Below are 55,823 nucleotides of genomic sequence, written 5' to 3' on the forward strand. Positions count from 1 at the left end.
AAGCCCGGCGGCCAAAGCAGCAAACACCTCCGGCAACCCGTCGACAAGCTGACGAGCCAACCCCTCCTGCGCGGCGGCAGCCCGACCCGTCCAGGACAGGGCGAACGCCACCTCGTCAACGCCATAGCGAGGATCCGGCGCGGCATTGACGACCTCCAGCACCAGACCCAATAGCCGGGCCTGCGCCACGGCCACGGCACGGTTGGCAGCCACCAGCCTGTCGACCAAGCCCTCGACCGCCCCCGCGCCCATGCCTCCAACCTACACACGAGGTACGACAAAAATCGGGGCCGCCGGCATTGGCGCGGCGGCCCCCGAAGGATCAGTTGGTGATGAGGTCGAAGCGTTCCCAGGAGCCGATCGCTTGACGGTTGGCTATGAGCGGGGCGTTGCCGGCGTTTTCGGCGGCGACATAGCGGTTGTTCACCATGGCGCGCAGGGTGATGCTGCCGTCGGTGTTGGTGACCAGCTGGAAGGTTTCCGACGCTCCGATCGCGGTGGCGTTGGCGACCAGCGGGGCGGCGCCCGCGTTGACCGCCGAGACATAGCGGCCGTTGGCACGGGCTCGCAAGGCAAAGGTGTTGGAGCTTACGGCGATCCGTTCGAACTGTTCCCACGGGCCGATGGCGGTGCGGTTGGCGATCAGCGGTGCCGCCCCGGCGTTTTCAGCGGAGACATAGCGGTTGTTGACGCGGGCACGCAGGCTTATGTAGGCGGTCGGGAGGGGGCTGAACCGATCGACCCAATAGCGGGTCCGGTCCAGGTAAGCCGTTTCCGACGCCGCGCCGGTGGTGCCGTAGGCGCCGACATAGGTCTGGTAACCGAACCCGGCGGGCGGGTTGGCGCTGGCGGGTTCGATGGTGGAACCTTCGTGCCATTCGTTGAACGAGGTGATGGAAACCCAGGTGGCCTGCGAGTTGATCGCGTTGGTCCATTCCCGGTCATAGGTGGCGCCGTTTTCCCGGCCAAGGGTAGGCGTGGTGTTGCCGGGCACGGCACGATCGTCGATGTAGCCGGGGCCGATCGACGGCGCCCAGACCAGGTTGTTGGCCCGGCAGAAGGAGCTGGCGTTGGCCCAGCCGGGGGCGGTGTTCCCGGCGATCGCGTCGTAGGTGTACATGCCGCCGAAGTGCGCCACCTTCGAGGTGTCGGTGGTCTGCGCGAGCACGATGCTGTTGGGTTTGACCGCCTCGATCGGCGCCCAATCGGTGATCCGGAGGCTTTCGAAAATGTAGAAGGCGGAACGGTTCCCGCGCGCCGGGTCGCGATAGAACGCCGGTTGGCTGCCGTAGCGGCTGTGAATGTAGTTGATGTCATTGACCGTCGAGGCGGCGGTGCGCCCGCTGTAAGGCTCCAGATGCCAGGCGACTTTGATGCCGTAGGCGTTGGCGGCGTTGAGGGTGCCCATGACGCGGGCGTCCTCATAGGAGCCTTGGCCCCACCAGCTGTAGACGATGACGCCCACCCCGGCCTGGGCGATCCAGGCCATGTGCTGGGCGACGACACCGTTGAAGTCGCCGGAGTCGTAGGCGCCGCGCACCGGGTAGAGGTTGGCGCCCACGTCCTGGGGCGGGTTGTGGTTGCCCTGCGGCCAGTGCCGATAGCTTCCGTTGAAGCTGGGGTTGCCGTACCAGGAGTAGTAGAAGAGGTGGACGTTGTTTGCCAGGGGTGCGGCTTGCACCGGTGCCGGTGCTGCCAACACAGAGGTCAGCAGCACCAGCGCGGCGGCCCAAACCTGGGCCAATTTCTTCACGGCTTCTCCTTACTGGGTGACTACGTCGAACTTCTCCCAGGAACCGATCGCGGCGCGGTTGGCGATGAGAGCGGCGGCTCCACCGTTTTCGGCCGTCACGTACATGTTGTTGGCCTGGGCGCGGAAGCTGACACTGCCATCGGAGTTGTTGATGCGCGCGAAGGTTTCCCACGGCCCGACCGCTGTCCGGTTGGCGATGAGCGGGTTTGCGCCCGCGTTGTCCGCACAGACCAGCATGGTGTTGACCCGGGCGCGCAGCGCGATGTTGCCGCCGCCGAGGTCGAGATAGTCGAACTGCTGCGCTGTCCCCACCGTGGTGGAGTTGGCGATCAGCGGGGAGGCTCCGGCGGTCACATAGAGGTTGTTGACGCGGGCGCGCAGGGCTACCACCGGGGTGGTGACCGTGCCGGTGGTGAAGGTGAACGCGTCGACGTCGAACAGGTTGCCCGCGCCGCCCTTGAACACCAGATAGAGCGCGATGGTCGAGGCGGGCCCGCCGGAAATGTTCCCGGTCACGTTGGTGAACGTCTCCCAGCTGCCGGTGACCGGGACAGTTACCGTGCCCAGCAAAGCGCCGGTGGCCGAACCGGAGCGCACCTCGATGGTGCCGCCGGCCCCGGCCGAGGAGACCCGGGCGGTGAACTGGGTGGCGTTGTTCACCCGGTAGGGCGTGAACGCAATCCAGTCATTGTTCTCGATGAAACCGGCCGTGCTTCCGCCTTCGGCGGCCGCGTGCGCGGCAACCTGTACGCCGGACTGTGAACTCCAGTGCTCACCCTGGCGATGCTTGGGCTGCAAGGTGCGCACGCTGCGCGTGGTGAGCCCGCCGTTGTCGGTGTAGGAGGCGTCGATGACGCCGAAGATGTTCGCGGCAGCGTCGTGCTCACCGTCGACCGGGATGGTGATGGTGCCGGAACAACCGGTGCGCGAAGAGATGTTGTGGGCATGGCTGTCATGGCCGAGGGAGTAGGTCACATTCACCCGGGCGCAGTTGATGGTGCCGTCCTGGGCGTCGCTGACCGTGACGTTGAACGGGACCGTATCGCCGAAGCTGAACAGCTGCCCATCTGCGGGCAGGGTCAAGTTCACGACCGGAGCGGTGTTGCCGACCGTCACCACAACGCTTGCCGTGCCGGTCAAGCCCTGCGGATCGGTGACCCTGAGCGTGGGCGTGTAGTTGCCGTTGGCCGTATAGGTCTTGGTCGGGTTGGCCGCCGTCGACGTGGTGCCGTCGCCGAACGTCCACAGGTAGCTCAGCGCGCCACCCTCCGGATCTGAGCTGCCGGCCGAGGAGAAGGCCACCGTCAGCGGCGCGACTCCGGAGGTCGGGTTGGCCGAGGCCACCGCGATCGGGTTGCGGTTGCCGCTGGCGATGTATTCGACCCGGTAAAGGCCCGCGTTGTTGGATCCGGTGCCGTAGTCCAAAACATAGAGTGCGCCGTCAGGGCCGAAGGCCATATCCATTATCTGGGTACCGGTCCACGGGAACGCGGATATCTCGCCTGGGGTGCCGTTGGTGTTGACGGCGATCGCCTTGATCCAGCGGCGGCCGTATTCGCCCGCGAAGTAGCGCCCGTCAAGGGATTGCGGGAACTTGACCGACGAGCTCGACGAGGCGTTGAACCGGTAGACCGGCCCACCCATCGGCGACTCGGACCCACCGCCGAACTCCGGCGGGGTTCCGGCGTCGCCGCCGTAGCGGATCCAGCTCGCCCGCGCCGCGGGCAGCGTGCCCTGACCCGTGTTGCGGAACGAATTGTTGGTGGGACCACCGGCGCAGTTGTACTTGGGGCCGGTGGCGTTGGTGTTGAAGTTCCACTCGTTGTAGGTCTCCGAGGTGGTGTTCGTTCCCGTGCAGTAGGGCCAGCCGTAGTTGCCGGGCGAGGTGATGCGGTCGAACTCGACCTGCCCGTTGGGCCCACGGTTGGCGTCGGTGGTGCCCGCGTCCGGTCCGTAGTCGCCGAGGTAGACGATTCCGGTGGGCTTGTCGACGCTCATCCGGAACGGGTTGCGGAACCCCATCGCATAGATCTCGGGACGGGTGTTGGCGGTGCCCGGGGCGAAAAGGTTCCCGGCCGGGATGCTGTAGGAGCCATCGGCGTTCACCTTGATACGCAACACTTTGCCGCGCAGGTCGTTGGTGTTGGCCGCGGAGCGCTGGGCGTCGTACTGGGGGTTGCGGTTGGTCCGCTCGTCGATCGGCGAGTAGCCGCTGGACTCGAACGGGTTGGTGTCGTCACCCGTGGTCAGGTAAAGGTTCCCGGCCGCGTCGAAGTCGATGTCCCCGCCGACGTGGCAGCACATGCCGCGGTCGTTGGGCACCTGCATGACCACGCGCTCGCTGGCCAGGTTGATGGTCTCGTCGGCGTTGAGGGTGAACCGGGACAGGTTCAGGTGGCCCTTGAACGCGTCGAATTGCGCCTGGGTACCGGTGGCCGGCGCGTCCCCGGTCGGCACGCTGCTGATGACCGGCGAATAGTAGAGGTAGATGAACCGGTTGATGGCGAAGTTGGGGTCGACCCCGACTCCCTGCATGCCTTCCTCGTCATGGGTGTAGACGGGGACGTTGGCGGCCACCTTGGTGTTGCCGTTGACGTCGGTGACCCGAACCGTGCCGTTGCGGGCCGTGTGTAACACCGACCGGCTGGGCAGCACGGCCAGGGACATCGGCTCGCCCATCTCGGCCGTGCCGAGGGCGAGGGTGACCTGCTGGTAGTCGGCCGCGGGAATCGGGGCGGCCGCGGCGGGCAGCTGTTGGGTGACCGCCGGAGCGATCACCGCAAGCGATCCCGCCAGCACCAGCTGGAGCAGATGTTTGGGTTTCATGGGCTTCCTTTGGGGGGTGGAGGGTTAACTTCCGTAGACTTCGAGCTCCCAGAGCGAGTGCCCATATTGGGTGAGAGCCCTTTGTGTGCCGTAGATGCGCACGTATCGGGCGGTGCCGGTGACGGCCACGTCGTCGATGCCGCCGTCGGAGGTGGTGGTGGAGAAGGCATTGCTCCACGCCGCGTTGTCCGGCGAGAACTGGATCTGGTAGGCGCGGGAGTAGGCCGCCTCCCAGTTGATGCGGACCCGTGAGACGGTTCGGGCCGAGCCGAGGTCGACCGTGATCCACTGCGGGTCGGCATACGCACTGCCCCAACGGGTGCCGGTGTTGCCGTCGACCGCGTTCGCGGCGACGTGGGCGCTGCCGGGCTCCACGCTGGAGGCGGTGGTGGGCCGCCCCTGGGACAGCAGCGTGGGCTGGGTGCCGGTGGGGGTGCCGTAGACGTTGAGGTCCCACAGCGAGTAGCCCCATTGGGTGGCCCGCTGGGTGCCGTAAACGCGTACGTACCTTCCGGTTCCGGTGACGGTCAGGTCATCGACGCCGCCGTCGCCGGTCGTGGTGGAGAAGAGGTTCGTCCACGCGGCGTTGTCCGGCGAAACCTGAACCTGATAGGCGCGGCCGTAGGCGGTTTCCCAGTTGAGCCGGACCCGGTTGAGGGCATGCGGCTGCCCCAGATCGACCGTGATCCACTGCGGATCGGCATACGCGCTACCCCAGCGGGTGCCTGAGTTGCCGTCCACGGCGCGGGCCGCGGCGTTGGCGCCCTCGACGCTGGAGACCGTGACCGGTTTGCCTTGCGCCACATCGGTTGCCGGTGGAGTGGTGCCATCGGTCTTGATGCGGATGTTGCGGTAGTTGATGTCGGCTCCGGTGCCGTCGTTCTGCACACCGATGTAACCGTTGGAGATGTTGCGGGTACTCATATAGTCATTGATTTTGATGCCGTTGAGCCAGATCTCGACGCGCTGGCCGTGCACGCCGATCTCGTAGGTGTTCCACTGGCCCGGCGGGTTGAGCGCCGACGCCCGCGCGGTCGCGTTGGGCGCCTGGAAGCTGTAGACACTGCCCGTGGTCCGGGTCGGGTCGGCGTCGGTGGCGTCTATCTGGATTTCATGCGCCGCGTTGACCGGGCCCCACGGGTCACCCAACGGATCGGGGAATCCGATGAAGACACCGCCGTTGTCGTCGCCGGGCATCATCCAATCGAGCTTCAGCGAATAGTTCGAGAAAGTCCTTACCGGGTACCACAAAAGACCCATCCCACCAAAGGAGGTCAACGTCCCGTCGGCTAGGGTGAAGCCGCCCGGGCCCGCCTGCCGCCACTGGTTGAGGCTGGCCTGGGTGCCGTCGAACAGGGCGGTGTAGCCGGTTTCGGGACGGCAGTCGGCGGGCTTGGCGCCGGCCGCGAACTGGATGCCGCCCAGCAGCATCCGGGTGAAGTTGACTTCGGTGTAGGTGGCCTCGGTGTGCCCGAGCCCGGTGTACCACGACCGCCCGCCGCCATAGTTCTGGCACCACGTGATCGGGTGGTCGCCGCCCATCGACCCGCCGGTGTAGCTGGCTTCGTTGAGGTTGGCGAGCACTTTGGCGTTGGCGCGCACGTTGGTCCGGTAGTTGTACCACTCGTCGCTGCGCGACCAGGTGGCCGGCAGGTGGGAGGTGGAGATGTTGGAGCGGTCCTCGACCCGCACGGTCGCCGTCTGGATCGCCGGGTGGGAGGCGAAGTAGGCGCCGACCAGGCCGCCGTACCACGCCCAGTCATACTCGGTGTCGGCCGCGGCGTGGATTCCCACGTAGCCGCCGCCGGAGGCGATGTAGGACTGGAACGCCGTCTGCTGCGCATCGTTGAGCACGTCACCGGTGGTGGAAAGCCAGATGACCGCCTGGAATTGGGCAAGGTTGGCGGTGGTGAACTGGTTGGCGTCCTCGGTCGCCACCACGGTGAACCCGTTAGCCGAACCCAGGGCCTGGATGGCGGCGATGCCGTTGGGGATGGACGAGTGCCGGAAACCGGCGGTCTTCGAGAATACGAGGACCCTGGTCAGTGGGGCGGCGGCCGCCTGGCCCACCGGGGCCACCACTGCGGCGGCTGCGAGCGCGAGACCCGCTGCCATCGCCAATATTCGTCGTCGCATTGCACACTCCTGTCGGAGGGGCCGCGGCCGTCCATGGCGGACGGCCGCGGCGTGGGGGGTGATGGGGTGGGTGGGTGGGTTAAGGCAAAGCCCAGTTCTGTGCCCCGGTGCCGTTGCAGTCGTAGATCTGCAACTGCCGCCCGTTGGTGGTGTTGGAAGCTGGAATGTCGAGGCACTTGTTGGCCTGGGGGTTGCGCAGGCTGCCGTTGGCCCCGGCCACCCACTGCTGGGCGCCAGTCCCATTGCAGGTGTAAAGGTGGATGAGGGTGCCGTTGGCGGTGCCACTTGCCTGCACGTCCATGCACTTGCCGCCGATGCCGCGGATGGTGCCGTCGGTTCCGATCGTCCAGGTCTGGTTGGCCGCGCCGTTGCAGTCCCAGATCTGGATCTTCGTGCCGTCGGCGGTGCTGGAACCGTTGACGTCTATGCACTTGCCCAGGCCACGAATCGGGCCGGTGCGGGTGGTGGCGGGGGTGCCCACCCCGGCTCCGGTGAAGGTGTAGCTGTCCAGGTCGAAAAGCGCCCCGGTGCCTCCGGTGAACACGATGTAGAGGTCGTGGGTGTTGTCGTCGGGCTTGGTGACCGGTGCGGTCACCTCCACGTAGTTGTCCCAGCCGCCGGTGTTGGCGACGTTGATGCGGGCCACCTCGGGCCCGGTCGGGCTGTTGAAGCGGAACGAGACCACGCCACCGGGTCCGGCCGAGGAGACGCGCGCCTTCACGCCGGTGATGCCCTTCAGGCTCACCCCGTGGTGGCGGACGTACTCGTTGTTCTGGATGTCGCCCAGGCGTTTGCCGCCCTCAGCGGCGGCCTGGTTGATGACCTGCGGGCCGTTGAGCGTCACGTAGTGTTCCGCCTGCCACTGCTTCGGGAACAGGGTGATGTCCTTCTCCCCGATCAGCGGCACCGGGCCGTTGTCGGTGTAGCTGCCACGCAACACGAAGAACAGCACCGAATCCGGGCCCGCGTGCACCGGTCCGGTGTTGATGGTGAAGCCGCAACCGGTGCCCTGGCCCTCCTCATGCGCGTGCTCCTGATGGCCGAGCGCGGCTCGCACCACGATGTTCGCGCACGGAATGGTGCCCTGTTGCGCGTCGGTGGCGGTCGCCGAGACGGTGAGGTTGTTGGTCCAGTCGAACAGGCCGCCCGCGGGCAGGCCGTTGAGGTTGACCACCGGGCGGTTGTTGCCGACCACCACGGTCACGAGCGTGGTTCCGCTGCGGCCGGTGCCGTCGTTGACGGTGAGCCGGGCTCGCTTGTCCCCGTTGGTGGTGTAGCTGAACGTCGGGTTGGCCGCGGTCGAGTCGGTGGTGCCGTTGTTGTCGAAGTCCCAGGCGAAGGTGAGCGGATCGCCGTCGGGATCGGAGCTTCCCGCGCTGGAGAAGCTCACGTTCAGCGGGGACAGCCCGTTGTTCGGGGTGGCGGAACCGACCGCGATCGGGGAACGCCCGCCCGCCACATAGTTAATCTTGTAGAGGCCCGCCGCCGCGTCACCGGAGAAGTAGCCGTTGCCGTATTCGAGCATGTAAAGCGAGCCGTCCGGGCCGAACTCCATGTCGATCGGGTGCACCAGCGGCATGCCCGCCACGGTCGGCTCGATGATGGTGGGATTACCGGTCGCCGGGTTGCCGTTGTCGAACTGGATCTCCTTGATCCAGCTACGGCAGTACTCGGTGATGAGCAGCTTGTTGTCGTAGTACTGCGGCCACTTGTTGGGCGAGTTGAGGTTCGGGTTGTAGTGGTAGACCTCGGCGTGGTTCGGTGCGCCGCACCCGCCGGGGTTGTCCAGCGCCGGCCACTGAACGCTTCCGCCGTGCTGCTCCCACACCAGCGCGCCTCTGGTCGGCGGCAGCTGCTGCAGGCCGGTGTTGCGCGGGGAGTTGTTGACCGGGCCGGTCGAGCCGCCGCACGGGAACCAGCCGCGCGGGGCGTTGGCGTTGAAGTCCCAGTCGTTGTAGGCCACGTTGGGGCCGCCGCAGTAGGGCCAGCCGTAGTTGCCCGGCGTGGCGGCGCGGTTGTACTCGTCGTAGGCGGCCGGGCCGCGGTTGGCCTGAGTGGTCCCCGCGTCCGGGCCGACCTCGCCCCAGTAGAGCACGTTGTTGGTCTTGTCGACCCAGATCCGGTACGGGTTGCGGTTGCCCATCGTGTAGATCTCGCCCCGGGTGTTGGCCGTCCCCGCCGGGAAGAGATTGCCGGCCGGAATCGTATACGTGCCATTGTTTTCCGGGTGAATCCGATTGATCTTGCCACGCAGGTCGTTGGTGTTGCCCGCCGTGCGCTGGGCGTCGTACTGGGCGTCGCGGCTCGTTCGCTCGTCGATCGGGGCGTAGCCGCCCGAGTCTCCGCCGGAGTTGGTGTTGTCCCCCACCGCGAAGTAGAGATTGTTGTTGCTGTCCCAGGTCATCGAGCCGGCCGAGTGGCAGCACAGCCGCCGTTCGGTGGGCCACTGGATGAGCATGGTCTCCGAGCCGAGGGTCAGCGTGCTCGGATTGAAGGTGAACCGGGAGATCCGGTTGACCAGTGGGGTGGCCACCGGCGAGTAGAACAGGTAGACCCAGTTGTTGCTGGCGAACTGCGGGTGCAGCGTGATGCCGATCAGGCCGTCCTCGAAGCGGGCGTCCAGCGACAGCGTCAGCGCGACGGTGGTCGAGGCGGTCGCCGGGTTGTAGAGGCGCACCTGCCCGCCGCCGGAGCTGGTGCCCCGGTTGATGTAGAGCACCTTCCCATCCGGCAGCACGGAAAGCTCGATCGGCTCGCCCATCGACAGCCCACCGTCGAGCTTCACCTTCTCGAACGAGGTGGTGGGGGGCGGGGCCGCGGCCGCCGGCTCAGGCCGCGTGGAGACATTGACCACCGTCGCGACCGCGACGGCCAGAACCATCACCGAAAAGCTTGCGGTGAGGCGTTTTCGTGGCATGTGAACCCTCCGGAGTGACCGTTGGAACCGCCGGACACCCATCGGAGGTTCGGCGGTAGGGGACGCGGGGTTGTCCCGCGTTCCCTTGGTGTGGCTGAGGAGCCGGGCCGCCGATGCCCGACTCCCTTTACAGAACTGCGATTAGAGGTTGACCAGATCGAACTTCTCCCACGGCCCGATGGCCGCGCGGTTGGCGATAAGTGCTGCCGCGCCCGCGTTCTCGGCCGTGACATACATGTTGTTCGCTTGCGCCCGAAGGCTGATGCTGCCGTCGGAGTTGTTGACGCGCGCGAAGGTTTCCCAGCCGCCTACCGCTGCGCGGTTGGCGATGAGCGCCGCGGCGCCCGCGTTCTCTGCGCAGACGTACATGTTGTTGACCCGTGCGCGCAGGGCTACGTTGCCGTTGCCGAGATCGACGAGGTCAAACTGCTGTGCCGCCCCGACCGTGGCCGAGTTGGCGATCAGCGGCGAAGCCCCGGCCGTCACGTACTGGCTGTTGGCCTGGGCGCGCAGGGCGACGCCACCGGTCGGTGTTCCGCCGGTCGTGATCCGCAGCGCGTCGACGATCGCCACCGAGGTGGACTTGTTGACGATGCGGATCGTGTGCTGGCCGTTGCTCAGGCCGGTTCTGCTGTAGACGACGACCTGGGCCTGGCGCGCCCCGTTGAGGAACAGGTTCACGTTCTGCTGGAAGACGCCGTCGATGTACACGTCGACGTTCCCCATATCGCTGAACCGTTCCGACAGATACTCCACGCCTGTCCCGGTGAAGGTGTAGGACGCCTCAGCGTTGACGGTCGTGGTGTGGTGGGTGTCGTCGTTGTAGTCGCCGTAGCCGCGGCCGGTGGTGAGGAACCAGTTCGCGCTGTAGGTCAGCGAGGTGTTGTTGACCAGGCCGGGAGTTGAGCCGCCGGCCCCGAGCCCGAGGGTGGAAGCCGTGTTGCGCAACGTCTTCAGGCCCTGGTTGGCGGTGCCGGTCAGGGTCGTGGCGGTGTAGGACGAGAGCGGCTTGGCCGTGCGCTCCACCACGTAGACCGTGTTGGCCGCGGTGGCGAAGGTGATCTCCGCGGCCGAGCTGGTCTGCAGGATCGCGTTGTCCGACGTGCGCCTGACCTGAACCTGTTGCGTGCCCCAGGGGTTGACGACGCGGGCCTGATTCCCATACTGGCTGCGCAGGCCGACGTATTTGATCTCGCCAGCTTCGCGTTCGGAGCTGACGAGGAAGCCGTCCTTGGCGAGCAAGGTGAACTTTCCTACAAACGATGAGTCGGTGGGTACGGCCGGAAAGACCCGGATCTTGTCGTTGTAACTCTGCATCAGGGCCTCGTTCATCGCCACGAGGTGGATGCCGAGGTATTCGAACACGCCGTTGGTGTTGTTGGTCATTCCGTTGGGATAGTTCTGGTAGCGCTGCAGCATCAGCTTCATGCCGTCGAAGGCCTGGTTGCCCAGCCCAAGCCGTGCCGCTTGGGCGTGGTCGTTGGCCCACACATTGCTGTAGGGGTTGGGCCGCACATTCCACGTCTGGGTGGCGGTCGACACGTCCGGCGCACCGATTCCGGTGCGGTCGTAGGGCCAGATCAGCTCGGCCGACACGTTCTCCCCGTTGCGCTGCTGCGCGGTGGGCGGGTCGTGCGGCAGCCAGGCGTTGTTGCTGACCTGATACGGCCACAGGTTGTCCACCAGGTTCTGCCATCCGGCGCGCAGGCCGGAATCGAGGCCCAGCTGGGTGCTCACCTGGATCGTCAGCGGCGCCAGCAACCTGACCGCGGCCAGATCGGTGATGGCGTTCCTTACGTCCCAATAGGTTTCGTGGGCGTTGGAGGTGACCATCTGATACTTGCCGTTGCTGAGCTGGAAGCGGTTCTGGTAGAAGCGCAAGGCTTCCCGCATGTACGGGTAGGCGACGTCACGCAGATAGGTGGTGTCGTTGGTATACCTGTACTGCAGGTACATGTTGTAGGCGGCTTCGGTTCCGGTGGAGTAGATGTCGTTGACGAAGTCGCTGCCCACCGTGCCGCGGGCATTGCCGTCCCAGCCCATCGTCTCGGGCACCCACAGCGCGTCGGAGCCGTACCGGGTTTGCGTATAGGACCGCAGCGCGTTGAAGTTGCGGCTGTAGAGCCGATTGAACACCGCCATCATGTCGGCATGGTTCGACGACAGGAAGGAGTTGTAGACGTCGCGCTGGTTCCAGTACCAGTAACCGTTGCTCCACTTGGTGGTGTCGCCGGTGGCCCGGAACACGCCGTTGATGAAGTGCACCGGGTAGTTACCGTAACCGCCTGCGGCGATCATGTACGTCGACAGGTAGTAGACGTTCTCCAGATAGTCGGCGTCACCTTGCAACCCCGAGTACTGGACGAACGAACGCGCCCAGAAGTTGTGCCACCAGTTCTTGTAATTGGTGAACGTGGTCGCATAGCCCGTCGTCTTGACCGCGCTGAGCTGGTTGCGGGCCTGGGTCACCGAGTTCTGGCCGGGCGAGTTGATCCGGCTGGCCGCGGTGAACCAGATGGTGTAGCTGGAGGTGGGGGTGATGTTCAGTCGCACCCGGGTGCCGTTGACGACCTGGGTGGTGAAGGAGGCGCCCTCCACCGTGGCGGCGTAGGTGTAGCCGAAGTTGTTCGGGTCGGCCTGGCCGCGGCTGAATCCGGCCGCGGTGGCGTCGGCGAAGGTGGAGACCTGCCGCCAGGTGGTGATGTTCGGGACGTCGGCGCTGTTGCCCACCGCGTTCGGGTCCCAGATGGACAGGTCGACCGAGATGCTGGAGACCCCACCGCGTGTGTCGTCGACGTGGATGCCCATCACCTCCGAGTTGGGCGAGCCCATCACGGTGACGGTGCGGTTCGAGTCGTATTTGGTGGTCAGCGTGCCGTCATACAGCGACAGCCGCTGCTGCATGGTGGTGTAACCCGACTCGATCGCCGGGGTGGTGGTGAAGTCGAGGTTGCCGGCGGCGAAAGCGGACTGCTGGGACAGGTCCACTCCGGAGACCTGCATCCGGTGCCCGCCACCCGCGCTCCAGACCATGGCCCCGGTCTTGCCGTTGCCGACGGTCAGGCCGTGCAGGTTGTTGGTGTTGGGGCGGTTGTAGACAATGTCGTGTTTGGACAGATACCCGGCATAGTTCACGTTCAGGGCCCCGGAGCCCGAGTTGAACGCGGCGTCCGTCGTGGACGCTTGAGCTTGCGTGACCGGATTGATCACGATGAGAGCTGCCGCAATCAGGGCAGCAAGGGGTAGACGGAGTTTCATGAACATGACCTCCAGGGCGTAGAGGATTCACATGCATGAAATATCCTATAGGAAATTTCCTCCGCGAGATACATCTTGTTCACCCCGACCGAGCCACCGCAAGATCGGCCAGCGCGCCGAGGGCTTCCCGGGCCTCATCCCGGATATCCATGGCAGCCAAGGCATCCAGGGCTCGCCGGTGTCCATCGTGGATCCTTTCCTCGGTCGCCGCGAGCGCGCCGCTGCCCACCATGAGCTGCCGGACTCGCCCTGCCCCGGCGTCGTCAAGATCTGGTCGGCCGATCAGCGATCTCAGCTGCGCCCGATCCGCCGCCGTGCTCCGGGCCAGGGCGAGGGCCAGCAACACGGTCGGTTTGGCCTGGCGCAGGTCGTCGAGCACCGACTTGCCGGTGCGCTCGGGTTCGCCAAAGACCCCGAGCACGTCGTCACGCAGCTGAAACGCCTCGCCAAGCGGCTCGCCGAAAGCGGCGTAGGCCTGGATCTGCGAGCGGTCGGCCCCGGCCAGCGCCGCGCCGATCTGCAGCGGCCGCACCACCGAGTAGCGGGCGGTCTTGAGCTGGATCACCCGGATCGCCGCCGCCTCGTCGAAGTCGCCGGTCGCCTGAGCAACGATGTCGAGGTACTCCCCCGCCACCGCCTCGGCCCGCATCATCGCGAAGATGCGCTGGGCCTCGCCGAGCCGTGGCGGTGGCGCGCCGCACTCGGTGAGCACCTGCTCCGACCAGAGCGCGCAGAGATCTCCGGCCAGGAGCGCGCCATTGCGGCCAAAGGCCCGCCCGTCGCCGACCCAGCGCTGCCCGGCATGCAGCCCGGCAAACTCCTCGTGCAACGAGGGCCGGCCCCGGCGGCGGGTGCTCTCGTCGATGATGTCGTCGTGGATGAGAGCGAAGGCGTGGAACAGCTCCAGCGCCGCGCCCGCCGCCACCACGTGCTCATCGCCGTCGGCGCCATCGGTGACGCCACGCCACGCCCAATAGCAGAACGCCGGGCGCAGCCGCTTGCCGCCGTTGAGCACGAAGTGGCGCAACGCATCCAGCATCGGGCTCAGCTCGGGCTCGGGCCAGGCGGCGACTCGGGCATCGACGAAACCGGTCAGTACCGCGTCGATGCGCTCGGTAAGCGAAGCCGACGGCGGTGCCACGGTCATATCCGCTCCGCTAGGCGCAGCAGGAAATCCTTCACCTCGGTGGCGGCTATCCGATCGGTGGCCAGCGCGGGATCCGAGCACAGCAGCATGGGCGAGTCGGCTTCGGTGCTCGGCAGCATGCCGTGCGAGCCGCGGATGGCGGCGGCCCCTGCATCGAGTCCCACCACATTCATCCGGTACCGCATACCAAGCTTCTTACGCAGCAACGCTTTGCCGGCCCGAGCCTTGGCCGCGCCCGGCCCGGCCGGGTCGAAGAGCAGCTCCGCCGGGTCATAGCCGGGCTTGCGGTGGATCTCCACATGGGTGGCGAAGTCCGGCGCGCGGGCGTCGTCGAGCCAGTAGTAGTAGGTGAACCACGCCTGCGGCGCGGCCACCAGCACCAGCTCGCCGCTGCGCTCGTGATCCAGGCCGTGCCGGGCCTTGCCCGCGGCGTCGAGCACCTCGGCCACCCCGGGCAGCTCCGCGCACAGCTTCGCCACCACGGCCACCTCTTCCGGGTCGCGAATGTACACGTGGGCCACCTGATGGTCGGCGACCGCGAAAGCCTTGGACGTCCAGGGATCTAGGTACTCCATCCCGTCCTGGGTGTGCACATTGAGCAGCCCGGCGCGGCGCAGCATCCGGTTGATGTCCACCGGTTGCGTGGCCGGGGTGATGCCGTACTCCGAGAGCGCGACCACTGTTGCCCCGGTATCGAGAAGAGGTGCCAGCACCGCGTCGAGCTCGGCTGCCGCCTTCGCCGCCTGCGGCCCATGCGGGCCAAAGCGTTGCAGGTCGTAGTCGAGGTGCGGCAGATAGACCAGGGTCAGATCGGGGTGGCGGGTGTCGATCACGTGTTTGGCGGCGGCGGCTATCCATGCCGACGAGGGGATTCCCGCACCTGGGCCCCAATAGCTGAAGAGCGGGAACTGCGGCAGCTCGTCGTGAAGCTCCGGCGGATAGGTGTAACAGTCGGGATCCTTGCGCCCGTCGGCGCGGTAGATCGGGCGCGGGGTGATGGTCCAGTCGACGTCGGCGCCCATCGCGTACCACCAGCAGATGTTGGCCACCGTGTAGGAGGGCCACGTCTTGCGCGCGGCCCGCCACAGCTTCTCTCCGCCGACGAGCGCATTGTGCTGCCGCCACAGGAACACCTCGCCCAGATCGCGGAAGTACCAGCCGTTGCCGACGATGCCGTGCTGAGCCGGGGTGAGACCGGTGACGAAGCTGGCCTGCACGCTGCACGTCACCGCGGGCAGCACCGGATCCAGCCTGGCGCTGAAACCCTTGGCGCCCAAGGCTTTGAGCCGTGGCATGTGTTCCAGCAGGGGTGGGGTCAGGCCGACCACGTCCAGGACGACCAGGGGGTTGGGACGATCCATCACGACACTCCGAGGGCTGCAAGCTGGTCGCGGGCATAGGCCAGCTCGGCGGCGATGCCCGCGGCGAGACTGGCGTCATCGACGGGCCGGGCCGCCGGGGGAAGCACATTCCAGGTGTAGGTCTCCACCTCGAAGTGGTCGCAGACGCCGACCAGGGCGGCCAGGCCGTCCTCGAGCACGGCCGTGCTCGTCTGCAAGGGCGGCAACGGTTTCTGATGAAGCGGCGCGTGGAAGTGGATGCGCCACGGCCCGGGCGCAGTCGACTCCAGCGCCTCGGGCAGATCGTCGAAGGCGGCGCCGCCGCGCGAACGCGTCTGGTGCAGGAAACGCGGCTCGGCGTACTGGGCCAGGGTGTCGTGCGACACCTTGGGGTCGGTCACCTCAAGCGCCGCCGACACCTGCGTCTTGACCACCGGGATCCCGGCCGCGGTCAGCTTCGCCACCGCATCGCGCGGGCTCTCCCAGGCGCAGGCGAGGTGGGCCAGATCGACGCAGACCCCGATGCGGTCGGTGTCCGCCCCGGCCAAGGCCGCGATGGCCTGGTCGGTGTTCTCCACCACGCAGCCCGGCTCCGGCTCCATCGCCACCCGGATGTCGCGGTCGCACTCCCCCAGCCCGGTGGCCAGCTCCTTGAGCATGCTGTGGGCGGCGCTGAGCCGGGACGGATGCCACGGCTCCCGCCACGCGAAAGGCAGCGTCGAAATCGAGCCCCGGATGATCCCGGCCGGCAGCAGATCGGTCAGCACCCGGGCCAGATCGAGCGTGTAGTCCAATCGCCGCCGGTCTGTCCAATCGGGATGGTAGACGTCGTGTTTGACGACCGGGGCGTGGAAGGCCTGATAGGGGAAACCGTTGAGGGTCACCGTTTCCAGGCCGCGCACGGTCATCTCCCGGTAGAGCCGGGAACGCAGCACCGGATCCGCGGCGAGGGCGGCCGCGACCGGTGCTGCGAGCCATAGCCCGAGCCCGAGCACGTCGACCCCGAGAAGGTCGCGCACAGGCACGGCAAACCTGTCGAGCTGGCTCAGCATCCCGGCGAAATCCTCCGCCGCGTGCACGTTGGTGCAGTAGGCCAGATGGACCGTGGATCCGTTGGGATGGGTCAGCCGCATCACGAACCGCCGCGCAGAATCGAATTGCCCTCAAAAATCGGCTCAGGCGCGGCATCCTCCAGATCGAGGCGGCCCGACTGGCCGTAGAACTCCACCGGGTTGCGCCACAACACCCTGTCCACCTCGTCGTCGCTGAACCCGGCCGCGACCATGGCTTCGGCTGTGCGCACGGTCAGCAGCGGGTCTGACTTGCCCCAGTCTGCGGCTGAATTCACCAGCATCCGGTCCAGGCCATATCGCCCGAGGATGGCCACCATCCGGTCGGGCGACATCTTGGTGTCGGGATAGATGGAAAAGCCCATCCAGCAACCCGAACCCGCCACCGCGTCCACGGTGATCTCATTCAGGTGGTCCAGCACGACCCGCCCCGGCTCGATCCCTGACTCCTTTATTACGTCAAGGCTTCTCTGGGTACCGAGCAGCTTGTCGCGATGTGGGGTATGCACCAGGGCCGGAAGCTCATGGGCGCGGGCCAGTTCCAGCTGGGCGGCGAAGGCGTCGTCCTCGTCCGGCGTCATCGAGTCGTAGCCGATCTCGCCCACGGCCACCACCCGATCCTTGGCCAGATAGCGGGGAAGCAACGGCAGCACGTCGCGGCAACGCGGGTCGTTGGCCTCCTTCGGATTCAGCGCGATCGTGCAATGGTGGCGGATGCCGTACTGGCTGGCGCGGAAGGGTTCCCAGCCCACCAGCGAGTCGAAGTAGTCGGTGAACGAGCCCACGCTGGTGCGCGGCTGGCCCAGCCAGAACGCCGGCTCGACCAGGGCACGCACCCCGGCCGCGGCCATCCGCTCGTAGTCGTCGGTGGTGCGGGAGGTCATGTGGATATGGGGATCGAAGATGCGCATCAGCGGAGCCTTTCCAACAGGGAGATGGCATCGGCGGGCATGATGCGCCCGGCCGCCTCTCGCTCCTTTCGCAAACCGTCAAGCATCCGGCCGAGTTCGGCGTCGGCTCGTTCGTTCAGGCCGTGTACCTGTGCCAGTTGCAGGCCCATGAAAACCGCCTTGAGCACCGCCTGACGCCACTCGGCGTCGGTCAGCTGGGCCGCGGCGGGCCCCAGCGCCGCGGCGACCAGGCGGGAGTCGTTGCTGCGCAGCGCATCCCGAAGCAGGTCGGGCACGGGACAGGCGCGCAGGATGGCGCGCTTTTCCTCGTTGTCCCCGTAGCGGTACAGGTCGCTCACCTGCTGCGGCGACAGCTGAAACGATTGCAGCAGGCGGATTCTGGCCATCTCCGCGTTGGCCCGGCCCACCTTGCGCCCGGCCGCGGCCAGCTCGGTGGCGAGATTGCCCTCCCCCGCCGCGCGGGCCTCACCCAGCCACTGACTGACGCGCAGGAAGTTCAGCGAGCGGGCGGCCACGTCGGGGGCGGCGTGCGAATGGCGCGGCAGTTCCACCGCGACCAGCCCGGTATAGCCGGTCTGCGCCAGCGAATGCAGCACCGGCGGAAAGTCGATCTCGCCCGCACCGAACTCGAGATGCTCGTGCACGCCGCGGCGCATATCGTCGATCTGAACGTTCACCAGGTGCGGCCCGGCCCGCCGCACACATTCGGCGACTTCTTCCAGCTCGTTGGCGCGACAGTGTCCAATGTCGAGGGTGAGCCGCAGGGTCTCGCCCACCTCGCCGCGGAGCCGGTCCCACTGCTCGAAGTTCTCCACGAGCATCCCCGGCTCCGGCTCGAACCCGAGCGGCACTCCGGCATTGTCCGCGTGGGCGGCCACCTGCGCGCAGCCGCGCACCAGGCGTTGCCACGCCTCGTCGGGCGACACGTGCGGGGGGCGCACCCCGGCCCAGAAGGACATCGCCTCGGCGTTGAGGTCGGCGGCGATGTCTATGGCGCGCTTGAGGAAGTCGAGCCGCGCGTCGCTGTCGTCGTCGAGCAGGGTGGGCGCGTGCTTGTGCCGCGGGTTGAGCAGGTAACGCGCGCCGGTCTCGATGACCACACCCAGCCGCAGCTCGGCCAGCCGCTTGGCCACCCTGGCCACCCTGGCCGGCAGGTCGGCGGCGAACGGGTCCAGGTGATGGTGGTCCAGGGTCAGCGCCACCCCTTCATAGCCGAGCTCGGCGATAATGGTCAGCGCATCTTCGAGCCGATGGTTGGCGAAACCGTTGGTGCCGTAGCCGAATCTCAGACCAGTGCCGATCATGTCGCCGCCACCACCTTGGCCAGCCGAGCGCCCAGCGGCGCCGCGGCCGCGACCAGCGCGCCGGTGACCGGCCGGCCGGCATAGGCGGTAAGCGCACCCTGCAAAGCCGGCAGCGAAGTGATCCCCGCCCCCACCGCCGCCCGAACGTTGCCCGCACGCGGGTCCCGCAACACGTTGCGCTGCGCCTTGCCAAACCGCGCCGCATACCACCCCGCCAGCGCCGCATTCACCCACGACGCCAGCCCGCCGCCCTTCCCCCGACTCGGCCGCATCTCCACCGCCCCCTCGCCGCGCCGCGCGCGACCGGCCGCCAGGCCACCCGGCATCTCCAACGCCCCCTCGCTGCGCCGCGCGCGACCGGCCGCCAGGCCACCCGGCATCTCCAACGCCCCCTCGCTGCGCCGCGCGCGGCCCGGCAATGGCCGGCGCTGGCTGGCGGAAGCGGATTGGCTCCGGGACTCGGCGGCCGCCGCGGAGGCGATGAGAGCGGTGGCGGTGAGGGTGGCAAGGGGCAGCGTTCTGTCCGCGCCGTGGACTTCTCGGCGGGAGAGGGCGGTGACCGCGTAGGTGTGCGCGGCGACGATGGCCGCGGGGCGCACGGCTTTGCGGATGCTTCCGGTGCTGGCGCCCATGAGCACATCCAGGCCCCGGCACAGGGCCATCCCGGCCGGGCCCGCCCCGGTGTTCTTCCACTTCACGTCGTAGGTCCAGATCGCGGCGGCCAAGCCGGTGGCGAGCACCGCCGTCTTGCGCCCGCCCGAAAACCCAGCCAGGGCAAGGCCAGCCGCGGTCAGCCCACCGGCGACGGCGAGCGCGGCGCGCGGGCTGACCCGTCCCGACGGGATCGGGCGCTCCGGCCTTTCGGTCGCGTCCAGCTCCCGGTCGGCCCAGTCGTTGGCGGCCATGCCCGCCCAGTAGAGGCAGACCGAGGCGGCGGCTATCCCGGCGGTCTTGGCGCCCAAAGCTTGCGCGGCGCTCGCCCCGGCGATGGCGTCGCCGGGCACCGACAGCGCGGCCGGTGCCCGGACCAGATCGGCGAAGTCACTCGGTGTCATTCCAGCCTCCCACCCACTCGCACAGGACGCGCCACTGATCGGCCAGCGAGTGGGAGACCTCGCCGATCGGGTCTTTGAAGAAGAAGGCCAGTTGCGGCAACCGGCCGGACAGCCCGCGGCTGTGCGCGGCGGCGGTCAGCCGCACCAGGTCGAGCACGAGCGGCGCGGCCAGCGCCGAGTCGCAGCCGTGCCAGGTGAACTCCATGCGCATCCGGCTGCCGAGGAACCCGCTGAACGTGATGAGGTCCCACGCGGTCTTCAGGTCACCGATGTCGGGTACGTAGTCGATGCGGGTGTGGCCCTCCGGCTCGTAGCCCAGCGTCTCGCGCAGCACGCGTTGCTTACTGGCCACCTTGGCGGCGTTGGCTTCCGGCTGCGCCAGGTTCGCCCCGTCCCCGCCGCCGAGCAGATTCGTCCCCGACCACGACCGCACGTGCAGGTTGCGCATCGCGAACATGGGCGCCAGCACCGACTTCAGCAATGTCTCGCCGGTCTTGCCGTCGTGCCCCGCGTAAGGCACTCCGGCGGCGAGGGCCAGCTGATCCAGCGCGGGGAGCCGCGCCCCGACCGAGGGCGTGAAGTCCACATAGGAGCATCCTGCGGAGAATGCCGCGTAAGCGTAGAGCGCGCTCGGCGGCAGGACGTCCTCCGACTTCAGCGCTTCGGTCAGCAGACCCAGATCCTGGTGTGCCGGATGCGCAGCGGGCATCGGCTCGGTCGAGGTCACGTTGACCACGACCACTTGGTCGAGCTCGTGGCGTTCGCGGAAGCTCACCAGGTCGGCGATCAGCTGTCGCGCGGTCTCCTCCTGGCTGTGGCCACGGCTCGGCGTGCGAAGCTCGGCCTCCACCGCGGACAGCTCGTCCCCGACCGCGTCCACAATGGACGCTGGCAACACCCCGGCCGCCACCAGAGACTGCGCCTTCTTCACCAGGCATAGTTCGGAAATGTCGTGGCCGCCGAAGACCAGGTCGGCCAGGTTGGGCAACGCCGGGCTGCGCAGAGGCGCGAGCTCGGTGACACACCCCACGGGCTCCGCGAGACAGGCCCGCACAGCCAAAGCTCCCACGAGGCTGGTCACCGCGACCGAGCCACGTGCACCGGCCAACCACATACCAGTCCGCACAGGGCCTCCTGTTTCGCGTACGTGGCGGTCATATTAAATCTACAGAAGCAAAAGTTTCTAGATAGAAGTCTATACTTTCTTCTGATCTAGCAAAAGTTTCGATCGTGGACGCAAATCTGAGGTCCCGGACCTCGCCCGGCCGGTACTCCACCCGGGCCGCGCCGCATGGGATACTCCCCCCGTGATCAGGGCGGCAGGGGCGGCGGAAGCGGAAACGCCGGTTCGTGAGGGGATATGGCGACCGCACAACGCGCTTCGGCTGCTCATCGGGCTGCTGATCGCGATCGGCGCGCCGCTGGGCGCCACCACCCTGGTTCGCCACGGGATCATCGGGGAGTTCCCTTCCCTGCTATACGTGGTCTGTATAGTGGCCGCCGCGCTCGTGGGCAGGCTGATCGCCGGCGTAGCCGCGGTGCTGGGCTCGGCATTCCTGATGACCGTCTACGTGGTCGGGCCGGGCACTTCGATTGTCAAGACGCTGCAGGGAAACGTCGTCGACTTTGCGGCCTTCGTCGGCCTGGGCATCATCGTGGCGGCGCTGATCGCCCGTACCGACCGCGCGCTGGCACTGGAGCAAAGAGCGCGCAAAGCCGCCAATGTCGCGCAGGAGCGCCTTTCGCTCATCTCCGAAATCAGCGCTATTCTGGCCAATTCCTTCGAGCTGACCGCCAATGTGGACGCCGCCTGCGCGGCGATCGTGCGCCGCGGCGCCTGGGAACAGGCCTTGGTTTTCACCCACGATGGGGAGAACATCCGCTTTCTTGGCGGCGCCCAGCCCGATCGCCGGCAAAACGGCAAACGCCGCTCGGAGGAGACCGCCGATCTGGTGTCGGCCGCGCTGGAAACGCGGCGCATTCACACCCTCGACCGCACGACGATAGGCCGCCGAGTCGGGCGATTCGGCGCCGTGCGCTACAAGTCGGGCCTGGTCGTGCCCCTGCTCAACAACTCCGACAGCGTCGGCGGGCTGGTGCTGCTGGACAGCTCCCGAGCCCGCAGTTACAGCCCCATCGACCTCGTTTTCGCCCAAGAGCTCGGCGAGCGCGTCGCCCGCGCCCTGGACAACGCCCGCCGCTACGAGCACCAGGTGCACATCGCCCACACCCTTCAGCAGAGCCTGCTGCCCAAGTCACTGCCGTCGATACCCGGGCTATCGATCAATGCCCGCTATCAGGCCGGCACCGGAACCGAGGTGGGTGGCGACTTCTATGACGTGTTTGGTTTGGACGCCAACACGTGGATGGTGGTGATCGGCGACGTATGCGGCAAAGGCCCGGAGGCGGCCGCGGTCATGACCATCACCCGGGCTACCCTGCGCGCCTTGGCTTTGCACGAGCGCAGTCCGCAGCGGCTGCTGGCGCTGCTCAATGAGGCCCTGCTGGCCCAGGTGCCCGATCAGCGCTTCGTCACCGTCTGCTGCGCCACCGTCCACATGTCGGCCAAGTCCATGCGGCTGACCGTGGCGCTGGCCGGACACCCGCCGCCGATGGTGCGCCGCCGCGACGGCCAGATCGAGCCGGTCAAGGTCGCCTACGGCCCGCTGCTCGGAGTGTTCCCGGAGGTGACCCACGCCGAGGCCACGGTCGAGGTGGGCGAGAAGGAAGCCGTCGTCTTCTACACCGACGGCATCGAGACCCGCGAGCTGACCGCCGAGGATTCCGCCTTGGCACTGCTGCAGGAGCACGGGGCCAACCCGGTCGACCAGATCGCGGAACACTTCACGGCGAAAGCCCGGGCCGCGCAGAACGGTCACCGCGACGACCTGGTGGTGCTCACCTTCGAAGTGGCTGGCAGGTCCTAGCCGTGCGCTGGCGGCCAAGGAGTTCACCCGGCAATCCGCCGACACCGCGGAATTGCCAAGGGGGAGCTCCAAGGCCGCATGGCCGCGCGGCGCTGATCAGCCTGATCTCCGCCGAGGCCATCTCCAATGTGGGCAGCCGGATGACGTTGTTCGCCATCCCCTGGCTGGTGCTGGTCACCACGGGCAGCCCGGTTCAGGTCGGCCTGGTCACCGCGGCCGAGACGCTGACCTACGTGATCAGCGGGGTGCTGGCCGCACCGTTGCAGGACAGGCTGGGCGACCGGGTCACCTCCATCGGCTCCGATCTGGGTAGCGTCGCCGCATTGGCCGCGATCGCCCTGTTCGGCCAGACCGATTTCACCCTCTTGATGGTGCTTGCGGCGGTGCTGGGAACGCTGCGCGCGCAGGCCGACCGGTCCAAGGTGACCATGCTGGCGCCGATGATGGACGTGGCCGGCGCCGACTACGCCCGGGTGGCGGCCATTCGCGAGAGCGTGTTGCGCAGCTCGACCCTGCTCGGCTCGGCCCTGGCCGGGGTGGTCATCGTCTTCTTCGGCGCCATCGGCGGCATCTGGATCGACGCGGCGTCCTTCGCCGTCGCTGCCGTGCTGGTCAAAATCGTTGCCGCGCCACCGGTTGCCGTGGCCGAGGAGAAGCCGCCCTACTTCGCCGCGCTCAGCGAGGGCTTCGCCATGTTCCGCCATGACCGCCTGCTGCGGGCGGTGACCGGGATGCTGTTCTTCACCAACCTGTTCAACCAGGCCAGTACGGTGGTCTTCATCCCGCTCTGGGTGTTGTCCAATATGGACGATCCGGCCGCGCTGGGCGCCGTCGCCACCGCCTACGCCGTGGGCATCATCGCCGGCAGCTTCGTGGTCGCATGGCTGACGCCGATCCTGAAGCGCTACCCGATGCTCGTGACCGGCTACCTCATCGGCGGCGCGCCACGTTTCCTGGTGCTGGCGCTCAGCGACAACCTGACCGTCGTGGTGGTCGTCTGGCTGGTCTCCGGGATCGCCATGTCCTCACTCAACCCGACCGTCGCCGCCATGGTCTACCACCGGACGCCGAAGAAGATGCTGGCGCGCGTCGGCGGCATCATCACCGCGGTGGCCTTCGGCGGCGTGCCGCTGGGCGGCATCATCGGCGGCCTGCTCGTCGAGTCGCTCGGCCTGGTCGACGCCATCCTGATCGCGACCGCTGCCTATTTCATGGCCAGCCTGAGCCCGGTCTTCGGCTATCACCTGTGGCGTGAGATCGACGACAGCGCGCCCAAACAAAAGCAGCCCTGGATCGGGCAGGTACTGGCCGGCCTGCGGATCACCTTCCGCTACGTGGGCGGCGAGTGGACCCTGTCGGTCTGGCGGCGCGGGCGATGGCTCGGCAAGCATTCCGTCGAGGCGAAGATGGCCGTGAACGCTTTGGCCCGGCTGGAAACCGAGCAGGTGCACGCCGCGCTGAACGAGGTGCTGCACCACGATCGATCGCTGGCCGAGGCGCAAGTGCGCAAAGCGCGACAGCGCATCGAAGCATTTGGGCAGTATGCTGCTGACGGTGGAGTCAGCTATCCTTACTCGCCCCTCGAACCTCGCTGAGCTGCCGCTGACCGCGTTGCAGACGCGCTGGTGGTTCCTTTGCACCGCCTACCCGGGCGGTTCCTCTCCCTTGGTCGGCCTGGTTCACCGCATCCGCGGGCCGCTTGATGTCGACGCGTGGCGGCGCGCCATAGACACCATCGTCAACCGCCACGAGATCCTGCGCACGCTGTTCCTCGACCGGGGCGACGGGCCGGTGCAGATCGTCGGCCCGGCCGAGGGCCTGCCGCTGGAAATCCTCGACCTGCGTGACGTGCCGGCGGCGCAACGCGAGCAGGCGGCCCGGGATCTGTTGCACGACAGGCGAAGTCTCTCCCTCGACCTGCAACAGGGGCCGCTGGTGCACTCGTGCCTGATTCAGCTCGGCGACGAGGATTTCGTCTGGTCCATGACGATCCATCACATCCTCTCCGACGGGTTCTCCCTGGCGGTCATCGACCGTGAGCTCGCGGCGCTCTACCCGGCCTGCCGCGACGGTTCGCCGGCCGAGGTCGCCGAGCTGACGGTGCAATACGGCGACTTTGCCCTGTGGCAGTCCACTTCGGACACTTCGAAGGAAGAGGAGGACAGGGCCTATTGGCGCGAGCAGCTGGCTTCGGTACCCCCATTGGAGCTTAAAAACTCGTTGCCGCGCCCGGCCCAGAAGGGCGCGCCCGCCGCGGAGATCGGCTATGTGATCGGCGACGATCTGGTTAGAGCCATCGACGCGCTGGCCCGGGCCACCCGGTGCAGCCGGTTCGTCGTGCTGCTCGCGGCGTTGAACGTGCTGCTTTCCCGCTTCAGCGATCAGCGCGACTTCTGCGTCGGCATCCCCATCGCCGGCATCGGGCGCACCCGCCCAGAGCTGGCAAAGCTGGTGGGGCTGTTCAACAACGCGCTCGCCCTGCGGGCCCGGCTCGGCGACGAGCAGACCTTCAAAGACGTTCTGCTGGGTACCAGAGACGTGGTCTTCGACGCCCTGGACCACCAGGATCTGCCCTGGGGAGAGGTGGTCGCGACGGTGCAGGCGCCCCACGAGCCGGGCCGCGCGCAGGTCTTTCAGGCCATGTTCCTGCACGACGACGTCGAGGTGGCCAGCCGCCTCGAGCTGGCCGGGCTGGTGGTCGAGGAGTTCCCGCTGCCGATCCCGCGCATCCTGCACGACATCATGGTCTACGCCCGGCCCGCCCGCGGCGGCCTGGGCATCCGGTTCGTTTACGACACGGCCTTGTTCACCCCGGAGACGATGGCCGCGCTGGGGCGAGATTTCGAAGCCCTGCTGCGTGAAGTTGCCGAAGAGCCAGCTTGTCCAGCTTTCCCAGCGCGGTGAGCGGAAGCTCGGCCACGATCTGCACGGTCCGCGGGGCCCAGAGCTCGTTGAGCCGGGCCACCGCCCACCGGCGCAGCTCGTCGCCGGTCACCGCGGCGTCGCCGATCAGCTGAACGTAGGCGTGCACGGCCTCGCCCAGCTCGGGGTCGGGCACGCCGATCACAGCTGATGCCGCTACCTGCGGATGCGCGTTGAGGGCATCCTCGACAGTGCGCGAGTAGACGTTGGTGGAGGTCAGCCCGGTGACAATCATGTCCTTGGCGCGGTCGACAAGATAGAGATAGCCGTCGACATCGAAATATCCGAGATCGCCGGTGCGCAGCCAGCCGTCCACGAGGGTCTGCGCGGTCAGCTCGGGCTGGCCCCAGTACCCTGACATCATCAGCCGGGCGCTGGCCCACACCTGCCCCACCACCCCGGGCGCAACCTCCTGCCCGGCCTCATCGCGAATCTCGACCCGGGCCGGCGCAAGCGGCTTGCCGCAGGAGGCGAGCCGCTGCGGATGCGCCGGATCGTGCTGGGCGCTGGAATAGGCGGCGATGAGCGTGATCTCACTCATTCCGTAGGCGGGCAACAGCACCGGCCCGAACCTGTCGATCGCCTGCTGCAGGCGCGATGGCGCGATCGCACTGCCCGCACAGGCGAGCATGGCCAGGCTGGAGGTGTCGGTGGCGGCCAGAGCCGGATGGTCGAGCAGCCGGTAGAGCATGGGCGGCGGCAGGGTGGCCACGGTGATGCGCTCGCTCTGCACGGTCTGCAAGAACCCGGCGGCGTCGAAACGGTCGTGCTGCACCAGGGTTCCCCCGCTGAACAGGGTGATCAGCGCCGCGGCCTGGGAAGAGGAGTGCCAGAACCCGGCGACCGCAAGCTGGCGCAGCGGCGGCCCGCCCGCGGCGCGGGTGCGCTGCGCGCTGGCGAGGACGTTGCCGAAGAAGTCGTGCCGGTGGTGCACCAGCTTCGGCCGCCCGGTCGTCCCGCCGGTCTGAAACAGCGACTGCGGCTCACCTTCCCCTCCGAGCACGACCTCTCCGGCCGGATGCCAGGTCACGTCGGGCTCGGTGAGGTGGTGGGAAACCTGTGCCATGGCAAGGAAATCGGCGCGCTGGCTGGGCGGGGCGTTGCTGGCGATCCACGCCGAGCGGCAGCCCAGCAGATGCAGCGCCAGCTGGGCGACGACCGCTTCGGGGGTGTTGCCCGCCGCGACGCCGACCGCGTCTCCGGGGCGGATTCCGTTGCGCAGCAAGCTCGCCGCGGTGGCGTTGACTGCCGTGCGCAGGTCGGCATAGGACAGCCGGCGCGAGCCGTGCACTATCGCCTCGCCGTCGCCGTAGCCTTCGAACAGCGCCAGGCCTTCGTGCACATAGCTCACTTGGCCGCCGCCTGCAGCTGCGCGACCTTGGCCGCCATCTCCCGCACGGTCGGGGTGTCGAAGACCGAGCGCATCGGCAGCCGCACTCCGTACACCTCACGGACCCGGGCCACCAGCTGAACCGCGAGCAGCGAGGTGCCGCCGAGGTCGAAGAAGTCGTCGTCGGCACGCACCCCGTCGACGCCGAGCAGCTGCACCCAGATGGCGCTCAGGCCGCCCGCATCGTCCTGCGCGGTGGGCGCTTTCGGGGCTGCGGGCTCGGGTTGCGCCGTCAGGTCCGGGTCGACCCAGTGGCGAGTGCGCTCGTAGGGATAGCCGGGCAGTGGCACCCGCCGTCCGTTGCTCTCCAGTCGCACCTCGAGGCCGTGTGTCCACAGCTGACCGGCGGCCAGCAGCGGGCTCGGCTGAAGGGCGATCGGTTTGGGGGCGCCCTTGGCCAGGTACAGGTGGGCGAACCGGCTGAGCTGACCGGCTCCGCAGTCCACCACGACCCCGGGCTCGCTCAGCGCTTCGCTCAGACACTGTCCGAACAGGACGGTGGCCTGGAGATAGGCCGCCCAATGATGGGGGTCGGCCGGCACCGCTGTGCCGGTGACGGTCGACAGGTAAGGCCTTTGCGGTGCGCCGGGCCGGGCCTGCGCCACCGCTAGCCCGAACTCCTCGGCGATCCCCTTGTCCGGCAAAGGATGGCGACCCGGCATCGGGCGGGCCGTGATGCCCTCGATGGCGAGCTGGGCCGCGAATTCGCCGATCGCCTCATCGTCGCCGCAGACCACGCTGGCCGCGGGTCCGTTGACAGCGGCCAGATGCAGCCCGCTGGGCAGGTGGAAGCGGTCGGGTGCGGCCGAGATCCCCAGCAGCACCCCGGTCGGCGCCGTCGCCAGCAGCCGCTCCCGCAGCTGCGCCAGCCGGGCGCCGGTGGCCTCATCGAACACCCCGGCGGCGGTGGCCGCGACCAGCTCGCCCACCCCGACGCCGATCAGCGCCGCCGATGGCGCGCCGAGGGACTGCCACGCCCGCAACGCGTCGGCGAAGGCAACCTCGCCGGGGAACAGGACCACCAGCCGCGGCGGCGTTGCGGACGCCACCCCGGCATGGCGCTTTCGGGCCTCGCGCAAGGCGACCGCCGCGCTTGCGGGGTGGTCGGCGACCACCGCCACGCGATGCGGATACGCCACGCGACCCACCCGCAAGGTGTGCGCCACATCGCCCAGATCTGCCACAGCCGTGTGCTCGAGGTGGGTCGCCAGGCGCTCCACCGCCGCCTCCAGCGCCTTCGCCGAGCGGGCCGAGACCTGAATCAGCTGCTCGGCGGGCGCAGCTTCGGCGCTCGCCCGCACCGGCGTGTGTTCCTCAAGCACCACGTGGGCGTTGGTGCCGCCCACGCCGAAGGCGCTCACCGCGGCCAGCCGGGCGGTGTCGCTTTCCCAGGACGCGAGCGCGGCGTTGACGTAGAACGGGCTCGACGCGAAATCGAGCTCCGGATGGGCCACGGCAAAGCCCGCGGTCGGCGGGATCATCCGATGCTCCAAAGCGAGCACAGCCTTGATGAACGACACCACCCCGGCGCCCTGGCTCAGGTGGCCGATGTTCGCCTTCACCGAGCCGAGCGCGCACCACTGGCGTTGCGCGGTGCCATGGCCGAACACGGTTCGCAGCGCTTCCACCTCGATCTGGTCGGAGATCGGGCTGCCCAGGCCGAACGCCTCCACGTAGCCCACCTCTTCGGGGGCCACCCCGGCCATCGCCAGCGCGGCGGCGATCACGGCCACCTGTCCCTGCACGCTGGGCGCGGTGAAGCCAGCCTTGGCCGCACCGTCGTTGTTGATGGCGTTGCCGCGGATCACCGCGTGCACGTGGTCGCCGTCGGCCACCGCGTCCTCAAGCCGTTTCAGCAGAACGGCTCCGCCGCCGCTGCCCCACACCGTCCCGGTGGCTTCCGCGTCGAACGGGCGGGCGTAGCCGTCCGCGGATGCGCCGGCTCCGTCCCGGTACCGGTAGCCGCGTTCGGCGGGCAGCTCGATGTTGGTGCCGCCGGCCAGCGCCATGTCGCACTCACCCGCGCGCAGCGCCTCGGCCGCAAGATGAATCGCCACCAGCGAAGTGGAGCAGGCGGTGTAGACCCCGACGCTCGGCCCGCGCAGGTCGAGCTTGTGCGACACCAGGGTGGTGAAGGTGTCGGCATGGTTGCCGATGCCGAGGGTGGTGTGGTCGAAAAGCGACATCACCTCCCGGTTGCGGTAGAGGTGAAGCCAGCGATAGGCCTCCATGCCCCGCCCGCCGTAGACGGCGATGTCACCGGCGAAGGTGGCCGGGTTCCAGCCCGCGTTCTCCAGCGCCGCATGGCACAGCTCGAGGAAGAGGCGGTGCTGCGGATCGGCCAGCGAGGCTTCCCGCGGCGTCATCCCGAACAGGCCCGCGTCGAAATTCTCCATGTCGTCGAGCAGGTAGGCGGCCGCCACATAGTCCGGGTCGTCCACCTCTCCGGCCGGCGCACCGGCCGCCAGCATCCGCTCACGGCTCAGCTGCGTGCGCGCCTGTACACCGGCGGTCACGTTGCGCCAGAACCGGTCCAGGTCGCCCGCACCCGGGACGCGACAGGCCATCCCGATCACCGCGATGGGTTCCATGGTGTCTAATGCCTCTCTGTGCCTGAGGAATTGCGGCTCAGCCCCCGGTCGCGACGGGCCGCGCCGCGGCGGGCCGCGCGCTGCAGCAGCTCGTCGACGCCGTCGCGGTCATCGCCGTCGAGATGGCGGGCCAGCGCGCGTACGGTGGGATGGCCGAACAGGTCGACCAGGCGCAGCTCGCGCCCGGCGAGCTCGCGCAGCCGCCGCTGGACCACCGCCATCGCCAGCGAGCCGCCCCCGACATCGAAGAAACTGTCGGTGACGCCGACCTCGGCGCGGCCGAGCACGTCGCACCAGATTCCGGCCACCGCCTGTTCGGTGGGCGTCGCGGGCGGCACGAAAGCGCTTGGCACCACTTGCTTTCGGCGCGCCCGTGGCACCGGGGCCGCGGCCACGGCGGCCGGTTGCGGCGGCTGGCCTGTGGCGAGTACCTGCACGATGCTGTCCAGCAGGCCCGTCATGCGCGCCGGGCCGAACAGATCGGAGTTGTACACCACCTCCAGGCGCAGCCTGCCGTTGCGCTCTATGCCGTAGAGCGTCAGCTCGAAGGGAGAGCCGGGGGCGGGCACCTGCACCGGCTCACTGCGCAGACCTGCGAGCCGCAGCTCGGGCGCCTCGAAGTTGAACATGTTGAACAGCACCTGCACCAGCGGGGTGCGCTGAACCTGACCGGACAGGCCCAGCTGCGCCACCAGCCGCTCAAGGGGCGCTTCGGGATGCGCCAGCGCGGCGAGCAGCTCGTCGCGCGCCGCCCGCACCTGCTCGGCGAAGCCGGTCTGGGCGCCGACCCGCAGCCGCAGCGGCGCGATCTCGATGAAGAAGCCGACCATCTCCTGAAACTCGGCCAGTCTGCGATCCACCATGGGGGTACCGATGACAACCTCGTCCTGTCCGGTAATCCCTCCCAGCACCGCGCCGAAAGCCGCCAGCAGCACAGCGGGCGCGGTGGCGCCCTGCGCGCGGGCCAGCCGATGCACCCCGGCGGTGGTCTGCTCGTCGAGGACCACAGCCGCCTGCGCCGCGGCGAAAGTCAGCTCCCGCGGCCGAGGCCGATCGGTGGGCAGGTCGATCACAGCCGGCGCACCGTCCAAATGCGACAGCCAGCGGTCCACGTCCGCTTCCAGCCGGCCACGCTGCCGCTGCACCCGATAGTGCGCGTAGTCGGCGTAGCTGGCGCCCAGCGCGGGAAGCTGCGCCGGCCGGCCCTGCGCCGCGGCCGCGTAGGCCGCCGCCAAATCGTTGTACAGCAACGATTGCGACCATCCGTCGAAGACGGCGTGGTGCAATGTCAGGCTGAGAATGTGTTCCTGCGGCCCGAGCCGGATGAGCCTGGCTCGCCACAGCCGGTCACGGGTCAGGTCGAAGGACTCCCGCGCCCACTGGGCGAGCATCACCGTGGCCCGATCCCGATCGGTCTCGATCACGGGAAGAATGATCGGCGTCACCGGATCCTGAACGGCTTCCGGCCGGCCGGACGAGTCGGTGATGCGCCAGCGGAGGACCTCCTGGCGTTCGGTGACCGCAGTGAACGCCGCCTCCAGCGCGAGCAGGTCCAGCGGGCCGGTGAGGCGCTCCGCGATGGCCACGTTGTAGGCGGTGGCCGCGTCCGGCGAGTACCGGTCCAGGAACCAGAGCCGTTGCTGCGCAGGCGAAAGCGCGGGCGGCCGGTACCCGGCGACCGTGTCGGGCCCGATAGCCTCAGCGCGCGCCACCCGCTCGGCGATGCCGCGCACGGTCCTTCCGAGCAGAACATCTTCGATAGCTACATCGCGCCCAAGCCGCGGCCGAAGCTCCGCCACCAGCCGCATGGCCGTAATCGAGTGCCCCCCGCAGTCAAAGAAGTCGTCGTCGCGCCCAAAGTCGCCCTCCCCCAGCAACTCCCCCCAGACCTGCGCCACCGCCCTCTCCTCCGCACCAACAGGTCCCCCACCCCGCGGCACCACCGCCTGACCGCCCAGTGCCGCCGCAGCTTCGGCACGGCCAAGCTCTGCCCCTACCGCGCCGCCCCGGCCTTCCGCCCCCGCCTGACCGCTCAGCGCTGCCGCGGCTTCGCCGCGAGGCCCTGGTCGGGGCGGCAGGGCGGTGAGTAGCTGGTCGAGGTCGACTTTGCCGGTGCTCAGCAGGGGTAGTTCGGGCACTACGTGCACGCGGGCCGGGACCATCGCGGAGGGCAGCAGCCGCCCGCAGTGGTCACGGATCTCCTGTGGCTCAGCCGTTGCGGTGACGAAGGCGATCAGCTGACCGGCGTGGAAGGCCACCGCCGCATGCTGCACGCCAGAGTGACCGCGCAGCACCGCCTCCACCTCGCCCAGCTCGACCCGCTGACCGCGCACCTTCACCTGCCGGTCGGCCCGGCCCAGGAAGGCCAGGGTGCCATCGGGTTGCCACGCCACCAGATCGCCGGTGCGATAAACCCGGGCCCCGGGCTGGAAGGGATCCTCGATGAACCGAGAAGCGGTCAGCGCTGGATCGTCCAGATAGCCGCGGGCCAGGCCCGGCCCGCCCGCCAGCAGTTCACCCGGCTGCCCCGTGTCGACCAGCCGGTTGTCCTCGTCGACGACGTAGGCGCGATGGTTGGCCGCGGGCGCGCCGATCGGCAACGGCCTGTCCCACTGCCCGCTCGCCTCGAACCAGGTGACGAGCACTGTCGCCTCGGTGGGCCCGAAAAGGTTGAGGAACCGGCGTTGCGGGGTGGCCCAGCGCGCCACCTGCTCCGGGCCGGGCGCCTCGCTTCCGGTCATCACCACGCGCAGCGTGGGAAGCTGTGCCGGGTCCAGCACCGGCAGCAGCGCGGGCGGGAGGAAGGCCGCCGTGATCTCGTGCTCGCGGCAGAACCGTTGCAGGCGAATCGGATCCGCCCGGTCCGCCGAACCGGCGAGCATGACCGCCGCCCCGGCCGCCAGCGGCGCGAGGATGTCGATCACCGAGGCGTCGAACCCGATCGAAGCCAAGGCCAGGCAGCGGGTGTCGCTGTCCAGCCCGGCCATCGCGGCCAGGCTGGTGACGAATTCGGTGAGCGCGTCGTGTTCGATGACGACGCCCTTGGGGCGTCCGGTCGATCCCGAGGTGAACATGACGTAGGCGACGTTGTCCCGCGCGGCCGGGCACTCCTGCTCGGGCGCGGGCGGCCAGCCCGCTATCGGCAGATCAGCGCCGACAATGGTACCCAACGAAGCCTCAAAAGCTATGGCACGCAAGCGATCAGGGGGCAGCGACGGGTCGAGCGGCACGTAGCCGCCACCGGCCGCGAGCACCCCGAGCAGTCCGACGATCATCGCGGGCTCCCGGTCGGCGCGCACCCCCACCAGCACCTCCGGCCCGACCCCACGCTCCCGCAGCGCGGCCGCCAGCCTCGTCACCGATTCGTGCAGCTCGCCGTAGGTGACGACGTGGTCCCACTGGCGGATCGCCACCGCCGCCGGGTCGCGGTGGGCATGTGCGGCCACCAGATCCGGCAGCCGCCGGTCCGGATAGTCCAGCGCCGGTCCATGGGCGATCATCTGGGGCCTCCCGGCTCAGGGTCGCGCAACGTCATTCGCAGCTCGCTGAAGTAGCGGCGGCCCTGGGCATCGGACACCCACGCCTGCTGCGGCGTGGGCAGCATCTCGCTGAGCACCAGCGGCACGTCGTCGCCACCGGCGCTGCGCACCATCGCCACGAAGGAGGCGACCGAAGCCGGGCCGGTGAGGTCGACGTAGACCGGCTTGGACTCGTTGCCCAGCTTGGCGAATATCCGCTCGGGCAGGCCGAGGCGGTCGCGCCAGGCGCGCACGGCGAGATAGCGCTGGGATTCTCCGGCCGCCGGCGCGAGGCCGGTCTCGCCGACCGTGGTGCGCCACGTCTCGCGTTGCACCACCACGCGATCGATGGTGACCCGCGGCGTGTGCGGGCCGGCCGGAATGAGTTTGAACGCGTCGGCGGCCATGGCCGACAGGAAGGGGCTGAACAGCTCGGTCAGCGGCCAGGTCCGGCCGTCCGGGGCGCTGGCCAGCAGGCGATCGTCCACCACCGAAACCGTGAGCGCGGCCAGCGGCAACAGGTTCTCCGCCGGGGCAGCCGGAGCGTCCGCGTAGACCAGGCTCGTGTCGCCGGGCCCGGCCAGGACGGGTGCCAGCCGCGCGGTGAATTCCGGATAGTCAGGCGGATAGCGCAACACCACGCGGTCGCCGACGTCGCGTTGCACCGCTTCGCGAAGCGCTTCCAGCCGTGGGTGGAAACGGGCGAAGACCTCGGCATCGCAGGTCAGCCACGCCACATGCAGCTCGCCGAGCACGGCGGTGAAATCTCCGCGCGCCAAAGCCTGCGCGTCTTCAGCGCACAGGTGAATGTCCGGGCTGTGCAACCTGGCCGTGCCCCAGCCGGGTGCCGAGGCGGGGAACAGCTCCTCCACCGCCGTCTGCAGGCGCGTGACGTTGACCTCTATCCGGCTTGCGGTCAGGTCTGCCCCGCCGATCGCCTGCCACCACCGGCGGGTGAACTCCGCCATGATGTCCTCGGGCAGCTTACGGGTCAGCATGATTCCGTTGGCCAGAAAGGACAGCTCGCTGAGCTGGATCGCCCCGCCGGCTTCGTCATAGAGCTCGCGCGCGGTCGCCAGATAGGCCTCAGCGATGGTCGCGGTGAGCCACCGCGCCGCGTGCAGCACCGGCCCCAGCGCCGCCAATCCGGCGCGCACCTGGGGGCCGAACACCACGTCGAGGTCGCGAACGGCGTCTTCGTAGACCACCGCACGCCCGGCATAGGTCGCGCCCGGGCGGTGTCTGGCCTGCATTCCGGTGACGGCTGTGTATTCCAGCTCCAGCCGGGTCAGCCCCGCCCGGATGGCGTCGGGGTCCCCTGCCGCGCAAGCGATTTCGTCGCGGGCCGCGGTCAGCCTTTCCAGCGCGGCGAGCGCTTCGGAACGCAAGCCGGGCTCGCCGAGGGCTTCCAGGCTGCCGCGCAAGTGTTGAAGCGCCGTTTTGTCCTGCGGCAGATCCGGCCCGCGGCGCAGCAGGCCCTCCCCCACCAGCTGATCGATCAGCAGGTGCGCGTCGGCCTCCTTGCGCAGCCCCGATCGCGGCTGTGCCACCGCAAGCGCCGCCACCTCCGCGGCGGTGGCGCCGACCCGGGTCAGGGCGAGGATGATGGCGGCCGCAGGGGAAAGGCGTTGCGCAGCGGCACCGGTGCGCAGCAGGAGGTCTCCGTCGAGGGCGAGCTGTGGCGGCAGCACCAGAGCAAGCCACGGCTGGAAGCGAGGGTCTGCGGCCAGCTTCCTCACGAAGGCGGTCAGCGCCCGCCACTCGAATTCGACGACCCTTTCCCGGAGCAGATCCGGGCCGCCTGACACGTGCCCGGCCGAGCCGTCGGGCGCAAAGCCGGCCCAGCAGACCGGGCCGAAGAAGCCGATGGTGTCGTTCTTGGCGCAATAGCGTTGCCAGTAACGGGTTACCACAATCTCACGGGAACGCAGCCGGTAGTTGCGGCTGGCTTGCGGGCCTGTCCGCAGCAGGCCGTCCAGCGCTTCCAATGAGTTCAGGCTCTGCCAGGTCACCGCCTCGCGAAAGAGCGGATCGGCCGCGATCCGGCGCAGCTGTTGCGCCGCCTCGCCGGTGGCCGCCTCGAACGCCGACCGGTAGGCGGAGGCATCGACCAGCCCGGCCAGATACTCGTCCGCAGCCTTGGCACAGTCAGGCGCGGCAAGGCGGTCGAGCCCGTCAGCGGGAAAGCCGGCGGTGCGCAGGATGGCCGAAGACCAGAGATGCCAACCTGTTCCGGGCAGCTCGAGCAGCCCGTCCGCGGTCATCGCCACTCCTCGATCCAGCAGCGGGTGCGACGCCACGCGGTGCGGGCCGGGATCTCCCGCCGGATGCAGCTGCGCCCCGGCGCCTGTTCCACCAGCACGTGGGCGTTGGTGCCGCCGAGCCCGAACGAGCTGACACCGGCCCGCCGCGGCGCGGGCCACGGGGCCGGCTCGGTGGTCACGGTGAACTTGGCCCCGCTGCATTCGACATCGGGATGCAAGCCGGTGAAGTGCAGGGTCGGCGGGATGACCCCCTCCCGCACGGCGAGCACGGTCTTGACCAGACCGACCACGCCGGCGGCCGCGTCGAGATTGCCGAGATTGCCCTTGACCGAGCCGAGAACGGCCCCGGTCACGCCCTGGCCGGATACCGAGCCGAAAGCACGGCTCAGCGCCTCGATCTCGATGGCGTCGCCGATCGGGGTCCCGCTGCCATGGCCTTCCACATAGCCGATGTCGGCCGGGTCCCAGTCGGCGCACGCCAGCGCCTCCGCGACCACGGCCGCCTGGCCGCTGACCGCCGGAGTGGTGAAGCCGGCCCGGGCCGGGCCATCGTTGTTGACCGCCCATCCGGCAAGCACGGCATAGATGTGGTCGCCGTCCTCGATCGCGTCGGCGAGCCGCTTGAGCACCACCGCGGCGCCACCGTTGCCGAACACCTGGCCGCTGGCCGCGGCGTCGAACGGCCGGCAAACCCCGTCAGCGGCAAGGGTTCCGCCCGTCCAGCCGGTCTGCCGGGTGGACGCCACGGCCGCGCCGCCCGCCAGCGCCAGATCGCAGCGATAGTCCAGCAGGCTCTGCGCCGCCTGGCAGACCGCCACCAGCGAAGAGGAGCAAGCGGTCTGCACCGCGACCGCGGGCCCGGTCAGCCCCAGCGTGTAGGCGACCCTGGCCGGCAGATAGTCGGCCGATCCGGTCGCCAGCAGCTCGTCCCAGGCGCTGGGCGGGGCATCCGCCGCCAGCACAGCCGGATTTCCCAGCAGATGATGTCGCTGGTACCGGTTAGCGCCGCACCCCGCGAACACCCCGATCTGGGCATCGGTCCCGGCCGGGTCGCAGCTCGCGTCCTCAAGGGCCCACCGGGCGACCTCCAGGAAGATGCGGTGCTGCGGATCCAGCAGCTCGGCCTCGTCCTGCGCCATCCCGAAAGCGGCCGCGTCGAAGTCCTCCAGCCCATCCAGCCGGCCGAACCCGTGCTCCCCCACCGCGTCGGCTCCATTGCACAGGTTGCGCCACAACGCTTCCGGATCCTCGGCCCCCGGCACCCGGCAGGCTATCCCGACCACCGCGATCCGTTCCTCAAGCGAGCTCATGCCATCGCCTCCCGCTCTCGGCGATCAGTTGCGGTGAAGGCAGGCTGCGCAGGCGCATGCGCTCGGCCGCGCTGGCGCATCCGCTCGGTGAAGGCGAGCCGGGTCATGACCGGGCCTTGCGGCGCTGGCGCATACGCTCGGCGGCGCGCCGGGCGGCCTCGTCGGCGCTGGAGGTGTCGCTGGTGAGGTGATCGGCGAGCGCGGCGACGGTCGGGAACTCGAACAGGCGCGCCAGCGGCAGCCGTCGGCCCAGCGTCTCTTCGAGCCGCTTCTGCACCAGGGCCATCTGCAGCGAATGCGCCCCCAGCTGGACCACGCTGGCCTGCCGGTCGATGGCGCTCAGGCCGAGCACGTCGCACCACAGATCCCCGATCACCCGCTCCAGGCCGGTTCCCGGCGCGGCCGTGATCTGCGCCGCCGGCGGGGCTGGAAGCGCTGCCACGTCAAGCTTTCCGGTCGGGCCCATGGGCAGCGCCGGCACCGTGACGATGACGCGCGGCAGCATGAAGTCGGGCAGGCTCGCCGCGAGTTCGCCGCGGATCGCGGCGGGGTCGAGCGCCGAATCCGGCGCGGGCACGGCATAGCCGATGATCTCGGTCTCGCCGGTCGCGCTCGGGTGCGCCACCACCGCGGCGTGGGCGACCCCTTGCGCCGCAGCCAGGTGCGCTTCGACCTCGCCCAGCTCCACCCGGTGGCCGCGGATTTTCACCATCCGGTCGGCGCGGGCCAGGAACACCAGCCGGCCGTCGGGCAGACGGCGGGCCAGGTCTCCGGTCAGATAGGCGCGCCTTTCCTGGTACCCGACAAAACGTTGCGATGTCAGGTCTGGCTGCTCCCAATAGCCCAAGGCCACATGCTCGCTTCGCACGAGCACCTCACCGGTCAGGCAGACCGGCCGCCGGGCCGCATCCACGAGCACCACGTCGACGCCATCGAGGGGATGCCCGACCGGCATCACCGCACGGTCGAGCGCCACGTCACGCGGCACGTGGTACTGCGTGATGAAGCTGATTTCCGTTGCGCCGTAACCGTTGACAAAGAGCACGTCCGCCGCGCACCAGGCGCGGGCGAGCTCCGCGTCGTGCCGGGTCACCTCTTCGCCGCCCAGCAGCACCACCCGCATGTCGGGCAGCGCCTGCTGGATCGCCATCAGGTACCTGAACACGGTCGGCGTCGAGTGGTAGATGCTCACCCGATGCCGGGTCAGCCGCTGGGCGAGCTGCCCCAGCCCCTCGGATCGGATGTCGACCGGCACCGCCGCCGCGCCGGAAAGCAGCGCCCCGAACGTGTCGGTCACCGCCATGTCGTAGCCGAAGGAGGTGAGCACGCTGGTGCGGTCCTCGGGCGTGATCCGGAAGCTGCGCACATGATTGGCGATGCTGAAAAGCACATTGCGATGGCTCTGCACCACGCCCTTGGGCTTGCCGGTCGAGCCCGACGTGTAGAGCAGATAGGCCGGATCGTCCAGCTGCGCCGGGCCACACAGTTCTTCGCACTCGAACGGCTCGCCAGCGTGTCCAATGTGGACTATCCGGGCTTGCGGTGCCAGCTCCCGCGCCAGGTCCTCGTGAGCGGCGTCGACCAGCACGGCGTCGGCGCCGCTGTCGGCCAGGATCGCGGCCAGGCGCTGCCGCGGGAAGGCCGGATCGAGCGGCACATAGGCACGCCCGGCCGCGAGCGCGGCCAGGAGCCCGACAATCGCGTGCGGCCCATGCTGGCACAGCAACGCGACCGGCCCTGCCCCGCCAAGGTCGCGGGCGGTGCCGGCCACCGCCGAGCCGAGCTCGCGATAGGTCAGCGCCACTTCGTCGGTCAGCACGGCCACCCGGTCGGGGTGACGCGCCACGGTCGCCGCGAAAGCGCTAGCCACGTTCGGATGGGCAGGCTCGAAGGCCGGCAGCTCGCGCCGCCGCTCGTAGTGGGCCACCGGCAACAGGTCCACAGTGGACTGTTGGGGGCCGTCCGCCATCGCGGTCAGCATGCTCACCAGGTCGAGCGCCATCGGCTCGGCCAGTTCCGCATCGCAGTCCAGCCGCACCTGCCAGCATTCGCCCTCCTCGGTGAGCAGATGGGCGGCGGGCAGGGCGCAGGCGCGGGCCAGCGTGTCGGCGATGCTGGCGTCGGAGCTCAGACCCAGCCCGAAAGCGTGGGTGTCGCCGGTGTAACGCCGGCGCAACAGGGCCAGACCGGTCAGCGCCACCGTCTCGGCCGGCACAGCGCAGGCGCGCGCCAGCTCGGCGAGGCGGGCGGACAGGCCCGCATCGAGAGTCACCGCAACCATCAACGGCCACCAAAGATGGCCGAGGCGATGTCTCGGGTGCTGATGACTTCGGCATCGGGCGCCAACGGCGCATAGTCCTGTGCCGTATAGCTTCCTGAGCCGTGGATCACGATCTCCACCCCGGCCGGGACGAGCCCGCGATCGATCGCGTTGAACACCCCGGTCAGCGCCATCACCAGTGACCACTCCCGAAGCTGGGCCGGGTCCTGCGGCAGCGCGACCGAGGTGGCCGCGAACCACTCCCGCAGCAACGGATAGCGTTGCAGGCACTCGCGGCGCGACACCACAATGCCGTCCCCGCCGAAGCGGCCGATCAGATTGTTCATCGCCGGCGAGGTCACCGGGGCGTGCGTGTAGAAGGTGGGGTCGAGCACCTCGGCCGGATCGTCGGTGACCGCCGGGAAATGCGCATCGACGTCCTGCTCCCACCCCCCGGTCACCTCGTTGGCCCGATAGGTGGGCAGGTAGTCACGCGAGAAGCTGCCGTGGCGAAGGTTGAGGACCATGTCCGGCGTGCCCAGGTGTTGCACCAGAAGGAAACCCGGCCTGGTCGACACGTCCGCCGCGCCGGAACCCTCCAGCACCTCACGGCCGAGGTTGTAGCCCAGCAGACCGAAGGCGCTGGACACCGAATGGGCGTGCCAGCGCGGCCCGGCGGCCGGGCTGACGTCGGCCTCGAACGCGGCCCGCGCCGCATCCGCGACGAGATAGTTGTTCAGCGCCAGCGAGAACCACAGGTTCACCCCGTGCCGGTCGCGGGCCTGCTTGGCATATTCGTCGACGAAGGCGCGCCCCAGCGCCTTGACCGCCTCCGGCTGGGCGCTGTCCAGGGACAGCAGCGGATTCAGCTTGCGCAGCACCGGATCCGCGGCCAGGGCGTCGTGGCGGAACTTGGCCCGGGTGGACGAGGGGGCAAGCACCACAATGGACAGTTGCTCCGGCGTCACCAGGCCGGCCGCGATGGCGCGGGCGACCGCGTCGCGCAGGGCGATGCCCTTGTTCGCCGACGTGGGCGTGAACAGGCAGACCGGCTCGCCGGTGGCGCGGATGAACTCGACCGCGCGCGCCACGATGAGCATCGAGGCGAAGGTCTTGGTGGTCCGGGTGCCCGGGTTCTGGGTCAGGTCCAGCATCTGCAGCCGATGTCCGCCATGCTCGCCCAGCTCCCGCCAGACCGCGGTGGCGGCCTCGAAGAACCGCAGCACCTCCTCGTCCAGGCTCGGCAGCGCGAAACCCGGGGCGAATTGGGCAGTTCCCGGCTCGCCCCCCGCGGAGGCGCCGCACAGCTGAGCCGCCGCGGCGATCACGTCGTAGTAGTCGACGATGAGGTTACGCGTGGGCGGGGCAATCGTGGTTGGTGTGGCGAGCATCGCCGCTCCTTCTTGGGGGGTGTGAGCAAGGGCGGATCAAGCGGCGGCGGGTTGCGCCAGCCGCAATTGGTGGCGCAGCGAGAGGAGCTGGTCGCCCACCTCGTCGAGCGCCTCAGCGGGCCAGCCCGCCGCGATGTCAGGCAAGTACCGGGCCAGTTCCTCAGCGGCCCCTGGGGTGTAGCCGACGTGGCCGTCGCGAACCGATATCCCGTCCCGTTCCCCGGCCCGGGTGTTCCATTCGACGGCCTGTGCCTGGCTCACCCCGGCGGGAAGGTTGAGCCGGATTTGCCCGTCCTGCACCAGGACCGGGTACCCGCCGGGCAGCCCCAGCGGCCCCGGCACGCTGGTGTGGGCCGCCTCGCCGCGCAGGAGATCGGCGAGCAGGCGGGCGGCAGCGTGACCGGCGAGGTCGTTGAGCTCTTGGCGCGGCAACGCCCGGTAACCGGCCAGCAGCCCGGTCACCGTCGGCATCGGGCTGCCCGCCAGCCAGGCGCGCGCCTCCTGGTCCGGCTCCCGCGGGCCGTCGAGGTGGGCGTGGTGCGCCAGCACGGCCAGCTCCCGCTGCCCCGGCAGGTTGAGCGCCGCCTGCAGACAGGCCGCGAGGGTGGCCACATTCCCGATGCCGCAAAGCACCCGCAGCCCCAGCGCGTGCAGCAGCGGGTTCACCGCGTCGGGGAAACATCCGTTCACCAGCAACGTTTCCGGACTGACCCGGCTCAGCACGCGGGCCAGCCGGGCGGCTATCCGCGCCTGCAGCGGAAGGGTGAGCCCGAAGCCACAGCGCCCGATCAGCTCGGTCCACCTCGTCGGCTGGGTGCGCTTCTCGTACGGGGACTGCTCGGAAGCACAGCACACCACCACCTCCGGCCGGACGCGGACGAGCACCTCCTCCGCGTCGTCGAGGGCGAACCCGTCGAAAACGGTGGAAGTTCCGCTCACCCGGGCCACCACCGCGCTGGCTCGGGCCAGCTGCGCCGCAGCAGCGCCGTCGCGCGCGAGCACGCTGACGCTGGCCGAGCCGAGCTGGCTTGCCAGTGAGCGGCACAGCGAGCGGGCCAGCCGCCCGCTACCCACCACCACAATGGAATGACCGGATCTCTGAAACGTGGACAGCACTATGGACCACATGCTCCCGCCGCATGCTTATGGAATACCGCCTTTTTCCAGGCCCCCGAGGCGGCTTCGGAGATTGTGCCACTCAAATTCATCGAGTGGTAGGTGCTGTCAAAGCCCCGACTCGTCAGCGAGCTTCCAGCTGGACGTGTTTACGTAATGATCGAATGGGTTACAACGTCGAGACGGGAAAGGAGGCGGCGATGGTTTCAAAATACGGAATTTCAATCACTAACGGTGTTTGTGGTATCAAGCTTGCCGGCGAGCTTGATTTCGCCAACTCTGAACAGGTCTCGGACTGGCTGTTCAACGTGATCGAAAAGAACTCATGTCCGGTCTTCGAGCTCGACCTCGCTGAGCTGGGGTTTCTCGACTCGTCCGGCATCAGCGTGCTCGTGATCGCCGCCCGGCTCATCAACCGCCGCGGCGCGAAACTGCAATCCGTCAATCCCCAGCCCGCGGTGCGGCGTGTCATCGACACCACCGGCGTGAACACCGTCCTGGGGCTGCGCTGACCGCTGGTAACCTGCCCCACCATGAAGGTTTTGGTCACCGGCGGCGCCGGGTTCATCGGCAGCACGGTCTGCTCTGCCATGATCGACAACGGGCACACCCCAGTCATCGTGGACAGCCTGGTGACCGGTCGGCGGGACTTCACCGCGGGCCGGCACTTCTACGAGGGTGACATCGCCGACGGCACCCTCATCGACCAGATCTTCGCCGAGCACAGCGACATCGCCGCCGTAGTCCACTGCGCCGCGCTCATCGTCGTTCCCGAGTCGGTCAAGCAGCCGCTGCGCTACTACCGGGAGAACGTCTCCAAGACGGTCAGCCTGCTGGAACACATGATCCGCAACGACTGCCGGCAGCTGCTGTTCAGCTCGTCGGCCTCCATCTACCGGCCCGGCGCCGACTTCTCCGTCGACGAGCACTCCCCGATCGAGCCGACCAGCCCCTACGCGCACAGCAAAGCCATGATCGACGGGATCATCGCCGCCTGTGCCGCGGCCGGCGAGCTGGAAGCGGTGTCGCTGCGCTATTTCAACCCGATCGGCGCGGACCCGCAGCTGCGCACCGGGCTGCAGACGCTCAACCCCACCCACGCCCTCGGCAAGATGATCGAAGCGTGGGAGAACGGGACGGTCTTCCCCGTCACCGGCGCTGACTGGCCCACCCGCGACGGCACCGGCATCCGCGACTACATCCACGTGTGGGACCTGGCCCGTGCTCATGTGCACGCGATCACCCGTCTGCCGGCCGTGCTGTCGGCCAGCCAGACCTCCGGTTACCAGGTCATCAATCTGGGTACGGGGACCGGCACCACCGTTCGCGAGCTGCTGGACGCCTTCTCCGCGGTGATCGGCGAGCCGCTCGCGAGCCAGGAGGTCGGCCGCAGGCCGGGCGACGCGGTAGGCGCCTTCGCGCGCAGCGAGCGCTCGGCCCAGCTGCTCGGCTGGCGGCCCGAACGCAGTCTCGCCGACGGCATCCGCGACGCGCTCACCTGGCGAGCCCGCTTGAAGGCCATGCTGTGATGAGATAACAGGGTGCAGGCTTTGATGGTCACTCCCCGGGTCGCGAACAGCGCTCATTTGGCTGAGATTCCTTCTCCGGTACCAGAAGATGGCTGGCTTTTGGTCAGAGGAGTCGCGATTGGAGTCTGCGGCACCGACCGGGAGATAGTCGCCGGTGACTACGGCACGCCGCCGCCCGGCCATGCCCATCTAGTGCTCGGCCACGAGTCGCTCGGCCGGGTCGAGCAGGCGCCGGCCGCAAGCGGTTTCGCCGTCGGCGACCTCGTCGCCGGTGTGGTCCGCCGGCCCGATCCGGTGCCGTGCGGGGCTTGCGCGCAAGGCGAGTTCGACATGTGCCGCAACGGTCAATACACCGAGCGGGGCATCAAGAACCTCGACGGATTCGCCAGCCAGTGGTGGACAATCGAGCCCGGTTACGCGGTCAAAGTCCCTGCCGCGCTTGGCATTGCCGGGGTGCTGGTGGAACCCACCTCGGTGGTGGCCAAAGCGTGGGACCAGATCGAGAGGATCGGCGCGCGCTCGTGGTTCGACCCGAAACGGGTGCTGGTCACCGGAGCGGGCCCGATCGGCCTGCTGGCCGCCCTGCTCGGTGTGCAGCGCGGCCTGGAGGTGCACGTGCTGGACAGAGCCACCGCGGGCGTCAAACCCGAAGCGGTGCAAGCCCTTGGCGCCACCTACCACAGCGACCCGGTCGAACAGGTGGCCACCCGGCTCAATCCCGACATCATCATCGAGGCCACCGGGGCGGCGCAGGTGGTCATCGACGTCATCTCCCATAACGCCCCCTACGGCATCGTCTGCCTCACCGGCGTCTCGCCGTCGGGCCGGCTGCTGCCCCTCGACGCGGGTCTGGTCAACCGCAACATCGTGCTGGACAACGATGTCGTCGTAGGTTCGGTCAACGCGGGCCTTCGCCATTACGAAGCCGCGGTGCAAGCCCTCGCGCTGGCCGATCCGGCATGGCTGGCCCGGCTTCTCACCCGTCAGGTCCCCCTGGATCGCTTCCCGGAAGCCCTTGCCGCACAACAGGAAGACATCAAGGTGGTGCTCACGCTCTGACCCCAGGGTTGCGGACTTAGTTGATGTAGTGCAAGATGGACGCGGCACGGCGACCTCGGCCCAGTCGTGCCGCTGTTATCAGTTGCACCACACGAAGCAGGAGGAAACAAATGGAGAACCCCGCCGCCACGCTCCCCGCCGAGGCAGAGACGTTGGTGCTCGGGTTTGGCCAGTGGGTCAACCGGGTGGAAACCGGGCTCGCGCAGCTGCCGGGCATCGCGATCGCCGCCACCGAAGCGCTGAAAGATTTGCGCGACTTCCGCCACGAGACCACCGCAAACTTCAAAGCCGTCGACGCCCGCTTCGAAATGGTCGAAGCCCGCCTCCGCAACATGGACGGACGCCTGGGGAACGTGGAGGGACGTCTGGGGAACGTGGAGAGCTTGTTGGTGAAGATCGCCGCCAAGCTGGACATCGCTCCGGCCAATCCATCCCTAACCTAATCGTCTTGGATCGATACTGATGGCCGCCCGGTTTGCGCCGGGCGGCCATCTTGTCAGCTGCGCACGACCTCGCGCAGGCGGGCGTTGAACCCGGCCGGGTCCTCGGCGAAGCCTATGTGGCCGCCGGGGAACAGGGTTGGTTCGATGCCGATTTCCTCGGCGAGCGCCTGAGATGTCCGGTCGCAGAGCTGACCCCCCGATTCTTCGCCGATACCGACGATGACCTGGTTTGAGGCCGAACGCAGTGCGGCGAAGTCCGGCCGGAACCGCGTGGTCTCGCGCAGCATGCGCGCGAATTGGAAATGCTCATCGGCCCGGGCCTGTGGGCCCGGGTCCCCGCCGAACATGGCCTCGAACATCTGGTCCGGCATGAAAATGTTGGCCATCTTGAGGAACTGCTGCCAGGCCACGCGACGGTCGCCCGCGAGATAGGTGGCGATCATTTCCTCGGTCTGGCTCCACAGCGCTTCCCGATCGGGCAGCAGCTCATTGAGCGGCGGTTCGTGGGCGATGCCGACGTGCACCTGTTCCGGGTGGGCCTGCACCAGCGCCAGCACGCTGACCGCGCCGCCGCTGGAGCCAAGGACCGCGGCTGGACCGGCATCGAGCTGGGCGATCAGCGCCGAGAGGTCCTCGGCCCGCTGCTGTGGGGTGCTGTCCTTCTCCCGGTCGCCGACCGAGCTGCGGTTGATGCCCCGCGGGTCGGTGGTGACCACGGTGTGATCCACGGCAAGCAGATCGGCCAGCGGCGCGAAAGGATGGGCGTCCATCGGGGCTCCAACGAGGACAACCAAGGGCCCCTGGCCTCGTACTTCGTAATAAAGGCGGGCGTCGGCAACCTCAAGGACCGCGGTAGTGACGGGAACAGTCGATTGGTAGTTCATGCACCAGTGACTCCGGCGCTGGGGCAGAATCGTCGCTCGTGAGCAAAGTTTTTTCGCAGCAGGTCAGCCAGGGCGACGATCTGGAGCTGGCCCGGCGGGGCGACGGCGCCGCTTTCTCCCGTCTGGTGGAGCCGTTGCGCTCGCTGCTGCTCGCTCACTGCTACCGCATGCTCGGCTCGGCCCACGACGCCGACGATGCGCTGCAGGAGGCGCTGCTGCGGGCGTGGCGCGGGATCGAGCGCTTTGAGGCGCGCAGCTCGTTGCGCTCTTGGCTGTACACAGTGGCCACCCGCGCTTGCCTGGACGCGATTGAGGCACGCGGCAAGCGGGCGCTGCCGGTCGACCTCGGCCCGTCCAGCGACCGCGCGATGATCGGAGAGCGGCCGCTGACCGAGGTCGCCTGGCTCGGCCCCTATCCCGGCGCCGGGCTGGACACACCGTCCGCCCCGGGTGCGCGTTACGAACAGCGCGAGGCCGTCGAGCTGGCCTTCGTCGCCGCGATGCAGCATCTGGCGGGTAATCAGCGGGCGGCGCTGCTGCTGGTCGAGGTGCTCGGGTTCACCGCGGGCGAGGTCGCCACCATGATGGACACCTCGGTCACCTCGGTGCACAGCGCGCTGGCCCGGGCACGGCGGATCATCACGGAGAAGGTGCCCGCCACCAGCCAGCAGCTGACGCTGCGCAAGATCGGGGACGCCCGCGTGCGCGAGCTGGTGTCCGGATACTCCACCGCGCTCGAAAACGGTGACGCCAAAGCCTTGATCGCGTTGCTGACCAAGGATGTCACCTGGTCGATGCCGCCGCTGAGGCACTGGTACGCCGGCCTGGACGCCGCCATGGATTTCGCCCGCGAGCTGCCCCTGAGCCGGTGCGGTTCGTGGCGTCACCTAGCCACGCAAGCCAACGGCCAGCCCGCGGTGGCGAGCTATCTGTGGGACGGGCAGAGCCATGCCGCCTGGTCGATCGATGTGCTGACCTTGCGCGATGGGCTCATCGGCGAGATAACCTCGTTCGTCGACGCCGGCCTCTTTGGACTCTTTGGGCTGCCCGCCCGGCTGCCCTGATCGGCTTCGGCACGTTAGGATCCCTCTCCAGCGGGGGGATCACGCCGAGCAAAGAAGGTCCAATGAAGAGCCGAAGCCTGTCGATCCGTGCGCGGATTCTCATCCTGCTGCTGGCCCCATTGCTGCCCCTGCTTGGCATCTGGTTCTTCAGCACCAACGAATCGTTCGGCTCCGCGCTCGATCTGCTTGACAGCCGGACCACCGCCGACGACGCCGGAGTTCCGGCTAACGTAGTCGTCGAAGCGATCCAGGCGGAACGCAAACTCTCGATGGTCCATCTTGGCAAGACGCCGCCGCCGGTGCTGGTGGCGCAGCGGCAGAAGACCGATGAGGCGATCGCCTACTTCCAGCGCGTGTCGTCCAGCGCCCGGCTGCGCGAGGCGGCCACCCCGCTGACGATGCAGCACCTTGGCCGGCTCAACGAGGTGCTGGACAGGATTAACGTCACGCGCACCGGGATAGATGAGGGTCGCTACACCCGGGTACAGACGATGGCGAATTTCAACGAAATCATCGACCGTGCCTACGCCATGTACAGCTCGATCGGTGGCGTCAACGACCAGGAGCTGGCCCGGCAGGCCAGCACCATCATCGCGCTCACCGAGGCACGCGACATGCTCAAGCGTGAGGACGCGCTCGTCACGGGCATGCTGGTGGCCGGGGTCACCACCATCCCCGAGATTGTCGAGATGGTGCAAGCCATCGGCCTGAACCGCTACCTGCTCGCCAACGCGACACGCAACCTGCCGGCCCAGGACCAGGCGGCCTATCAGGAGCTGGTTTCCGGTGTGCCGTACCAGAACCTGCGCTCGATGGAGGAGAGGCTGATCGCGCAGACCTCGCCTCGCCTGCCGTTGCCGATCGACGCCACGTGGTGGCAAGCCACCTTCGAGGAGGTCGACCGTCAGCTGTTCGAGCTGGGCGACGTCGCTACCCAGCGCACCATCGCCGCCGCCACGACGACCGCGATCGGCGTCCTGTTGCGCCTGGCGGTCGCGGGCGGGCTCGGGCTGATCGTCATCATCATTCTGATCACGATCTCGATCCGGATCGCGCGCACGCTGATCCGCCGCATCACCGAGGTGCGGCTGCGCGCCCTCGATCTGGCGCACAACAGCCTGCCCCAAGTCGTTGTCCGCCTTAGACAGGGCGAAAAGGTGGAGGTTCCGCCCATACCGGAGCCGGAAGCCGACGAGCTCGGCCAGCTGAGCAACGCGTTCGAAGCGGTGCACCACACCGCGGTCGAGTCCGCGGTGCAGGAGGCCGCCCTGCGCACCGGTCTGAACCAGGTCTTCCTCAACATCGGCCGGCGCAGCCAGACTCTGGTCCACCGGCAACTGTCGCTTTTGGAGACAATGGAGCGGCGCGTCACCGATCCGAGTGAACTTGAAGAGATTTATCGCGTCGACCATCTAGCCGTTCGGATGCGCCGCTACGCCGAAGACCTGGTGATCCTCGCCGGTGCGGTACCAGGCCGGGGCTGGCGTTATCCCGTGCCACTGTCCGATGTGCTCCGCTCCGCTATGTCCGAAGTGGAGGATTACACCCGGGTCAGTGTTGTTTCGGTGCCTGAGGTTTCCCTCGCCGGACGCGCGGTGAGCGACGTGATCCACCTGATCGCTGAGCTGCTGGAGAACGCCACCACCTTCTCCCCCAAGGACACCCAGGTCAAGCTCGTCGGCCAGGTGCTGCCCAACGGCTTCGCGGTGGAGATTGAGGACCGCGGCGTGGGCATGCCGTCGCAGGATCTGGCCGAGGCCAACGAGCGGCTGGCCAACCCGCCCGACTTCGACCCGGCGCGCAGCTCACGGCTGGGCCTGTTCGTGGTGGCCCGGCTCGCCGCGCGGCACGGCGTCAAGGTGTCGCTGCAGCCCTCGATCTATGGTGGCATCACCGCGGTGGCCCTGCTGCCCAATGAGATCGTGGTCAAGAGAGTCAACGAGATGCCCGCCCTCACCGCGTCCTCGGCGGCCGCGACGATCATTGACGCCGAGCCGATGCTGGAGGACACCCAAGGCATGATGGCTATCGCGGCCACACCGTTGCCGCCCCGCCGGGAGCGGCAGATTGCCGCGGGCGTGGAAGGGCTTCCGGTGAGGTCGCGCCAGGCCAATCTGGTGCCCCAGTTGCGGGAGGCGCCGACGCCGGTGGCGCCATTGCCGGAGGTCACGCCCGCGCGTCCGGCCGAGGACACCCGTTCACTGCTCAGTGCACTTCAGGCCGGGGTAAGCCGGGGCCGGCAAGCCGCGGCCAACCAGAACGAGGAGGAAGGTCAATGACCAGACAGCAGAGCCAGGACTGGTTGCTCGACGACTTCGCCGAGCGGGTGCCCTCGGTGCGCCGGGCTGTGCTGCTTTCGGTCGATGGCCTGCTGATGGCTGCGACCGCCGGGTTGAGCCAGGCCGACGCGGAGCACCTGGCCGCGTTGGCCGCGGGCTTCGCCAGCCTGGCCCGAAGCGCCGGCAAGCATCTGGGCGTCGGCTCGGCTCGCCAGTCCATTCTGGAGCTGGATTCCGCTTTCCTCCTGGTCACCAAGGCAGGCCCAGGCGCCTGCCTGGCGGTGCTCTGCGCGGCGGACTCCGACATCGGCATGGTCGGTTACGAGATGGCGCTGCTCATCGAGCGAATCGGCCACAACCTGGCCACGCCGCCACGGCCCGCGTCTGTCCCCGCCGATGTCCACTGAGGATGCCCCCGGCCCCGGCAACGTCCACGACTGGCTCGACCAGGATGCCGGTCCGCTTGTGCGCTCCTATGCGCTCACCGGCGGGCGGGCCGGGCCGGGTGCCGAGACTTTTGACCTGCTCACCTATGTCGTCGCCATGACCGGCGCGGTGTCCCAGCTCGATGCTGTGGCGCAGCCCGAACACCACGCGATCCTGAAACGCGCCCACCAACCGGCTTCGGTCGCGGAGATCGCATCGCACCTTTCCCGTCCGTTGGGGGTGGTCAGGGTCCTGCTCAACGACCTTGAGACCATGGGCGCGATAGCAAGATGCGCGAAATCACCCGCAGCAAGCCGGCCCGACGATCGCATCCTCCAGGCGGTAATTGATGGTCTTAGAGCAAGCTGACGCAGGGCGAGGCAACGGCGCTTCGGCTCCCACCGCGTTGAAGATTCTGATCGCGGGCGGCTTCGGCGTGGGCAAGACCACTATGGTCGGTGCGGTCAGCGAAATCATGCCGCTGCACACCGAGGAGGTGCTCACCTCCGCCGGCGTGGCCTCCGACGATCTGTCCGGGGTGGAGGTGAAGACGACCACCACCGTCGCGATGGACTTCGGGCGCATCTGCATCGGGACAGAGCTGACCCTCTATCTGTTCGGCACCCCGGGCCAGGACAGGTTCTGGTTCCTCTGGGACGAGCTGGCCATCGGCGCGCTGGGCGCGGTGGTGCTCGCCGACGACCGGCGCTTGGCCGACTGTTTCCCGTCCATCGATTATTTCGAGCAGCGCGGCACCCCGTTTCTGGTCGCCATCAACAGGTTCCACGGCGAGCAGGCCTTCACCGTGGAGGCGGTGCGCTCCGCGTTGAATCTGGATGTGGGGGTACCGGTCATCGCCTGCGACGCCCGCGACAAGGTCTCCGGACGCCAGGTGCTCATCGAGCTGATCGAGCACATCCGCGCCAACTGATCAATAGATTGATGTGTGTACGTGGTTGGTGTGGTCACCCGCGGGATCGTCACCGCAGTTGGAGCCGGCCGAGTTGTAGGTGCGCCAGCCGGTGCCGACGTGCCAGATCCGGCAATACCAGACGACGTACATGACGGCCAAAGCGGAAGCGTTCTTGACGAAGAACGCGGCGAGCCGGTCGCCGTAGTCGCGGTTGCTTCCGCCGGCCGAACGGTTCTCGAACCCGCCGGAGAAGGCGGCCCAGTCGCAGGCGCGGCCCTTGGGGTGCTCGCCGTCGCCGCCTGAGCGGAAACATGAGACGTACCAATTGAATCCGGCCGCCTTGCCCTCGTTGAGAGCGTGGTTGGTGCGTGGCGTGATGCAGCCGTCGGCCGGGGTGGGATCGCTGATCGAGCAGCTTTCCTTGGGCCAGCTGCCGTCGGAGTTGCGCGGCGCGGGTTTGGCGGTGGCCGCGCCGCTGGTGTTCACGCTGGTGCGCTGCCCGCCACCGGCCGCGGTCAGCGCCGTTTCCGCGGCGAGTTTGCGTTTGGCCATCTCCGCGGTCTGGGCCACCTGCTCGGCGACCTCCTGGTCGATGTTGGACTTGGTGGCGGTCGCCTTGTGCTTGGCTTCGCTCAGCCGATCCAGGCTGCCCTGGTCGCGCTGGGTCATCCGGTCCAGCGCTTGGGCCCGCTGCAGAAAGTTGTCCTGGCTGGAGGCGTTGAGCATCGCCCCGATCACCCCGACGCGTCCGGTTTTGTAGGCCTCTCCCGCGTACTTGGCGAAATTTTGCTTTAGTCGCACCACGTCCGCTTCGGTCTGCTGCAGCAGGGTTTGCAGCTCCGCCTGGCGCGCCTTGGAGAGGTTGAGCTTCTCCTCGGCGGCGATGTACTCGCGGCCGGCCGTTTCGAGGTTGGACCGCAGGGTGGCCAGGGTGGGCGTGCCGGTCTCGTTCGGTGGTGGAGGGGTCGGTTCGGCGGCGATCGCGGCCGGCGCGCCGATGGCGACGACTAGGGCGACAACGCTGGCGAGCACGAGGGCGAACGTGGACCGGGGGCGGTGTGAGGGCACCATGATGCCCCGAACCTACCACCCCCGGCAGGGCGCATCCCTAAACTGCTCCCCTGTGGGGCGGCTGGCCATAGCGGTTGACCTGCCGATTGACGGCGGACGGTCGTGATCCGCAACATGTACGTGGGGTGTGGATGGCGGGGTCTGACGGCGCTCAGCCTGTTCCCTGTGGGCTGAGCGTTGGGGTTCGCCCTGTGTTGCGATGAACCGGCCGGTTCGCTCGTCGCACGGGATCGTGAGTGAAGCCGAGCAAGGCCGATGATCTATAAAGGCAAACGCCCTCTCATGCCGGGAGCGTCGGCGCGACCGAGGCGACCGCCCAGGCGGGCAGCGTGAGGTCGATGTCGAGAACGCCGTCGTCGCCGACGGTCAGCGTGCTGCGGTGGAGGCCGTCGGCGACGTGGCGCAGCTCGGCGGTCTGTTCCCGCGCGATGTTGATCGGGGCGCCCATCTGGTACCAGGCCTCGGCGACGTTCCCGTGCTCCCAGTCGAGGATCTCCACGGTGAGCTCGGTGCCCGGGCGCAGCCCCTCGACCCGGTGCCGGATGCGGCGCTCGGGGCCCATCTCGGCGAGGGCTCGCGTCTCGGCGTAGCTGTTGCGGGACGCGAGACCCGTCGTGCCCATCTCGGCGGGGTAGTTGTAGAAGATGGCCGACACGTCACCCGTCGCGGACGAGCGGGTGATGGCGCCGTGGGGCAGCTCGGCCAGGAGGCGGTCACCGAGGCGGTGGAGCATGGCCATCGCGTGGAACGTCGGCTTGTGCAGGCCGTTCTCGTTGACGAAGCCGAAGCCGCCGTGGAAGGGGCCCATTCCCCCGCCGCCCTCCTCGAACACATCGGTGAAGGTCCAGTACGAGATCGAGTCGGCCAGCGGCGCACCCTTGAGGAACGCCCGGACGATGTACGACGCCGCGAAGAGCGAGTCGTGGATCGCGTCGCGGCTCGACGGTGAGGTCGACCACTCCGTGATGTGCAGCTCGGCATCCGGGTAGGGGCTGTTCTGGATGATCTTGCGCATCAACTGCAGGTCGTCATAGGTGGCGTCCTTGTGACGCGTGATCGCGTTGAGGTTGCCCAGCGAGTCCGCCGCGTAGTCGGTCGGGTACAGGTGCGTCGACAGGAAGTCGATGGGCACTCCCCGCTGCGCGCAGTACTCGATGAACTCGCGGATCCACACCGGCTGCCAATCGAGCTCGTCCGGGTCGGCGGCCACCGCGGTCTCAACCTCGAGCGACCGGTCGTGCCACTCGCCGCCGTAGCGAGCATCCGGGACGAACACGCTCGTCGACGGGCCACCGACCCGCAGTTGCGGGTCGATCGCCTTGATCGCCTGTGCGGTCGCCTCGTACAGCTCGAAGTACTGGGTGCGCGTTCCGGTCCAGAAGTTCGGCACCAGGTTCGGCTCGTTCCAGACCTCGAAGGGCCACTGCCGCACTTCGTCGATCCCGTACCGGTCGATCCAGTGCCGCACCGTCGTGTCGACCAGCTCGACCCAGCGACTCATCTCCTTCGGTGGGCTGCAGTGGGCCTTCCACCAGAAGAGGGTCTCGGTCTGTGTGGCGAGCCCACGGGGCATGAACCCGAGCTCGACGAACGGACGAGCGCCGGCGTCGAGGATGGCGTCGAACACCTTGTCGATGTACGCGAAGGTGTAGACCGGCTCAGGCAGCGGCTGGTTCGGGCCGAAGCCGCCGCCGTAGTCCGTCCGGTACACGAACATGTCGTCATGGAAGAGACCGTGGAAGCGCACGTAACGCGCGCCCAGCACCCCGACCGCCTCGCGGAAGTGCGCCTGCCAGTCCGCCCGCAACGCCTCGTTGGCACGGCCCGCACCGACGCACTCGTTCCACACGTGATGCAGCCGCACCTCGGCGGGTGCCTGGCCGTCGATCCGCAGGGCTGACGTCGCCTGCTCAGTCATGGAGAGATCCTTCGCTCTGTCGGTGAGTAGGCTTTGCGGGCCCGGTGGTGTCGCTGACACGGAACCAGTCCGCGTCGACGTATCCCCCGGCCTCGGCAGTGGCGTAGTTGAAGAGGGCGAACCGGTACCCGGTGAAGTGCGCGAGGTCGTACTGCATCTGCAGGGTGTCGCCCAGCCACGTCCAGTTGCTGCCGTCGTACGAGTACGCGAACGACGCCGTATCGACGGCATCCCGGAAGTCGACGTCCGCGCGCAGGTAGACGACGTCCGCCCGCAGCGGCACCGGTTCGCTGGTGAAGGCGATGACGCCGTCGCCGCCTGCCCGGCGCATCACCAGGCTCTTGGTCCCGCTCTCCATCGTCACGGCGATGTATCCGTACTTGCGCTGGTAGGCGGAGATGCCTGCGACGTCCCCGTCCTTCATGTGCGAGACGTCCAGCGAGATGGCGCCGGAGCTCGTGGGTCCGAGCGTGCGTTGGGTGAGCGTGTTGCGCGCATCGAGGATGCTCGACGCGATGCTGCCCGTGGTCAGCCGCAGGTGTCCGGGCCGCTCGGTGAGCGACCAGAACCGGTTGTCCGGGTTGTGGTTCCACTGCCACTGGAGTCCCAGGTTGGACCCATTCCATGCGTTCTCGGCGGACTCTGCCAGAAGGTCGGCGTTGGCCGTGTTCCAGTGGCCCGCGCGCTCAAGAAGGTTGTCGAAGTCGTCCGAGGCGACGACGGCGGCCCCGTCACCGGCCGTCCGTGCGGCCGCTGCGGGCGCTTGCGGATTGAGAGCGAATACCGGCCACCCGTCGTCGTCCCAGGTCACGCCTAGGAGCTGAGGCGAACGACCCAGCGGGCCCTCGTCCTGGAACAACATGGCGTACCACTGCCCGTCGGACGTCTGGACGACTCCGCCCTGGGCCACGCCGGTTCCGGGTCGGCCCCCGACCGTCACGGCCTGGCTGAGTACGACCCGGCCCTCCCACGCGCCGCCCGCCGACTGCGGCGCTAGTGACGTCGACCGCCACAGCACCTCCTGGCGGACGCCACCCGACGGCCACTGGATCATGAAGACGTAGTAGTACTCCCCGATCTTGTACGCGTGAGCGCCCTCGGCGTTCAGACCGCTGGTCTGGTCGACGTTGGCGTCCTCGACGAGCCGCGTCGCCGGGCCGTACCACGCAAGGGTCCCGTCGTCGTGCCGCCGCAGCCTGCGCAGGTCGATCGACCCGCCACCGTAGACAAACCAGACGTCGTCGCCGTCGAACAGCAGCGACTGATCGTGGGCGTACCCGTCGAGCGCCGACCTGCTCCACGGCCCGCGCTCGATGTTGGGAGTCGAGTAGACGTACGTCTGCTGCGTAGTGAGGCTGCCGACCGACACGTAGTAGATCCCGTCATGGAACCTGATGCTCGCTGCCCAGCTGCCCTGGCCGTACGCGTCCTGGCCGTTGCGCAGCGCCAGCGCGTCCGCGTCGTCGAGGATCGCCGCGGTATACCCGGCGATGGACCAGTGCACCAGGTCGCTCGAGCGCATGATCGGGACGCTCGGCGCGAAGTACATCGTCGTGCTGACCATGTAGTAGTACCGGCCGTCGAAGACGACCTCCGGGTCGGGCACGTCCGCGAAGATGACCGGGTTGGTGAAGTCTGCCCCCGCCCCGCCGTCGCGGATGTCCAGGTTCGGTCGGTCCATCAGCGCAGCTCGAGCGCCACTGTGACGTAGGAGTGGGCGGGCAGGTCGACCTCGAGCCCCCTGGGGTGGGGGCCCACGCCGGCATGGTCGGTGGGGGCGACGGCGTCGAGCTGCTCGGGGGTGTTGTGCGCGTCGAGCGCCTTGGCGGTCAGCACCCGCGCGGTGTGCCCGACGACGTCGCGGCCGCGCAGGTCCAGGACGAGGGTGCGGTCCGTCTCGGCGTCGAGGTTGGACAGCGAGACCAGGGCGGTGTCGCCCTTGACCGACGCGGACGCCGAGATCAGCGGCAGCTTGGTCGCGTCGACGGCGCGAGTCTCGACGTCGCGCAGGTGCACCGCGAGGGCGGCGGCGTCGTGGTGGCCGGTGTTCATGGCGAAAACGTGGTACGTCGGGGTGAGCACGAGCGTCCCGGTGTCGGGGTCGGTGAGGATCATGGCCTGCAGCACGTTGACGGTCTGGGCGATGTTCGCCATGACCACGCGCTCGGCGTGACGGTGGAACGCGTCGAGGTGCACGGAGGCGACCAGGGCGTCGCGCAGCGTGTTCTGCTGGTACAGGAACCCGGGGTTGGTGCCCTTCGCCACGTTCCACCACGTGCCCCACTCGTCTACGACCAGGCCGACCTTGCGGTGCGGGTCGTAGCGGTCCATGACTGTGGAGTGCCGGGTGAGCAGCTCCCCCATGCGCCGCGCGCGGGCCATGGTCACGTACCACTGGTCGGTGCTGAACCCGGTGGCGTCGCCCTTGTCCGACCACGGCCCGGCCATCGTGTAGTAGTGCAGCGACAGGGCCTGGAACGGGCCCGCCGACCCGGCCGGGTCCGCCGCCAGGTCGTCGAACGAGCGCATGAGCGTCTCGGTCCAGTGCAGGTCGGCCTCGTTCGCGCCCGCCGCGATCCGGTACAGCAGGTTGCCGCCGTGGTTGCGGCTATAGGTGGCGTACTGCCGGGCCAGGGACGCGAACTGTTCGGCGCGCAGGTTGCCGCCGCAGCCCCACGCCTCGTTGCCCAGGCCCCAGAACGGCACCCGCCACGGCTGCTCGCGCCCGTTCGCCCGCCGCAGCGCCGCCATCGGTGAGTCGTCCGCCCGGGTCAGGTACTCCACCCAATCCGACATCTCCGCCACCGACCCGGACCCCACGTTCCCCGACA

The 55,823-nt window shown here is 68.5% G+C and carries 37 protein-coding genes and 1 pseudogene; 12 read left to right on the forward strand and 26 right to left on the reverse strand.

All coding sequences use genetic code 11. From position 1 onward, the window contains the following. The 13 genes and pseudogenes from Rhe02_RS35140 to Rhe02_RS35210 form a co-directional block, all read right to left on the reverse strand. Nucleotides 1-252, reverse strand: a pseudogene (locus Rhe02_RS35140) (HNH endonuclease signature motif containing protein); the annotation flags it as partial. 70 nt (nt 253-322) lie between these two features. Next, complete coding sequence (locus Rhe02_RS35145; RefSeq protein ID WP_203912769.1) at nt 323-1,753, reverse strand: glycoside hydrolase family 99 protein; 1,431 nt, start codon at nt 1,751-1,753, stop codon at nt 323-325. 9 nt (nt 1,754-1,762) lie between these two features. Continuing rightward, complete coding sequence (locus Rhe02_RS35150) at nt 1,763-4,579, reverse strand: PQQ-dependent sugar dehydrogenase (RefSeq protein ID WP_203912770.1); 2,817 nt, start codon at nt 4,577-4,579, stop codon at nt 1,763-1,765. A 24-nt stretch (nt 4,580-4,603) separates the two neighbouring features. Beyond that, a complete protein-coding gene (locus Rhe02_RS35155; protein WP_203912771.1) occupies nt 4,604-6,715 on the reverse strand; it encodes a ThuA domain-containing protein in 2,112 nt (703 codons plus the stop codon). A 79-nt stretch (nt 6,716-6,794) separates the two neighbouring features. Further along, nucleotides 6,795-9,632 (reverse strand): PQQ-dependent sugar dehydrogenase, encoded by a 2,838-nt coding sequence (locus tag Rhe02_RS35160; protein ID WP_203912772.1) that lies wholly within the window; start codon nt 9,630-9,632, stop codon nt 6,795-6,797. Between the two features lie 141 nt (nt 9,633-9,773). After that, a complete protein-coding gene (locus tag Rhe02_RS35170; RefSeq protein WP_239124256.1) occupies nt 9,774-12,890 on the reverse strand; it encodes a glycosyl hydrolase family 95 catalytic domain-containing protein in 3,117 nt (1,038 codons plus the stop codon). A gap of 79 nt (nt 12,891-12,969) precedes the next feature. Further along, entirely contained in the window at nt 12,970-14,037 is a 1,068-nt protein-coding gene (locus Rhe02_RS35175) for a polyprenyl synthetase family protein (protein ID WP_203912773.1), read from the reverse strand. Continuing rightward, nucleotides 14,034-15,398 carry an alkaline phosphatase family protein gene (locus tag Rhe02_RS35180; protein WP_203912774.1) on the reverse strand — a complete coding sequence of 455 codons (1,365 nt, stop codon included), beginning with the start codon at nt 15,396-15,398 and terminating at the stop codon, nt 14,034-14,036. The genes Rhe02_RS35175 and Rhe02_RS35180 overlap by 4 nt, the downstream gene beginning before the upstream one ends. Next, nucleotides 15,398-16,510 carry a metabolite traffic protein EboE gene (gene eboE / locus Rhe02_RS35185; protein WP_203912775.1) on the reverse strand — a complete coding sequence of 371 codons (1,113 nt, stop codon included), beginning with the start codon at nt 16,508-16,510 and terminating at the stop codon, nt 15,398-15,400. The genes Rhe02_RS35180 and eboE overlap by 1 nt, the downstream gene beginning before the upstream one ends. Further along, the gene (locus Rhe02_RS35190; RefSeq protein WP_203912776.1) at nt 16,510-17,358 is read right to left on the reverse strand and encodes a TatD family hydrolase; all 849 of its coding nucleotides are present in this window, start codon (nt 17,356-17,358) and stop codon (nt 16,510-16,512) included. Before Rhe02_RS35190 ends, eboE begins: the two co-directional genes overlap by 1 nt. Next, a complete protein-coding gene (locus Rhe02_RS50165; RefSeq protein ID WP_239124257.1) occupies nt 17,358-18,662 on the reverse strand; it encodes a TIM barrel protein in 1,305 nt (434 codons plus the stop codon). The genes Rhe02_RS35190 and Rhe02_RS50165 overlap by 1 nt, the downstream gene beginning before the upstream one ends. Continuing rightward, nucleotides 18,659-19,717, reverse strand: a complete 1,059-nt coding sequence (locus tag Rhe02_RS35205) for an SCO3242 family prenyltransferase (protein ID WP_203912777.1) — start codon at nt 19,715-19,717, stop codon at nt 18,659-18,661. Before Rhe02_RS35205 ends, Rhe02_RS50165 begins: the two co-directional genes overlap by 4 nt. Continuing rightward, nucleotides 19,704-20,843 (reverse strand): inositol-3-phosphate synthase, encoded by a 1,140-nt coding sequence (locus Rhe02_RS35210; protein ID WP_203912778.1) that lies wholly within the window; start codon nt 20,841-20,843, stop codon nt 19,704-19,706. Before Rhe02_RS35210 ends, Rhe02_RS35205 begins: the two co-directional genes overlap by 14 nt. A 181-nt stretch (nt 20,844-21,024) precedes the next feature. Here Rhe02_RS35210 and Rhe02_RS35215 point away from each other — a divergent pair, with 181 nt between their 5' ends. From Rhe02_RS35215 to Rhe02_RS35225, 3 genes are read left to right on the forward strand one after another with little or no spacing between them, the layout of a single operon-like run. Beyond that, the gene (locus Rhe02_RS35215; protein ID WP_203912779.1) at nt 21,025-22,644 is read left to right on the forward strand and encodes a PP2C family protein-serine/threonine phosphatase; all 1,620 of its coding nucleotides are present in this window, start codon (nt 21,025-21,027) and stop codon (nt 22,642-22,644) included. 2 nt (nt 22,645-22,646) lie between these two features. Continuing rightward, complete coding sequence (locus tag Rhe02_RS35220; protein WP_275412670.1) at nt 22,647-24,239, forward strand: MFS transporter; 1,593 nt, start codon at nt 22,647-22,649, stop codon at nt 24,237-24,239. Then, nucleotides 24,199-25,548 carry a condensation domain-containing protein gene (locus Rhe02_RS35225; RefSeq protein ID WP_203912781.1) on the forward strand — a complete coding sequence of 450 codons (1,350 nt, stop codon included), beginning with the start codon at nt 24,199-24,201 and terminating at the stop codon, nt 25,546-25,548. The genes Rhe02_RS35220 and Rhe02_RS35225 overlap by 41 nt, the downstream gene beginning before the upstream one ends. Here the strand turns inward: Rhe02_RS35225 and Rhe02_RS35230 are convergent. The 8 genes from Rhe02_RS35230 to Rhe02_RS35265 all read right to left on the reverse strand — a co-directional run bounded on the left by Rhe02_RS35230 (nt 25,451) and on the right by Rhe02_RS35265 (nt 41,418). Then, nucleotides 25,451-26,917, reverse strand: a complete 1,467-nt coding sequence (locus Rhe02_RS35230) for a class I adenylate-forming enzyme family protein (RefSeq protein WP_203912782.1) — start codon at nt 26,915-26,917, stop codon at nt 25,451-25,453. The two genes, Rhe02_RS35225 and Rhe02_RS35230, sit on opposite strands and share 98 nt — an antisense overlap. Next, nucleotides 26,914-29,547 (reverse strand): type I polyketide synthase, encoded by a 2,634-nt coding sequence (locus Rhe02_RS35235; protein ID WP_203912783.1) that lies wholly within the window; start codon nt 29,545-29,547, stop codon nt 26,914-26,916. Before Rhe02_RS35235 ends, Rhe02_RS35230 begins: the two co-directional genes overlap by 4 nt. 5 nt (nt 29,548-29,552) lie before the next feature. Further along, entirely contained in the window at nt 29,553-33,047 is a 3,495-nt protein-coding gene (locus Rhe02_RS35240; RefSeq protein WP_203912784.1) for a non-ribosomal peptide synthetase, read from the reverse strand. Further along, nucleotides 33,044-35,329, reverse strand: a complete 2,286-nt coding sequence (locus Rhe02_RS35245) for a lantibiotic dehydratase (protein ID WP_203912785.1) — start codon at nt 35,327-35,329, stop codon at nt 33,044-33,046. Before Rhe02_RS35245 ends, Rhe02_RS35240 begins: the two co-directional genes overlap by 4 nt. Continuing rightward, nucleotides 35,326-36,639 (reverse strand): beta-ketoacyl [acyl carrier protein] synthase domain-containing protein, encoded by a 1,314-nt coding sequence (locus tag Rhe02_RS35250; protein ID WP_203912786.1) that lies wholly within the window; start codon nt 36,637-36,639, stop codon nt 35,326-35,328. Before Rhe02_RS35250 ends, Rhe02_RS35245 begins: the two co-directional genes overlap by 4 nt. A gap of 103 nt (nt 36,640-36,742) precedes the next feature. Next, nucleotides 36,743-38,920: a non-ribosomal peptide synthetase gene (locus tag Rhe02_RS35255; RefSeq protein WP_203912787.1), complete on the reverse strand. Its 2,178-nt coding sequence runs from the start codon at nt 38,918-38,920 to the stop codon at nt 36,743-36,745. After that, entirely contained in the window at nt 38,920-40,290 is a 1,371-nt protein-coding gene (locus Rhe02_RS35260; protein ID WP_203912788.1) for a DUF6002 family protein, read from the reverse strand. Before Rhe02_RS35260 ends, Rhe02_RS35255 begins: the two co-directional genes overlap by 1 nt. Nucleotides 40,291-40,326: 36 nt before the next feature. Beyond that, nucleotides 40,327-41,418 carry a potassium transporter TrkA gene (locus Rhe02_RS35265; RefSeq protein WP_203912789.1) on the reverse strand — a complete coding sequence of 364 codons (1,092 nt, stop codon included), beginning with the start codon at nt 41,416-41,418 and terminating at the stop codon, nt 40,327-40,329. Between the two features lie 152 nt (nt 41,419-41,570). Here Rhe02_RS35265 and Rhe02_RS35270 point away from each other — a divergent pair, with 152 nt between their 5' ends. From Rhe02_RS35270 to Rhe02_RS35285, 4 genes are all read left to right on the forward strand, one after another. Then, the gene (locus Rhe02_RS35270) at nt 41,571-41,918 is read left to right on the forward strand and encodes an STAS domain-containing protein (protein ID WP_203912790.1); all 348 of its coding nucleotides are present in this window, start codon (nt 41,571-41,573) and stop codon (nt 41,916-41,918) included. A 21-nt stretch (nt 41,919-41,939) separates the two neighbouring features. Then, the gene (gene galE / locus Rhe02_RS35275; protein WP_203912791.1) at nt 41,940-42,935 is read left to right on the forward strand and encodes a UDP-glucose 4-epimerase GalE; all 996 of its coding nucleotides are present in this window, start codon (nt 41,940-41,942) and stop codon (nt 42,933-42,935) included. A gap of 12 nt (nt 42,936-42,947) precedes the next feature. Beyond that, nucleotides 42,948-43,994 (forward strand): glucose 1-dehydrogenase, encoded by a 1,047-nt coding sequence (locus Rhe02_RS35280; protein ID WP_203912792.1) that lies wholly within the window; start codon nt 42,948-42,950, stop codon nt 43,992-43,994. Between the two features lie 110 nt (nt 43,995-44,104). Next, entirely contained in the window at nt 44,105-44,437 is a 333-nt protein-coding gene (locus tag Rhe02_RS35285; protein ID WP_203912793.1) for a hypothetical protein, read from the forward strand. 53 nt (nt 44,438-44,490) lie between these two features. On the opposite strand, the gene Rhe02_RS35290 is transcribed toward Rhe02_RS35285, so the two are convergent. Next, complete coding sequence (locus Rhe02_RS35290; protein ID WP_203912794.1) at nt 44,491-45,321, reverse strand: alpha/beta fold hydrolase; 831 nt, start codon at nt 45,319-45,321, stop codon at nt 44,491-44,493. Nucleotides 45,322-45,359: 38 nt separating this feature from the next. On the opposite strand from Rhe02_RS35290, the gene Rhe02_RS35295 reads away from it, so the two are divergent. The 5 genes from Rhe02_RS35295 (at nt 45,360) to Rhe02_RS35315 (ending at nt 50,021) form a co-directional block, all read left to right on the forward strand. After that, on the forward strand, nt 45,360-46,385 hold the full coding sequence (locus Rhe02_RS35295; RefSeq protein WP_239124260.1) for a sigma-70 family RNA polymerase sigma factor: 1,026 nt from the start codon (nt 45,360-45,362) through the stop codon (nt 46,383-46,385). Nucleotides 46,386-46,447: 62 nt separating this feature from the next. Then, complete coding sequence (locus tag Rhe02_RS35300) at nt 46,448-48,664, forward strand: sensor histidine kinase (protein ID WP_203912795.1); 2,217 nt, start codon at nt 46,448-46,450, stop codon at nt 48,662-48,664. Continuing rightward, on the forward strand, nt 48,661-49,071 hold the full coding sequence (locus Rhe02_RS35305) for a roadblock/LC7 domain-containing protein (protein WP_203912796.1): 411 nt from the start codon (nt 48,661-48,663) through the stop codon (nt 49,069-49,071). The genes Rhe02_RS35300 and Rhe02_RS35305 overlap by 4 nt, the downstream gene beginning before the upstream one ends. Continuing rightward, nucleotides 49,061-49,459: a DUF742 domain-containing protein gene (locus Rhe02_RS35310; protein WP_203912797.1), complete on the forward strand. Its 399-nt coding sequence runs from the start codon at nt 49,061-49,063 to the stop codon at nt 49,457-49,459. The genes Rhe02_RS35305 and Rhe02_RS35310 overlap by 11 nt, the downstream gene beginning before the upstream one ends. Next, nucleotides 49,440-50,021: a GTP-binding protein gene (locus Rhe02_RS35315; RefSeq protein WP_203912798.1), complete on the forward strand. Its 582-nt coding sequence runs from the start codon at nt 49,440-49,442 to the stop codon at nt 50,019-50,021. The genes Rhe02_RS35310 and Rhe02_RS35315 overlap by 20 nt, the downstream gene beginning before the upstream one ends. Here Rhe02_RS35315 and Rhe02_RS35320 read toward each other — a convergent pair whose 3' ends face one another. From Rhe02_RS35320 to Rhe02_RS35335, 4 genes are all read right to left on the reverse strand, one after another. Then, a complete protein-coding gene (locus Rhe02_RS35320; protein WP_203912799.1) occupies nt 50,022-51,074 on the reverse strand; it encodes a coiled-coil domain-containing protein in 1,053 nt (350 codons plus the stop codon). It lies immediately after the preceding gene. Between the two features lie 280 nt (nt 51,075-51,354). Then, nucleotides 51,355-52,992: a GH39 family glycosyl hydrolase gene (locus Rhe02_RS35325; RefSeq protein WP_203912800.1), complete on the reverse strand. Its 1,638-nt coding sequence runs from the start codon at nt 52,990-52,992 to the stop codon at nt 51,355-51,357. Further along, nucleotides 52,985-54,673 carry a glycoside hydrolase family 43 protein gene (locus Rhe02_RS35330; RefSeq protein ID WP_203912801.1) on the reverse strand — a complete coding sequence of 563 codons (1,689 nt, stop codon included), beginning with the start codon at nt 54,671-54,673 and terminating at the stop codon, nt 52,985-52,987. The genes Rhe02_RS35325 and Rhe02_RS35330 overlap by 8 nt, the downstream gene beginning before the upstream one ends. Continuing rightward, the coding region (locus Rhe02_RS35335; RefSeq protein ID WP_203912802.1) for an alpha-N-arabinofuranosidase at nt 54,673-55,823 on the reverse strand (1,151 nt) is incomplete at its 5' end. The genes Rhe02_RS35335 and Rhe02_RS35330, both read right to left, overlap by 1 nt.

It is taken from the genome of Rhizocola hellebori, assembly GCF_016862955.1.
Classification (GTDB): domain Bacteria; phylum Actinomycetota; class Actinomycetes; order Mycobacteriales; family Micromonosporaceae; genus Rhizocola; species Rhizocola hellebori.

What these genes read in the sequence shown, in the direction of transcription:
- Rhe02_RS35180 (WP_203912774.1), bottom strand. Translation starts at nt 15,398, where the DNA reads ATGGATCGTCCCAACCCCCTGGTCGTCCTGGACGTGGTCGGCCTGACC.
- Rhe02_RS35285 (WP_203912793.1), top strand. Translation starts at nt 44,105, where the DNA reads ATGGAGAACCCCGCCGCCACGCTCCCCGCCGAGGCAGAGACGTTGGTG.
- Rhe02_RS35235 (WP_203912783.1), bottom strand. Translation starts at nt 29,547, where the DNA reads ATGGAACCCATCGCGGTGATCGGGATGGCCTGTCGCGTCCCGGGTGCG.
- Rhe02_RS35160 (WP_203912772.1), bottom strand. Translation starts at nt 9,632, where the DNA reads ATGCCACGAAAACGCCTCACCGCAAGCTTTTCGGTGATGGTTCTGGCC.
- eboE (WP_203912775.1), bottom strand. Translation starts at nt 16,510, where the DNA reads ATGCGGCTGACCCATCCCAACGGATCCACGGTCCATCTGGCCTACTGC.
- Rhe02_RS35330 (WP_203912801.1), bottom strand. Translation starts at nt 54,673, where the DNA reads ATGGACCGACCGAACCTGGACATCCGCGACGGCGGGGCGGGGGCAGAC.
- galE (WP_203912791.1), top strand. Translation starts at nt 41,940, where the DNA reads ATGAAGGTTTTGGTCACCGGCGGCGCCGGGTTCATCGGCAGCACGGTC.
- Rhe02_RS50165 (WP_239124257.1), bottom strand. Translation starts at nt 18,662, where the DNA reads ATGATCGGCACTGGTCTGAGATTCGGCTACGGCACCAACGGTTTCGCC.
- Rhe02_RS35190 (WP_203912776.1), bottom strand. Translation starts at nt 17,358, where the DNA reads ATGCGCATCTTCGATCCCCATATCCACATGACCTCCCGCACCACCGAC.
- Rhe02_RS35320 (WP_203912799.1), bottom strand. Translation starts at nt 51,074, where the DNA reads ATGGTGCCCTCACACCGCCCCCGGTCCACGTTCGCCCTCGTGCTCGCC.
- Rhe02_RS35255 (WP_203912787.1), bottom strand. Translation starts at nt 38,920, where the DNA reads ATGGTTGCGGTGACTCTCGATGCGGGCCTGTCCGCCCGCCTCGCCGAG.
- Rhe02_RS35290 (WP_203912794.1), bottom strand. Translation starts at nt 45,321, where the DNA reads ATGAACTACCAATCGACTGTTCCCGTCACTACCGCGGTCCTTGAGGTT.
- Rhe02_RS35150 (WP_203912770.1), bottom strand. Translation starts at nt 4,579, where the DNA reads ATGAAACCCAAACATCTGCTCCAGCTGGTGCTGGCGGGATCGCTTGCG.
- Rhe02_RS35170 (WP_239124256.1), bottom strand. Translation starts at nt 12,890, where the DNA reads ATGAAACTCCGTCTACCCCTTGCTGCCCTGATTGCGGCAGCTCTCATC.
- Rhe02_RS35310 (WP_203912797.1), top strand. Translation starts at nt 49,061, where the DNA reads ATGTCCACTGAGGATGCCCCCGGCCCCGGCAACGTCCACGACTGGCTC.
- Rhe02_RS35155 (WP_203912771.1), bottom strand. Translation starts at nt 6,715, where the DNA reads ATGCGACGACGAATATTGGCGATGGCAGCGGGTCTCGCGCTCGCAGCC.
- Rhe02_RS35260 (WP_203912788.1), bottom strand. Translation starts at nt 40,290, where the DNA reads ATGCTCGCCACACCAACCACGATTGCCCCGCCCACGCGTAACCTCATC.
- Rhe02_RS35240 (WP_203912784.1), bottom strand. Translation starts at nt 33,047, where the DNA reads ATGATCGCCCATGGACCGGCGCTGGACTATCCGGACCGGCGGCTGCCG.
- Rhe02_RS35300 (WP_203912795.1), top strand. Translation starts at nt 46,448, where the DNA reads ATGAAGAGCCGAAGCCTGTCGATCCGTGCGCGGATTCTCATCCTGCTG.
- Rhe02_RS35245 (WP_203912785.1), bottom strand. Translation starts at nt 35,329, where the DNA reads ATGACCGCGGACGGGCTGCTCGAGCTGCCCGGAACAGGTTGGCATCTC.
- Rhe02_RS35250 (WP_203912786.1), bottom strand. Translation starts at nt 36,639, where the DNA reads ATGAGCTCGCTTGAGGAACGGATCGCGGTGGTCGGGATAGCCTGCCGG.
- Rhe02_RS35205 (WP_203912777.1), bottom strand. Translation starts at nt 19,717, where the DNA reads ATGACACCGAGTGACTTCGCCGATCTGGTCCGGGCACCGGCCGCGCTG.
- Rhe02_RS35270 (WP_203912790.1), top strand. Translation starts at nt 41,571, where the DNA reads ATGGGTTACAACGTCGAGACGGGAAAGGAGGCGGCGATGGTTTCAAAA.
- Rhe02_RS35175 (WP_203912773.1), bottom strand. Translation starts at nt 14,037, where the DNA reads ATGACCGTGGCACCGCCGTCGGCTTCGCTTACCGAGCGCATCGACGCG.
- Rhe02_RS35325 (WP_203912800.1), bottom strand. Translation starts at nt 52,992, where the DNA reads ATGACTGAGCAGGCGACGTCAGCCCTGCGGATCGACGGCCAGGCACCC.
- Rhe02_RS35315 (WP_203912798.1), top strand. Translation starts at nt 49,440, where the DNA reads ATGGTCTTAGAGCAAGCTGACGCAGGGCGAGGCAACGGCGCTTCGGCT.
- Rhe02_RS35265 (WP_203912789.1), bottom strand. Translation starts at nt 41,418, where the DNA reads ATGTGGTCCATAGTGCTGTCCACGTTTCAGAGATCCGGTCATTCCATT.
- Rhe02_RS35305 (WP_203912796.1), top strand. Translation starts at nt 48,661, where the DNA reads ATGACCAGACAGCAGAGCCAGGACTGGTTGCTCGACGACTTCGCCGAG.